Here is a 57671-nt window from a genome sequence, read left to right on the forward strand (position 1 = left end):
ATCAGATGCTCTAGACTGTGTCAAGAACTTTTTTTCTGACTCCCGCTGCCGCTTCTTTAAACAACAGCGCTTTTTATATTACTAAACTCAGTCGCTTTTGTCAACTGGTTTTTTATATCTTTTTTGCCGCCTTGCCTTTGCCTTACTGGCTTTGCCCTGACGACAGTTATTTATATTAGCAACCTTTTTTGGTTTTTGCAACCCTTTTTTCAAAAAAATTGTATTTATTTTTTTAATGTCTTGGTATTACTTTCTAAGTGCTCTAATAGTAAATTGATTGATTGATAGACATCACGAATATCTGGTTTACAATCATTTAATATCCAATTGAAAATAATTGCATAAATCCCGTTTGATATAACTTCAACTTGTCTTACTGAAAACAATCCTCTCGGTCGCATATAAAGTTCAATCGCATGAGCAATTTCTTTGCGTAAAGTTGAATAGAACTCTCGCGGTTCTTTTGTAATCATTAGCATATTTAGATAAAAAAGCTTATTATCACGAATTTTAATTAGTATCTGATAAAACAGTTTTTCTATCGTCTCGTTACTCACACTTCTAAGTGCTCTTCTTATTTGTAAAGATAAAACTGAGATAAACAAATCACTGATATTTCTATAATAATGATAAAATACGCCTCTATTTATATTGGCATCTGCACAAAAACTAATAACTGTATATCTGTGCACGATATTGTTTGAAAGTTTATTTTGCAAAATATGTTCTGCTTTTATTGTTATCAACTGTATTTACCACCTTTTTTTCATTTTGCAAAACAAATATATCAATAAATAGTCAAATATACAATATTTTTTTATTAAAAAATATGTGTAATTTAAAATTTTATAAACAAGTAAATATTAACTAATATAACCATAAATAAATCTAATAAAATATTAGTATTATGACAATTAAAACAGGCAAAGTTAAAATTTAACTTTGCCTGTTTATTATTTATCGCGTCTTTTTTTGCGTTGAGCTTTTGCTTTACGAATTTTATGTCGTTGCTCAATTTTACTTTTTTGAATCTTATCTTCCTTAATTGCTTGCTTAATTTTTTTCTTATACCCAGGTTTACGCTTATGCTTTACCTTTTTCACATAACCTTTAATCCTGCTATCAACTTTATGTGCAGCAAAATTTAAACTTTCACGACGATTGTGATGTTTACGTGCAACTAATTCGCCATTTTTTATTTCAACAAAGTCAAAGTGAATTCCAGATTTTTCTAATCCAGTAATGCGCTTTAGTTCCTCTTCCCGAATTAAGGTTACTGCATGCCCTGATAGCCCATTACGTCCCGTTCTACCTATGCGGTGCACAACAAATTCTAAATCACGAGGAATTTCATAATTGACTACTAGACTAACGCCTGCAATATCCAGTCCTCGCGCTGCTAAATCAGAAGCAACAACATACTGGTATTTTCCTGCTTCTACATCCCTAATGGTTCTCTTTCTTTCACGTTCAGTAATCCCACCATGAATTTTAGCGACCCTTAAGCCTTCTTGTTGTAAATATGTAGTTAATTCATCAACCTTTTGCTTCGTATTGGCAAAAACTAAAGCTAAATATGGCTGCCCCATCGTCAATAATTGATATAAAATTTTCTTTCGACTTTTAGCACCAATATCAATTAAATCATTCTTAATTGTTGGCGCAATCACTGCCGGATTATCAATTACGATTTGTTCCGGTTTTGACATATATTTTTGCAAAAAATTAGTTAATTTAACTGGAATAGTAGCTGAAAAAGCAGCAATTGTAGTATTTTTAGGTAACCTTTGTACGATAAAATCAATATCATTCAAAAATCCCATATCTAAAGTCATATCTGCTTCATCGATTACAAAATTTCTTACATAGTCTAAAAATAAAATTTTCTTTTCCACAAAATCATATAATCTTCCTGGAGTTGCTATCACAATTTGTGGTCTTTTACTGTCAATTTTTTTTAATTGTCGCTCACGATCCGTCCCACCAGCTATATGAGCAATTGATATATTAAGCCCAGCAGCATCGCGCAATTGACGTGCCACCTGATATAATTGATCTGCCAGTTCTCTACTTGGAGCAGTTAAAACAGCTTGTGTATAACCTAAACTTTCATCAATTTCATTTAAAATTGGAATTAAGAAAGCATGGGTTTTCCCTGATCCAGTAATAGCTTGTACGACTATATTTTTGTGTTCTAGCAAAACAGGGATTACTTTTTCTTGCACTTTTGTTGGTTCGGTAAAGTTAATATTACTTAGTCCGTTTTGAATTTTGGGTTTAATGCGATTACTTTTAAAAATATTATTCATGTGTTTTTCGGTATTCCTTAGTTACTTGTACCAATTCAGCAAAAATTTGCTTTACTTCAGCCATATCCTTAGCATTAGCCCCACTAGCTAAAGCATGGCCACCGCCATCGTGTTTAGCTGCAAGTTCATTAATAACTGGGCCTTTTGAACGGTAATGTACTCTAAATGTTTTATCAGGTTTTTCTACAAAAACATTCCAAGCAATAATATCCTTAATTCGCCCTGGTGTTGAGACTGTACATGAGGCTTCATTAAAATCAATCTCCAATTTAGTCAAGGTGTCTTGGGTTAAAATTGCATATGCAGCACCACTTGCATCAACTTTCATATATTCTAATACTTCAGCCTGTAGCTTAGCTTGGGCAAAGGTAACATCACTAATATTACGGGCAATTTCATTAATATTGATACCAGTTGCAGCTAATTTAGCTACCACTAAAAAAGTATGTGTCGAAGTTTCAGGATACATAAAACGACCAGTATCACCTACAATACCAGCATATAAAGGATAGGCAACTTCTTTAGTAAGTGGTAGATTTTGAGCAATAATAAAATCTGCCACTATTTCTGAAGCAGCTGGTGCTTTATCATCAACAAAACTTAAATCGGCATAAGGTTCAACATCTGGATGATGGTCAATTTTTATTAAAAAATCACCCTGATAATATAGTTTATTAGCAATTCTAGCTGTATTAGCTGTGTCTGTAGTAATTACTAACGCACCTTGATAATCACTAGCAGTTACTTTATCCATCTCATTGATCCAAATCAAGTCACCCTCATCATTTTCTCCTGCGCATAGAATCCGCTTATCAGGAAACTTAAGTTTTAAAGACCTGGCTAATCCAGCTTGTGATCCTAAGGCATCCGGATCTGGACTAGTATGGCGGTGCAAAATAATAGTAGGATATTGCTCGATTTTTTTATATATTTTTGGAAAGGTATTCATAATTTCTCCTTTGATCCTTCATTCAGTACTTTAGTTAGTTTACCAGAAAATGTAATTAATCCGAAAATAAGTCTAAATCAATATTTGTAAAATCCGCTTTAGAAAAATCGGTCACGGTTATCCCCAATAATCTGATTCCTGAACTTAAAAATGAATTAGCAAGTGGCATAAATAATTCTTTAGCAACATCATAAAATTCAAATGAATTTCTGCTTGCATGAGCTAATTTTTGTCTTTTGGTAACAGTTTGAAATTCATTATTACGAAGTTTCAAAACTAAAGTATGAGCATAGAGATTACTTTTTTTTAATTTTCTACTTAAAGTTACAGTGTAATTACGTAATTGGGTCAAAGCCGTTTGTTGATCATAAATATAAGGCTCATATGTACGTTCAATTCCAATTGACTTACGCTTTTGTTCATCATCAGGAACTACTCTAGATGGATCAATTCCATTGGCATGAGCAGCCATTAGATAACCCAGCTTGTTAAAATATTTGATTAGAGTTCGTACGTTCGTTTGTTGCAAATCTTTTCCAGTATAGATACCCATTTCAGCTAATTTTGCTTGCGTTCTGGGGCCAATACCATAAAAGTTGGTAAGCTTTTGTTTGGCTAGAAATTTTTTTGCTTCACCTGGTAAAATGACTGTACGCCCGAAAGGCTTTGCATATTCTGATCCCATTTTTGCTAAAAACTTATTATAAGTAGCTCCAAAGGAACAAGTTAATCCAATTTCTTGAACTATTTTTGTCTGTAATTTGACTGCAATTTCAACTGTTGATGTCAACCCCAACTTATTTTTAGTTACATCTAAATATGCTTCATCCCATGCAATTGACTGAACCATATCAGTAATTTCATACATCAGCTCGTGAATTTCAGCCGATACTCTATGATATTTTTCAAAATCCGGCTGCAAAAAAACTAATTTTTCAGCTGGTATTAATTGCAATGCCTTAATTGAAGGCATTGCTGAATGGACACCAAACTTTCGGGCAATATAATTAGCCGTAGCTACAACGCCATGCCCATTATTTTGACGAGGGTCTTGCCCAATAACTAAGGCCTTATTCTTTAAGATAGGATTATCTCTCATCTCTATTGAGGCATAGAAAGCATCCATATCAAGGTGAATTATCCGGCGATGGGTATCATTTTTAGGTAATAATTCAGCCGTCACGACACTATTCATAAATCCAATGCTCAGTTGGCAAGTCAAAAATTTGCTCAGCCGCTTTTGGCCCCATCCGATATGGCAAATACTGCTCTGGTTTTTGTCCAGTTTCATTTTCTTTTGCCCAGGCAGATTCTATTGCATCAATAAACTTCCAATAATTTTTTAGTTCACTCCAATGAGTAAAATTAGTAGAATCATTTACAAATACATCATGCAAAAGGCGCTCATAACCATCTGGAATCTCTTTTTGCTCTGAACTAGAAAATTGATAAATTAAATTTTGCCGACGAATCCCCGAAGCATTAATTTTTTTACCATTAATTGTAATATACACTTGCATTTCGGGATCAACAACAATAGTAATAATATTTGAATGTGCTTGACCATATATATTAGATTTTTGCTTTAAAACAATATCTATTTGAGTTTTCTTTTCCCGCATCTCTTTACCTGTTCTAAAGTAAATTGGTGTTCCTACTAGTGGGCCAGCAGCAAATTTAACTTCGCCAGCTACAAAGGTTTCTGTATTCGAATCTGCAGCAACATTCGGTTCTTGACAATAGCCAAAAGTCATATCACTACCAAGATATTGACCACGTACAAAATGCGCTGCAATTTCATTTTCATTTGGAATAATTAAGCTATTAAGTAATTCACCTTTGGCTTCATGAATGCACTTAGCAGTTAAAGCTTTAGGTTCAGGCATTGCCAGCAAAGTAATAATTTGAAAAATATGATTTTGCACCATATCTCTGAGTGCTCCTGATGTATCATAATAGCCACCACGAGCCTCAACACCCAGTCGTTCTGCTAAAGTTATTTGAATATTTTTAATTGTTTCACTATTCCAAATATTATTAATTAAGGGATTAGTTAAGCGCATAGGTAAAATATTTTGAATCATTTCTTTACCTAAATAGTGATCTATTCGAAAGATATCATCTTCAGCAAAAGATGCTGTTATTTGTCGATTAAGCTCTTTGGCAGAGGTCAAATCATGACCAAATGGCTTTTCAACAACAATTCGGTTAAAACCATTGCCAGTTAAGTTTTGATCGTTAATGTGTTCCGCAATTGTCCCAAAAAAGCGCGGTGCCATCGCCATATAAAATATACGGTTACCTTGGGCACTATAATAGCCATCAAGCTCTTCTGCTAAATTCTTTAGTGTCACATAATGTTCAATATTCGTAACATCATGGGCTTGATAGTAAAAATGATTAACAAAGTTAGCTAAATTATTTTCATTAACTTCAGTGTTCATTTCATGTACCGCATCTTTTACTTGTTCACGCAGATATTCATGCGACCATGGTCGTCTTGCCGTTCCGATAATAGCAAAATTGTCATGAATTAGACCTTGCTCATATAAATTAAATAAAGCAGGATAAAGTTTACGATGTGCTAAATCTCCACTACCACCAAAAATAATCATAATAACTGGGATATTTTTCATAGGAAATCCTTTCCAAATACAATACTTCTGTTAGGTCTATTTTATAATAAATGGACAAAATAAAAAGTGCCAAAAACGGCACTTTTATTTAATTTATTCTTTAGTAGAAGAATCATCTGCTGGCGATTTTTCTGAAATATCTTCACTAGCTGCAGATATTTTTTCTGATTCACCTTCACTTGATTCACTTTCATTTATTGAATTTTCATTGTCCGAAGAATTAACTGGCAAAATTTGTTGTACTGCCATTCTACTAAAAGTTAAATAAATGCCATCAGCATCAATAATAACCGTGTTGTCTTTAGTATTAACAGAATCAATTTTACCATGGAGGCCATCAATTAAAATTACACTATCACCCTTTTTTAATTGATTCATCATTTCTGCTTTTTTCTGTTGCTGCTTTTTCTGCGGCTTAATCATCATAAAATACATTAACGCAATAAGAACTATAAACGCTATAATTGTTCCCATATTGCCTATACCATTATTAGCTGCCAAAAATAAAGTATTCACTTTTACACCTCATTATTAAAAATATTACCACTTAATTATACAGAAAATATGTGCCAATTGCACTACTCGTTTGGAATCGGCAAGCCTAATTGAAGATATGCTTTATCTGTCACAACACGACCTCTTGGTGTCATTAATAAAAAGCCCTGTTGTAGCAAATATGGCTCATATAAGGACTGAATTGTTTCAACATCTTCTCCTGTATTAGCAGCCAAGGTCCTAATTCCCACAGGACCGCCATGGTAATTTTCAATCATGACCCTTAAGATTTTACGATCCGTTTGATTAAGCCCTTCATCATCAACTTGCAATTGCTTTAAAGAATTTGTCGTGGTAGTAAAAGAAATTATTTGTTCACCTTTTACTTGCGCAAAATCCCTCACTCTTCGAAGTAAACGGTTAGCTACTCTAGGCGTGCCTCTTGAACGTCTAGCTAATTCATGAGCTGCCTGAGCAGCAATTTCAATCTTAAAAACGCTACTAGATCGGGAAATTATTTTTTCAAGTTCACTTATGCTGTAATATTGCAAATGCTCAACAATTCCAAATCGATCACGCAAAGGAGCAGACAGCTGTCCCGCTAAAGTAGTTGCTCCCACTAAAGTAAAGGGTGGTAACGGTACATGGACGGCATGAGTTGTTTGTCCTTCACCTATAACAATATCGACATAATAATCTTCCATTGCTGAGTAAAGCACTTCTTCGATTGGCTTGGCTAAGCGATGAATTTCATCAATAAATAAAATATCCCCTGGGTCAAGGTCTGTTAATAAAGCAACTAAGTCACCGGCTTTTTCAATTGCTGGTCCACTAGTACTTTTTAAATTAACCCCTAATTCATTAGCAATTACAAAGGCAAGTGTCGTTTTACCTAATCCTGGTGGACCGTATAGCAAAACATGGTCGAGAGCCTCGTCCCGCTTTTTGGCAGCCTCTATATATACGGCTAATTCTTTCTTTACTCTATTTTGCCCTAAATACTCTTTTAAGGTCTGCGGTCGTAATGAAAATTCTGTCTGTTCCTCTTCTATTCCCTGGCTTTTACCAGACACAATTGAATTTTCTTTATCCTCCACCAGTTTCACTTCCTTTAAATACTTTAACTTATTATAGCAAGAATTACTTCTTTAGTAGAAAAGCTAAGCCCTTTTTAATATATTGATCAGCCGTTGTTTCATTTTCAGCAATCAATTTAGGCGTGATCTTGTCTACTTCTTTTTTCGTATAACCTAAAGCAAGTAGGGCTAGCAAAGCATCATTTAATTCCGGTGAAATATCTTGATCAGCCGTTTGATCAATTCGTTGAACATAGTCACCTAATTTCCCCTTCAAGTCTAAAACTATCTGGGAAGCTGTCTTTTTACCAACACCTGGAAATCTAGTTAAATATTTGACTTCGCCCTGCTCAATTGCTGCTGCTAATGAATCACTATCTTCAGCAGCCATAATTGCTAAGGCGGACTTTGGTCCAATACCACTAACACTCAGTAACTTTAAAAATAGGCCTCTATCTTCTTCAGATTGAAAGCCATATAAAGTAACACCAGTATCACGCACAACTTGCTCAACAAAAACACGAGTTTTTTGGCCTTCATGATAAGCAAATGGTGTTGGACTATAAATTTTATAACCAATATTATTAACATCTACCACTAAATAATCCGGTTTGATTGCCACAACTATCCCTAATAAATATTCATACATTATTAATTATCCTTTTTAAACATCTTACGCAACTCAGATTTGTGCCAACAAATAATCACCACATTGCCTTGCGCATCATGGTATGGATCCTTTGTTTTTCCAAGCGCAGTTAAAATTGCATTACATTCTGTAACCGTTAGTTTTTGGCGTCCGGTAATTTGCCGCTGGGCTTGCTTACCAGCAATTCTTGTAATTAATTTAGTTGTATCATTTTGATCAACATTTAAATACTCATCTAAAATTAAACGGACTTGACCTTCAGCGTCTTCTTTGAGCCAAGTAGGATAGGAGCGCAATATAAAAGTGTTTTGGCCAAATTCTTCCAAATATAAACCAATTTCTTTAATTTGCTTTAGCTTACTCTTAATTTGAATAAAATCCAAACTACTAAATTCTAAAACTAAAGGACTTAATAATCCTTGCTGATTAACATTTTGATCAGTTAATTCCTGTTTTATTTTGGTAAACAAAATTAATCTTCTAGCTGCAACTTGATCAATCAAATATAAGTTATCATTGTTTTCTGCAATAATATAGACATCAGTTTGACCAACAAATTTCAATTCTGGTAAGTTGTTTAAGAGGACTTCATCACCAATCGAAATAACAGTAGCTACTTTATTTTTACTTGGAAAAGGACTAAGTTGCTTTTGCCTTGCAACATTTTTTAGCCATGTTGTTGTAATAACATAATAATCATCTTCTCGTGGTACATTTAAGTCAACATATTGAATTGCTTCATCGTGCCTTACTTCAAGCGGTTGACTTTCATTAACTTCATCAATTGTAGCTGACTCACGCTTAGTTTCGACTACATTTTTATTCAAATTGAATTTTAATTGATCAACTAATGTATCTGCTTTTTTACTAATTAAATTTCCACTACCACTAGCTTGAACATCGCTTAACATTAATTTCTGACTAATTGTCTTAGTAATTAAACGGCATAATTGGGTTTCTTTAGACAGTCTAACCTCTCTTTTAGTCGGATGGACGTTGACATCAACCAATAAAGGATCAACTTTAATTTTTATAATTGCAAAAGGATAATGCTTATCAGTTAAATTATTACCATAACCAGCTAGAACAGCTTTAACTATTTGGAAATTATTAATATACCGGCCGTTTAATAAAATGGAAATAAAGTTACGAGTTGATCGCGTTATTTCTGGTTTTGAAATTAAACCTGTAATTTCAAAATCCTGGTCAGCCTCGTCTAATGAAATCATTTTTTCAGCTATGTTGCGACCATAGATATTAGCTGCTGTCTGCTTTAAATTTCCGTTGCCAACCGTTTTAAGTAAAATGCGACCCTCATTTTTTAAAGTAAAAGCAATATAAGGATACCCCAGGGCTAAGCGATTAATAATGTCAACAATTTTCATAATTTCCGTACGTGGACTCCGTAAATATTTTAGTCTAGCTGGAGTATTATAAAATAAATCTTTAACTGTAATCCTTGTACCCACTGCTGCCCCGGCTTTTTCTTGCAACTGTTTTACCCCGGCCGAAAATTCGGCTCGTTGCCCAACTTGACCAGCACTATCCGTTAATATTTCGACATGGCTAACAGCTGCAATTGAGGCTAGAGCCTCACCTCGAAATCCCAAAGTGCCAACATTAAATAAATCACGCTCATTTTTAATTTTACTAGTTGCATGCCTAGTAAAGGCTAGATCAAGTTGATCGCTTGGAATACCACTCCCATTATCTTGAACAGTGATTTTTTTAAGTCCTGCATCAACAAAGTCAATTTGAATTTGCTTGCTGCCAGCATCAATTGCGTTTTCCACTAATTCCTTCACTACACTTGCTGGACGTTCAATCACTTCACCGGCCGCAATTTGGTTAGCTAAATTAACCGGTAGCTCACTAATTTGCACCATTGTTAATCGTTATCCTTTAAATCTTTTTGCCAATTTGCAACTAATTGCATCACTTGTAGTGGTGTTTGTTCAGCTAGATACAAGTGAGAAATTTCAGCTAAAATAGCTTGCTCCCTAGTTGTCAAATCATTAATCTCAGTTTGAGTAGCTTTGTTTTCGCTACTAGTAGCACTAGGTGCAGGTGTAGTAAATAAATCAAGTTGGGTTGTGGTGTTCAAACCACTACCTTGATTTTCTAAATGCTTTAATAATTTTCTTGCCTGCCGCAAAACTTTAGGCGGTAATCCTGCCAATTGCGCCACATGGATACCATAGCTTTGGTCTGCCGGCCCAGGTAAAATTTTATGCAAAAAAATCAATTGACCCTTTTCTTGGGTTGCCCCGACATGAATATTCTTTAACCGCGCTAATATTTGTTCCATTGCTGTTAACTCATGAAAATGTGTAGCAAATAAAACTTTTGCTCCTACTTCATCATGTAAGTATTTGACAATCGCTCCAGCTAGTGCCATCCCATCATAGGTTGCAGTACCGCGACCAATTTCATCAAATAAAACAAGGCTGCGTTTAGTTGCATGCTGTAGCGCATCATTTGCTTCAGTCATCTCAACCATAAAAGTACTTTGACCCGAAATTAAATCATCAGCGGCCCCAATACGGGTAAAGATTTGATCAAATATTGGTAATTCAGCACTTTGCGCTGGTACAAAAGAACCAACTTGCGCCATAACTGCAATTAGCGCTAACTGTCTCATGTAAGTACTTTTACCAGACATGTTCGGACCTGTTATTAGTAAAATATCAGTCTCTTGGTCCAAATTAACGTCATTAGGTATATAAGAATTATCCTTAAGAACCTTTTCAACCACAGGATGCCTTCCTGCGACTATTTTTACATCTTGCTTTTTTGAATGAAAAATTGGGCGACAATAGTTATTTTCTTCAGCAATTTGAGCAAAAGAACAAAACACATCAAGCGCAGCTAATTGACTGGCCAACTTTTGTAAGGCACTAATATACTTTTTAATTTCTTCGCGTAACTTAACAAATAAGTTATACTCCAGCTCAGTTGATTTTGTCTGCGCTTCTAAAATCAAATTTTCATGTTCCTTAAGTTCCGGTGTAATATAACGTTCAGCATTAGTTAACGTCTGCTTACGTGTATACCGATCAAGTGGTACTTTTTTCTTGTTGGAATTAGTCACTTGAATATAATAGCCAAAAACTTTATTATAACCAACTTTTAAATTTTCAATTCCTGTCTTTTGCCGTTCATTCTGCTCCATTTCCGCCAGCCACTGTTTACCATTATTCATTGCATCACGATAACGGTCAAGCTGACTATCAACACCCGATTTAATTAATCCCCCTTCTGTAGTTAAAACTGGCGGTTGCTCAACAAGAGTGGAACTTATTAATTTAGCAGTTCCCTTCAAAGGATCAATTTTTTGAGCAAATTTTTGTAAAGTTTCATTGGCAGATGCTTGCAAAGCAGTCAAAATTGCTGGTACTGCTTCTAAAGAAGTGGCAAGCTGCAATAATTCACGCGCATTAACATTACCAAAGGCGATTCGACCACTTAATCGTTCTAAATCGTATACGCCCTTTAAACTATCACTTATATTAGCTCGAGTAAAATAGCCATCAATTAGTGCTTGAACCATTGCTTGACGCTGAGCCAACTGATCAGTTGCAATGAGTGGTCTTGACAGCCACTGTTTAAGTAAACGCCCCCCCATTGCTGTGTGAGTTTTATCAAGAACCCAAAAGAGAGAACCCATCTTTTTACCAGTTTTAGCGGAAGCCGTTATTTCCAAATTTTCACGTACTGTATGTGACATTTGTAAATATTGACTAACTTCATAGCTTTGTGCTGCTTGTAAGTGGGCTAAACTACGCTTTTGTGTCTGCAACAAATAACCTACCAATTGTTTAACTGCTGCTTTTTCTGCCAAATTAGTTAAATTTTGTTGGGCAAAAGAAATTTCTGCATGTTCTTCACTTGGAGTAACTGGTTTAGACACAGTAATGTTAGCCTGATGAAAGAATTCATTTGCTTTTTCACTTAAATGTGAATTACAAACTACTTCCTTAGTTCGAAGCGACAAAAGTTCGTTGGCAACTGCCGAAAAAGTTAATAAGTGGGTGGCAAAAATTTCTCCAGTAGACAAATCGCTGTAGGCAAGTCCAAAGCAATTATTATTTGAAACAACTGCAGTTAAATAATTAGATTCTTTTGCATCACTAGGATTATCATTCATTAACGTGCCAGGCGTTACTAACTGCGTAATCCCCCTTTTGACCATACCTTTAGCTTCCTTAGGATCCTCTAGTTGTTCACACAAAGCAACTTTATAACCCTTTTCTACTAGCGTATCTACATATGAATTTACAGCCACATGCGGTACACCGGCCATCGGAATTGGATTATCCGTTTTATTCGAACGATGAGTTAAAGTTAATTCTAAAATTTGAGCTCCTTTAATTGCATCATCTTCAAATAATTCATAAAAATCACCGACGCGATAAAAAAGAAAAGCATCGGGATATTGCTTCTTAATTTTATAATATTGCTCCATCATTGGAGTTGTATTTGCGTTAGCCATTTAATCCTCTTCTTTATAGTTAATTAATCTTTATTATACGCTAAAATAATAAGCCAAAAGAAAAAAGACTGCAATTAGGCAATCTTTTATGATTTATGTTCCAAAATTCAAAGCTTGAATCATAACTAGGAAATCTGTCCCTCAATACTGTTAATATCATCCTGGCCATCCATATGAACAATTGCTTGAATAGCAGCTGTTATTCCCTTCACATCATCAAGTAAACTAAGACTCGGTGTTTCAGGGTGACTAATCACTTGTTCAGGTAAATACGGAATATGCATGAAACCTGCTTTAAGATTAGGAAATTCTTTATCAATCATATATTGAACTTGATACATAATATGATTACAGACAAAGGTTCCAGCAGTTGTCGAAACATAGCTTGGCAACCCTGCTTCACGAATCTCTTTAACCATTGCCTTAACAGGTAATTGAGTAAAATAGGCATTTTGACCGTCTTTATGGATGGCAGTAGCAATTGGTTGATAGCCTTTATTATCAGCAATTCGCCCATCATCAAAATTAATTGCTACTCGCTCAGGAGTTAGAGCAAAGCGCCCACCAGCTTGACCAATATTTAAGACATAATCAGGCTCTTCTTTGATAATTGCCTCACGTACTACTTGAGCACAATCGCCAAAAACAGTTGGAATTTCTAACTTAATGATTTTAGCACCAGCAATCTCATCATCTAAAAGCTTGACTGCTTCAATTGCTGGATTAATTTTATCTTCACCAAACGGATCAAAACCGGTAACTAATATTTTCATTGTTTTTCTCTTTTCTAAAAATTAAAAAGCTAAGAAATACATTAAAACGATGTGGACAACTAACATACTAATGGCAATGGGAAACTGCTGTTTAATTACTCCTAATGGATCTTGCATCTCCATTAGAGCTACTGGCAAAGTATTAAAATTGGCAGCCATTGGCGTCATTAATGTACCACAATAGCCAGCGGTCATTCCTAATGATGCAACAACAACTGGTGAACCGCCTTGTGCCACAACAAAGGGAATTCCAATACCAGCGGTAATTACTGCAAATGCAGCAAAAGCATTCCCCATAATCGCTGTAAAAACAGCCATTGCTATACAATACAAGCATACACCTAATAAGTGATTACCAACAGGAAATAAACCCGAAATTGCCTTAGCAGTAATTTTACCTACACCTGAAGCAGTAAACACTACACCCAAAGTAGCAAGTAATTGTGGTAACACCCCAGCTGAACCTACCGAACGAACCATTCTTTGTGTATCTTCATAAACTGTTTTTGGACTTGATTTAGTCAAAACCATTGCTACAATTAGTGAAATGATAGCAGCAATACCAATGCCAACCTGTCCACCTAATTTGGTAAACTGCGCAATCACTAATGCTAAAATTGCCAATAAAATACTAGGTAAGAAAATCCAATTACCAATACGCTTAACTGTTTGATTAGCAATTTTTTCATCAAGTTCCTTAATTTTACCAACTCGAACTTGTTTAAGAAGAGACAGTAGCGCAATAATTAATAAAATTCCACCATTTATTTCATTGGGTATCCATTGACCAGCTGCAAATAAAATTGCAAATAAAAGCCAAAAAAGACCCGTTCCCCAACGTGCAGGATTAGTTTTATCACGCCAAGATTCAACTGCAGCTGCCAAAAAGAACAAACCAATTAAAATATAAAAAGCTAACAAAAGATTATTAATTAGTATATTCATTTATTTCCCCTTTTTTATTTTTTTGTCAAAAGCATGATTGTAAAGTAAACATAAAATATAACAAATCACAGCAATCGGAATAGTAATTAATACCACAGCTGACGTGCTAATCGGATATCCTAATGATTTCATAGTACTAGAAATTAACAATACACTAGATGAAGCAACAAATAAGTTTTGTGCAAAGAAATTACCAAAATTATCACTAGCAGCAGCTCTTGCTTTAATTTGATCAACTTCTAATTCTGTCATTTCTCCATTAACTTTGCCTGCAGCTTGTGCCATTGGATTGATCAACGGAGCGATAAATTGTACCTGCCCTTGGACAGAAATCCCAAATAAACAAGCAAGTTCACGAATAGCTGTATAAATATCAAAAATTCTTCCTGGTGTTAGATTTTTCATTTTTTGAATCAGATTAACTGCGGCTGTCTTAAGACCATGGCGTTCTGATATACCAATTGTTGGTAAGGTTAAGAAAAATAATGAGACCATGCGGTTATCAATGAAACCTTTCCCCAGAATTTTCAAAAAAGAAACAAAGTCAATTCCTGATACCAATGCAGTAACTAATGCTGCAATTACAACTACGGCAACCGTATCTAGTCCTAAAGCAAAACCTATAACGATTACTAGGATGCCAAGTAAACTCAAATATTCCATTACTTTTCCTTTCAAATCAAAAAAATAATTATATTAGTATAAAATACTAATATAATTATTTTTTGTCAAATTGGTTTCGGTCAACTCAGTTTATTCTAATAATAACCAAATAACTGTTTTATTAATATGGTTAAAACTCCTTCGGATTAATCAGCTGACCTTTAGCAATAGCCCCATAAAACTTTCCTTTAATTTTAAAGGCATTCCCATAATTACAAATACTTGTACCGATTTGTTTACCATAACGATTATAAATTTTTAGGGTTTTCGTTCGCTAATCATAATAAACGCCAGTCACATTTTTAGCAGTAACACAATAAGGCTTAAACAGCATAAAAATTGCAACTGCTAACTTTGGTCCTAATTGCAAAACGCAAACTAGAAGCTAAGCCAAAACCATTTATCCATTTTCCTTTATCATTATAAATGTATGTCAATTTCACTTCCTTGAACCTACACAATCTGTTTTGATTACATTGAATCGCTTTACCTAGACAGTTGTACGGTCGAATTAGAGCATAGGCTAACTGATGTCAAAGGTAAAAAAATAATTAGCTAATAACAAAAAGGAACTGTTCCGACCAACAGTTCCTTTTTAAATATCGGTTATAAAATTACATCATGCCTGGTGCACCAGCAGCAGCCGCATTTGGATCAACTTCTGGCTTATCTTCAGGTATTTCTGCTACAACTGCTTCAGTTGTTAATAATAAAGCAGCAATTGAAGCAGCATTTTGCAAAGCAGTACGAGTCACCTTAGTTGGGTCAATGATTCCAGATTCAACCATATTCTCCCAGTTGCCATCGGCTGCATTGTAGCCAATTTCTAGTTCTTGACTCTCAAGTTTATTCAAAATAACTGAGCCATCTTCACCGGCATTTTCAGCAATTTGACGAACTGGAGCAGTCAAGGCCCGCAAAACAATGTTAATTCCAGTTTGTTCATCAACACTGTCACCCTTCAAATCCTTAATAGCACTCTTAACATCTACTAAAGCAGTACCACCACCGGCAACATAGCCTTCATCTACAGCTGCCCGAGTTGAATTTAACGCATCTTCAATCCGGTAGCGACGCTCTTTTAATTCAGTTTCAGTAGCAGCACCAACATGAATAACAGCCACACCACCAGTTAATTTAGCTAAACGTTCTTGCAACTTTTGTTTATCAAAGTCAGAAGTAGTTTCAGCGATTTGTTTTCTAATAGAATCTTCACGATCCTTAATAGCATCTTCTGAACCAGCACCATCAACAATAGTGGTTGAGTCCTTAGTAATTGTGATACGCCGTGCTTGGCCTAATTGATCAAGTGTAGTATCTTTTAATTCAAGACCAAGGTCTTCAGTAATCACTGTACCACCTGTTAAAGCCGCAATATCTTGTAATTGTTCTTTACGACGATCACCAAAGCCTGGTGCCTTAACAGCAACGACATTGAAAGTACCACGAATCTTATTCAAGACCAAAGTTGGTAAAGCTTCACCTGAAACATCATCAGCGATAATTAATAAAGACTTACCTTGTTGTACAATTTCTTGTAATAGTGGCAAAACATCTTGAATATTCGAAATCTTTTTGTCAGTAATTAAAATGTATGGGTTGTCTAAATCAGCTTCCATCTTATCATTGTCAGTAACCATGTATTGTGACAAGTAACCACGGTCAAATTGCATTCCTTCGACCACAGAAAGCTCAGTTTCAATACCACGTGAATCTTCAATGGTAATAACTCCGTCATTGCCTACTTTTTCCATTGCATCAGCAATTAAATCACCAACTTCTTTTGAAGCGGATGAAACAGCAGCAACTTGAGCAATTTGCTCTTTAGAAGAAACTGTATGACTAATTTTATGTAATTCATCAACAACAGCTTTCGTAGCCTTTTCAATTCCGCGACGAACTCCAACTGGATTAGCACCAGCAGTAACATTCTTCATCCCTTCGCGAATAATAGCTTGCGTTAAAACAACAGCAGTTGTGGTTCCATCACCAGCAATATCATTAGTCTTTTGAGCAGCTTCAGCAACAAGCTTAGCACCCATATTTTCATAATGATCTTTTAATTCAATTGCTTTAGCAATGGTCACACCATCATTAGTAATATCAGGATTACCATAAGATTGTTCTAAAACAACGTTTCTTCCTTTAGGACCAATTGTTGCCTTAACTGTATCAGCTAATTTATCGACACCCTTTAATAAAGAACGTCTTGCATCTTCAGAAAATTTAATATCTTTTGCCATTTTTCTTACTCCTTAATTACTTAACAACTGCCAAAATATCTTTTTCATGAAGGACTAAGTATTTTTCACCTTCGTAATTAACGTCAGTGCCTGAGTACTTATCGTAGAGCACAATATCACCCTCTGCAACAGTCATTGGAATTTTACTACCATTTTCGGCATAGCTGCCTGCACCTACAGCAACAACTTCACCTTCAGTTGGCTTTTGTTTAGCATTAGAAGCAAGGACGATTCCGCCTACAGTTTTTTCTTCTTCTTCTTTAACTTTTACGATCACGCGATCACCTATTGGTTGTAACACGTTTGTCCCTCCTAAATTCAATTTAATATCTTTAATTTTAGTCATTAGCACTCAAATTAGCTAAGTGCTAACTTATAATTATGATAATAACCCCTTTTTGTTTAAAATGCAAGAAAAAATTAGCACTTTTTCAATTAAAGTGCTAATTTGTTTTAATCACTAAGTCACTAATATTTATGTGAGCTACTTCTTATCACTTTCTAAAAAATAAATTAATGTTTGCAATTCAGTAGCTAAATCCACATTTTGTATTCGTATTCCGCTCGGAGCTGAGAGTCTGATCGGCGTAAAGTTCATAATTCCTTTAATACCTGCTTCAACCATTTCATCTGCTGTTTTTTGAGCTGTATTAGACGGAACTGTTAAAATCGCAATTGTTATCTGTTGATCACTCAGCTGCTTTTTAAGCTCACTCATATCATATACAGGAACGCCGCTTAAAATTTTGCCTGTTATTTTTTGATCTATATCAAAAGCACAAGAAATTCGAATATTATTACTTCGCTTAAAATTATAATTAAGCAAAGCATGTCCCAAATTACCAACTCCTACCAAAGCCACATTGGTTAAAGTATCTTGATTCAATATTTTTTTAAAAAAAGTCAGTAAGCTTTTTACATCATATCCATACCCACGCTTACCTAATGCCCCAAAGTACGAAAAATCGCGCCTAATTGATGCACTATCAACTTGAACAGCTTCAGATAATTCAGTTGAGGAAACTTTCTCTTTGCCAGCTTCATTCAAGATGATTAAGTATCGATAATAAAGCGGCAGTCTTTTTGCTGTCGCCGTGGGAATTTTTATTTTTTCCATTTATTACAAAGCCTCCAACTTAATTATGCTAGCAAATTTCATTTGTGAATTACTCATCAATTATTTATTATTTTACCTATAAACTAGTGTTAGTTGCAAATATTTTTCACAATCTTTTAGATTTTAACACAACAAACACCACTTATCTAATTATCTTCAATGCCTCAAAAATCAACTATTAATTTATCTCGCTATATTTTGAAATAGACCATAGTCACTTTTAACTCGCTTCATATGCTAAAATAGTTTTTAGGTGAAAAATATGATAATTGCACAAGGACACGATTTAGAAAAACAATTTGGAGCTACTACACTATTTAAAAATGTCAATTTTTCAATCAATTCAAATGCAAGAATTGGCTTAGTGGGCTCAAATGGGGTAGGTAAAACTACTCTTTTAAAAATTATGACAGGTGAAGAAGAAGCTACACACGGTGAGTTTATTGTTAATAAAGCAATTGAAGTGGGCTACATCGCTCAAGAAAAAGCTTTAAATGAAAATAAAACCATTTGGAACGAATTACTCGGTGTTTTCTCTTCTTTAATCGAAATGAATACACAAATGCAAGTAATGCAACAAAAAATAGCTGAACATCCTCAAGATAGTCAACTTTTAAAAAAATATGATCAATTACAATTTGATTTTGAGCAAAAAGGTGGCTACAGCTATCAAGCTGATATTAAAAGTATTTTACATGGCTTTAATTTCCCAGAAGAAACTTGGTCTAAAACTATCAGCAACCTATCTGGTGGAGAAAAGACCCGCTTAGCCTTAGTCAAACTACTTTTACATAAGCCCCCCCTACTTCTACTTGATGAGCCAACTAACTATTTAGATTTAAATACGTTAGACTGGCTAGAAGCATTCCTTAAAGGTTACAATGGAGCAATTTTAGTAGTTTCACATGATCAGTACTTCTTAGACCATTTGGCCAACCAAATCTTTGAATTACAATTTGGCCAATTAACAGCCTTCAAAGGTAATTACTCCGATTACGTAAAACAGCGTCAATTAAGGGATCGTCAGCAAGAAGAGGCCTACGAAAAGCAGCAAGAAAAAATTAAAAAAGATGAAGAATTTATCCAAAAAAATCTTGTTCGCGCCACAACTACTAAAAGAGCCCAGAGCAGGCGTAAGCAACTCGAAAAAATCGAACGCATTACTCCACCAAAGCATAAAAACAAGGTCAAAATTAATTTCAAAAGTGATCGTCCCTCTGGTAAAGAGGTGTTAATCTTACATGATTTATCAATTGGTTACCCTAATAAGGTCATGGTGAATAATATTAATCTGCAAGTTAATAAAGGGGATCGCGTTGCTGTTATTGGACCTAATGGCATAGGTAAATCTACTTTACTAAAAACTATTATGAAGAAATTGCAACCTAAGATGGGTTCCATTAAATACGGAGCATCGCTTGATATTGGTTATTATGATCAGGAATTACAATTGCTGGATTCTAGTAAAACTGTGCTGGATACTATTTGGGATCGCCACCAAACTGTGCCTGAACGTGATATCCGTGCTGTTTTGGCTAGTTTCTTGTTTACAGCAAAAGATATTGATAAAACGGTCGGACAACTTTCTGGTGGACAAAAAGCAAGATTAACGCTAACAGTTTTGTCCTTAGAACATAGTAATTTCTTATTGATGGATGAGCCAACTAATCATTTAGATTTGGAAGCCAAAGAAGTGCTTGAACAGGCTTTACAAAAGTTCGATGGTACCTTACTATTTGTCTCACACGACCGCTACTTTATTAATCAATTAGCCAATAAGATTGTTGAAGTTAATCCTCAACAGGCAACAGTCTATGAAGGAGATTACACTTATTATTTAGATAAAAAAAATAAGCAACTTAACACCACCAAAATTGTGCCTAAGCTAGACAATGAAGACGCACAAAAAGCCACTAAATTATCTTACCAGGAACAAAAAGTAAAAGATTCACAAAAGCGTAAGCTACAGCGACAGGTTGAAGAAATTGAAGTTGAAATTGATAATTTAGAAAGACAACAGAAAATAATTCAGAGCGAAATGGCTGATCCGCTAATTGCAACTGACTTTAGCAAACTTGGACCTTTACAAGAAGACTTATCAGCAATTCAAACTGAACTAACTAAAACGAATGAGAAATGGGAAAAGATCATGATTGAGCTTGAAAATTTTTAATGTTAATAATATAACTTAATTTAATATCAACTTTAATGCTAGAAAGGAGCGTCAATGGAGTATCAAGTAACTAAAAATATAAGTTTGGCAGCATTAAAATCTTTATATGAAAGTGTCGGTTGGACTTCATACACCGTAGACATGCCCTCTTTAAAAATTGCTCTTGAAAATTCCCTAGATGTTATTGCAGCCTTTGATAATCAACAATTAGTTGGCTTAATTCGAGTTGTCGGTGATGGTATTTCGATTATTTATATTCAAGATTTATTAATTCAACCTAAATATCAGCATAAAGGAATCGGTTCTCATCTAGTAACACTAGTCTTAAAAAAATACAAAAATGTAAGACAAAAATTATTATTAACCCTTGATGAACCTAACACTCGTTCCTTTTATCAAAAATGTGGTTTTATGTCCTGCGATCAAGGATCATTAGTAGCCTTTTATCGTGAATATTAAAAAAGTTGACTTCTTTAATAAAGAGGTCAACTTTTTTAATTCAAAATCTAATCAGCATAAGGTAATTCAAGTGAAGGATCAGCATTCAGCGATAAATCAGCAAACTTTCCTTCGTTATATAAGTTATAGGCAGCTGCACCAATCATGGCTGCATTATCACCACACAATTTTAATTCTGGAAGAATAACTTTCAAGTCGAAGTTTGAAGGAAGTTGCTTAATTTCTATCTTCATCCGATCACGTAAACCTCGATTAGCTGCAACTCCACCGCCCATAATGAAAGTTTTGGGATGATATTGCTTAATTGCGCGTATTGTTTTTTTGGCTAAGACATCAACTACTGCTGCTTGAAAACTAGCCGCTAAATCATACTTATTCAAGCTCTGATGAAGCTGATCTGCATGGTGACAGGTATTGATAAAGGCACTTTTCAGACCAGAAAAAGAAAAGTCGTAATTGTCATCTTCCATCATAGCTCGCGGAAAGTTAAATGTATCTTGTCCCCGATGCGCCCACTCATCAATCGTCTTACCAGCGGGATAATTAACACCCAGCACTCGACCAATTTTATCATATGCCTCGCCTACAGCATCATCACGCGTATCACCAACAATTTCAAAATGGGTTGCGTCTTTCAACAAAACAATTTCAGTATGTCCACCAGAAACTTGTAAAGCAAGTGCAGGATAATCAATTTTAGCAGTTAATTGCGCGGCCATGATATGACCCATAATATGATCAACGCCAATCAAAGGGATACCAGTTGCCATTGAAGCTGCCTTGGCAGCACTGACGCCAATTAAAAGTGCACCAACTAGGCCTGGTCCATAAGTCACAGCAATCGCATCAATATTCTTCCAAGTAACCTTTGCCTCTTCTAAGGCCTTTGTGGTGATTTGACTAATCACTTCAATATGGTGTCGACTAGCAACTTCAGGAACAACACCACCAAAGCGTTGATGACTTTTAATTTGAGTAGCCACCACCATACTTTCTACTTCACAACCATTTTTAACTACTGCAGTTGAAGTTTCATCACAGGAACTTTCATAAGCTAAAATACGGACTTCTTTTTTTCTATCCAAATTTAAATCCTTCCCTTTGTTAATGCCTTAATTCCAAAATCATACCCAGACCATCTTGCTGAACATCTTGATAATAATTCGCGTGTACAAATCTAACTCGAAAGCCTAAACTCTCATAAAGCAGACGTGCCCTTTCATTGTCTGCCCTAACTTCTAAACTAATCAAGTAACATTGCTGCTTTTTAGCAAATTTAGATAAAAGTTGGATTAGATATGTGCCCAAACCATGATTTTGCCATGCTGGATCGACTGCTAAATTAGTAATATGCACTTCCTTACCTTGTAGCTTTATTCCAGCTAAAGCAATTAACGCTGTTTCCTTGTAAACCAGCAAATAGAGCGAGTCATTTTTACACAATTCAGCTTGAAAAATTGTGCTATTCCATGGTAAGTAGCCTTGATAAACCCTGCTTTCCAGCAAAAGTATCTTAGAAAGGTCACTTAGTTGAGCTGGCACTATTTTTAAACAATGGTTGTTCATTTTAAAGGTAAACGCCTTAAAAGCAAGTCCGTGCTCTGAATAGAATGCTTGGCTAAACTTCTTCCACATACTTACTATCTGGGCCGAAATCTTGCCCCGTCTTTTTGTGCCAGTCTACTTCTGCTTGCGTTCGGCGCAGATAATTAGGTAATAATTTATCTGGCTCGACAGTTTTTTCAGAATTTGCTAATCGCCCAATAAGACCTGCATGAATTTGATTTTGTTGCATTAAGCCGTAACTGCATGGTACATCAATGTTTTTAATTAATTCTGCTTGTTTTTCAAAACCTGTACCAACAAAAATAACCTGCTTAAGTTTATGATTGATAAAATAATTTTTAATTTTCGTTAGTAATATATCAATATGATAATGACCATCAGCAATTACATTGGTCAACTGCTTATTTACATTCACATAAGCACCAGCAAAGAAATTGTCATTGCGCGCATCAAGACCAGCAACAATAAGAGTTTGGGTTGCATTACAACTTGCCGCTAATGCCTTTAGAGTTGAAACTCCAACCACTTCTTTTTGTAAAATACTGGCGAACATTTTTACTGTAGTTACGCCAATACGTAATCCCGTATATGATCCTGGTCCAAGCGCTACTGCGAAACGATCAATATCTTTAAGTTCCAAGCGATTAGACTCTAAAATATCTTTAATCAATGGATCAAGATGTTCACTATGATTGCGCTCATCAATTTCATTTTTTTCAACTACAATTGTATCATCTTGATTTAAGGCCACACTTAAATTATTAGTTGCGGTTGACACACTTAAAATTTTCATTTTTAACTACTTTACCTTTTTCAAATTATCGATTAATCTTGATGCGTGAAATTGCCATTAAAACAAAGTAAACCACTATCATTTGAACCCAGGGAACTATTATTTCCATTGGTGCTCGCTGAACTAATGCTGCCTTATAGTCTACATTATAGAGAAAATGAAGCCATAAGGTATTCATACCTACGTTTACAATAATTGAAACTAATAATACTGCAACCATAATTCGCCATATTTTTACTGGCTTTTGATAAAAGAATAAACCATAAATAAATGGACCTACCATTGCACTTAGTGTAAAGCCAATAAAAAAGCCCCCTTGATTGCCAAATAATGCTGAAGAAACCAAATCAGCAATTCCACCTCCAGCAGCACCCCAAACTGGACCAAACATATAACCTAATAAGACACTACCGATAAAACCTAGTCCAATATGAGCTAAGCTAGTTCCAATAGTAAAGCGCTCAAGAATAATTTTCATTGCAACTATAATGCCCAACAAAATCAAATCGCGCAATTCAACCTCTAGCATTTTTTTTATTGGCATTCACAGCACTTTCTTTCCATATTTAATTTAGTTTTTTATAAAAAAGCATAAATTATATTATAACTTGCGCCATAATATTTCACAAACTGATTTGTCATTTCGATCTTGATCACTAATTGCATGATATGACTTAATCTCTTTTTCATGATCAACAGTAGTTATACATGAATATGGTAGATCACCATAACGGACTTCTAAATTAAACTTAATGTCAATTACTTTCGCTACATGCTGCTTTAAAAATTCCCGATCAAACATATCAATAAACCAATTAAAATAGTGCCCATTGGTCATATGATGATTAGTATCTAAATCATCATAGCACACCCGATACTGCCGCTTTTTGTCATACTTTGCTTGAACTCTTAATCGGGGAAAACGTGGCAATTTTTTCAAAAAAGGAATACCAATTTCAGCCATCATTTCTTGATCAGTCGAAACTAATTTACGCTTTTTTAAATCAAACAAAACCCATTCACTTTCTACATTAATTAGTTCATTTCCTTTTTGATCACTGAAAAGATAATTTCGATATTCTAAAAAGCGGTTATAGCCTACTGGTTCAGTCGAGAGAATAATTTCTTCGTTTGGTTTGGGTAAGCGATTAATTTCGATATGATATTGCGTTACCACCCAGCCAAGTCCCTTTTTAGCTAAGGCATTAGTACTTGCAATTCCACTACTTAACTGATGTTCGGAAACACTCATCATTAAATCAATCATTGCTGGTAATTTTAAATTTTCATTTTCATCACATTCATAAAATTCTACTTGATGTTTTTCACTATATTTCATTTGATCTACCTATAATTTTTCTTGATGGTAACGCTCATATAATTCGTTTTTAGATACATTATTTATGGCTGCAACTTGCTTAATAGCTGACTTTTTGCTTTCACCCAGACTAACTTGTCTATCTACTAATTCAATTAATTCAGGCCATGTTAATGATTGGGGCTGGTCAGAATTTGGCGATATCAAAATCACAAATTCTCCTCGAGGAGTATTTTGCTTAAAATAATTGGTCACTTCTTCAAGTGTGCCACGTATAAATTCTTCATGAATTTTAGTTAATTCACGTGCAACGACAATTTTACGCTCAGGTGAAATAACTGTCTTCATATTAGCTAGTGTTTTAGATAAACGATGCGGTGCTTCATAAAAAATTGAAGTTGCATGTGCGTCATTCATTTGGTTAAAAAATGGCTGTTGCTCACCTAATTTTCGTGGCAAAAAGCCATAATATGTAAATGGCTGTGCATCAAAGCCAGATGCAATTAAAGCTGTTGTAAAAGCTGATGCCCCAGGTAAAGGGATTACTGCAATATCATTTTCAATGCAATGCTGCACCAAAATATAGCCTGGATCAGAAATAACTGGCATACCGGCATCGCTAATCTCAGCAATTACTGCTCCTTCTTTCATCATCTTAACTAATTCTGGTGCCCGTTCTTGTGAATTATATTTATGAAAAGCTAACATACGATTGTGAACACCAATTTTTTCTAATAAGATTCCACTAGTTCTTGTATCTTCGGCTGCAATATAATCTGCATTTTGTAAAATATTTTTTGCTCTAATTGTGATGTCTTCTAAATTTCCAATAGGAGTCGGTACCAAATAAAGTTTACCTTCATCTTTGTCATAACTACTTTGCCGTTGCATCTAATCTATCCTTTACCGTGATTTCTTTTTCTCACCAAAATTGTCGAGAATATCTAAACAAAACATGCAATCTGAACTAGGATCGCGATGCGATCCATAGTACATATTACAAATGTGGTAGCCTGAGTTATAAATTTGCCGTAACGATTCTAAACCACTTTGATTTTTGATTGAACCATTATTGGCTGCATTTAATTTATCCATCTTTTCACGAAGTAATTGATTTTCTACTTTTAGCTCAGTATTTTCTTTAAGTGTATCTAAAATACTGTTTTCTAAACTCTCAATTGTCTTAGTCATCCTGACCATTGATTCATGAAGTTGTTGTAACTTTGAATAAGAATCCACCATCTACACACCTACCGTTTCCATTGCAAAGCCAGATAATCAAGAAGATTACGAAAATTAACATTACTACAACGCATTTGATCTATTTTAAGGAGGTCTTTTAACATTTTGCCGCCTGACTGCAAATTGCCACTATCAATATCTTTTTGGGCTAAATCTTTTAATAAAAACAATAAATAATCTTGTTTTGCTCTACTTTTGACTGTATCAGCAAGTTGATGGGCGCTAACTAAAGCTAGTGGATTTTGCTCCACCATTTCTTCGTAAAAATATTTGCCCAACTTTGCTAAATTTGTTGTATCGTCAAGTTCTTCAAGCTCATTTTGACTAAAGCCTTGTTCTATTAGTTTTTCGTTCCTATCAGTATTTTGTGAATTAGGTACAAAATTGATTATTTGCGTTCGCGATTTAATTGTTGGCAAGATTTGATTCACATTATTTGCGATTAAAATTGTAACTACTGGTGCAATCGGTTCTTCCAATAAATTGAGCAACGCATTAGCAGCGGGAAGAGATAATTTTTCAGCCTGATTAATAAAAAAGAACCTTATAGGGCTCTGAACTGGGCTCTTAGCTAGTTCTTCTTTTAAAAAACGAATTTGATCAATACTTAAACTTTGCTTATTTTCAGGTTCAATAAGTAAAACATCAGGATGATTACCTGAAATGATTTGCTGGCAATTCTTGCAAGTTCCATCCGGCTTTTCCATCCCAGTGCAATTGGATAAGCAAGCAAGCCAATAGGCTGTATTTACTGCTTCTTGTTCATTGATATCTATAAACAGATAACTATGGCCTAATTTCCCTTGTTCAAAAGTACGTCTTAAGAAAGCAACTTGTTTTTGAGCGGGATTAGTAATATCAACTAGCATTTAAAATTTCTTAAATTCTTCTACTGACAGCACAAAACACGTTGCACCGCCCACAGTAATTTTAACTGGTTGCCGGCTCACATCAAAACCAGTCATCATCATATTAGGGTTCATATACTCTTCGCGTGCTTTTGATTCATCCTTAATGATGCGCAAAACTTTTTTAACACGTTGCTCATCAACTCCAATCATAAACGTAGTATTTCCTTCGCTTAAAAAACCCCCGGTAGTTGATAATTTAGTAACTGGAATACTTTCCTTAACAAAGGCATGTTGTAACTTATTAGCGTCTTCTTTTTGAACAATTGCAATTATTAGTTTCATTATATTTAATCCTTTAATAATTCTTTTGGTAAACTATTTATAATAATTTTAGTACAAGCCTGTACCACTTGATTAAGTGGCTTTTGCGCATCAACTATTTTAATCCGTACAGGATTTTCTTGAATAAGTTTTAGGTAACCATGGTAAACTTTTTGATGAAAAACTAATTCTTCTTGATCTAAGCGATCCACTTTTATTGAACGATTTTTTACAATTCTAGCTAAACCAACTTTAGGTTCGATGTCTAAAAAAATTGTTAAATCTGGTTCAATTTTACTAGTAGCAAAATCATTAATTTCTTTAATAGCAGAAATTCCTAGATTACGGCCAACCCCCTGATATGCAAGTGAACTGTCCACAAAACGATCCGAAAATACAATTTTTCCTGCTTTAAGAGCTGGAATGATAGTTTCTGCCATATGCTGACTACGAGCTGCTGCATATAGCAACGCTTCTGTTTTGGCACTTATTTTTTCATTGTCGGGATCTAAAATGATCTGCCGAATTTTTTCTGCAATTTGTGAACCGCCTGGTTCACGTGTTACTAGATATTGTGTTTTGATGAGTGGCGCAATTTTAGCGACCACATGTTCTAAAACTGTACTTTTTCCGGCCCCATCTGGCCCCTCAAAACTGATAAAATAACTTTTCATAAAACTCCCCATAAGTCTATTTTACAAGAGTTTGTTCTATATGAACACCCTAACGTACTTTTAATTTAAACAAAAATAAAAAAGTCCTATAATTAAGGACTTTTTATTCTGAAATTGCATTGGTAAAACCACTAAATCTTGTGTTTCGGTACCGTGCCTCGTCATACAAAAAAGCATATTTAGCAAGTAAAATTTTCCCTGCAACTATATTATTTTCTGACATATCAAGCGTTGTTGCATCTAAACTTTTTTCTACTGCAATTTCGGCTTGTAATTTTTCAATAGTAGTTATTAATCGCTGATCGCCTAATTCTTTAACTTTATTTTGTGACATTAAATTGATGTTCTCCCTTGTACTGCCCGCTTTAAAGTAATTGAATTTGCATACTCAATATCACTACCTACAGCAAGACCTGCAGCCAAACGTGTCACTTTAATTCCAGCCGGCTTAATTAACTTTCCAATATACATCGCTGTTGCTTCACCTTCTGGCGTTGAGTTTAGTGCTAAAATCACTTCTTTAACCTGGTCTTGTTTTTGTAAGCGAACAATAAGCGATTTAATGTTGATTTCTTCTGGACCAATCCCATCTATTGGCGATAAAACACCATGTAAAACATGATATAAACCGCTATATTCGCCCATTTCTTCAAAAGCCATTACATCTTTAGGTTGTTCAACCACCATAATCGTTGACTGCTCACGCTCAGAATTGCTACAAATTACACATGGGTCGTGCTCTGTGATATTGCCGCAAATCGAACAACGATGCAATTTTGCTTTAACTTCATTTAGTGCAATACTAAAATCATGAACATCATCATCAGGCATATCAAGTGTATAAAAAGCTAAGCGAATTGCTGTTTTTTCACCAATTCCGGGCAACTTCATATAAGAATCAATTAAATGTGCAATTGGTGTTGGATATTGCAATTAAATCATACCCTTCGTGTACTTACCTAAACTAGCTTGTGTAGCCTCATCAATTTTTGTTAATCCCTTATTAACTGCATCAATCACTAAGTCTTGTAACATATCTGGATCATTTGGATCAATGGCATCTTTGTTAATTTTAATCCCCTTTAAGTGGCGATCACCACTAAAGGTGGCCACAACTAAATCATCAACCGAGCTACCAGTAAATTCTTGCTCAGTGAGATTTTGTTGTTCTTGAGTCATTTGCTCTTGTAACTTTTTAGCTTGTTTCATCATTTGTTGCATATTCATGCCACCAATTCCACCAAAACTAGGTCTTTTACTCATCTTTTTCTCCTTTATTAATCTTTTATATTTACTGCTTCACCAAATAAGTCTTTGGCTTTGGCAACAACTTCAATATCAGTTTTATCCTTAAGTTCACTTAATTCTTTACTACTATTTTTGGGACTATCAGTCTGCTTTTTTTTATTTGCCAGCTCTTGCCGATGGCTTTGTAAAAATTCACTGCGAACAGTAAACCAATCCTTATCTGGGACTAAAACAATTTCATAATTATGTTGCGTCGACTTGGCAATTTGATTAGTTATTATTTGTAATAAATCTTCATCTGAACTTGCTTTTTCAAACCAAAGGGTATACTTGCATTTCATTACAACTTGGTCTGGACTCGCTGCTACTGGCTCTAAGACCTCAAGAACAGCTCTTTGTGAAACACCTAGAACCGACTGTAAATCAGCCCAAACATCTTTAATTGTCTGCAAATCATGTTTGGTCGCATTTTCCAAAACATGATAAACACGTTGCCGATTCTGTTGGCTAGTGTGCCCACTCTTTTTCGCTCTTTTTACGCTTTTAATTTCTTTGACTGACTTGCTCTTTTTCGTCACACTATTATTTTCACTATTAATATGGTAGACTCGGCTGCTATTAATGCTAGTTGTAGTCTCACTTAAGGAAGATACTTTTTGCTTTAAAACGACCATTTGCTCTTTTAAAGCATAAATTTCTTCGCTTAATTTTTTTTCAGAATTAGTGCTATTCGCTTCACCTAAGCTAGTTTGACTAGTACTTTCAACTATGAATACTTCAAGTGGGATTTGTTGCTGATTAGTATATCTCAAATTAGTCAAAGCATTATTGGCAAAAACTATCAGATCAAAATAGCTATCTACTGTAAATTCTTTAATTTGCTCAATGAAAGTTTCACTACAAAAATTACTATGATTATCAGTCCCTGTTTTGAGCACTAACAAACAGTTAGTTGCCAAATCAATTAACTCATCTAAAATATTTTTTGAGCTGGCACCCTGTTGTAACTGCTTATGGGCAAGTTCTATTGCCTTAACGGCATCCTTATTTAAAATTGCTAATAAAATTTGTTCAATCGTTTCTCTAGCAGCAAAACCTGTAATTTCTAAGGCAGTAGCATATTTTACTGTATCTTGTTCATAACTTAATAATTGATCTAAGATACTTAATGCATCCCGCATACCACCATCAGCAACTTGAGCAATCACCTTTAAGGCACGATCTTCATATTTGATATTTTCTTGCTCAAGAATATACTTCATCCGTTGCTTAAGATCATGATTAGTAATCCGTTTAAAATTATAACGCTGCGTTCTAGAAATAATGGTAGCAGGAACTTTTTGTAATTCGGTTGTTGCCAAAATAAAAACTACATGCTCAGGTGGCTCTTCCAATGTCTTCAATAGTGCATTAAATGCCCCCATTGATAGCATGTGAACCTCATCAATAATATATACCTTATACTTACCCTGCGTTGGCGCATATTTTACTTTATCACGAATCTCACGAATTTCGTCAACCCCATTATTTGAGGCAGCATCAATTTCCATGATATCAGCCATAGCACCCTTATCAGCAGCAATACAATTAGCACATTCATTGCAGGGCTCGCCATCTTGGAGATTAGTACAATTTAAAGCTTTGGCAAAAATTTTTGCACACGAAGTTTTCCCTGTTCCCCGCGGTCCAGCAAAAAGAAAAGCATGCGAAATGGTACCACGCTTAATCGCGTTTTTTAAAGTATTTGTAATATCTGCTTGACCAACTACACTGTCAAAAGTTCGTGGTCGCCATTTGCGGTATAAAGCTTGATAAACCATTGATAATCTTCCCTAGTAAAAAACTCTTAACTCTTCGAAAGAGTTAAGAGTTTGTAAATGTCTAATAAAAGGCACATGTCCAAGCAACCTTAGTGCTGCTACCTTCCGGTCCTGACACGCTTTGGAGGTCGAACATTGCCCATAAAGTATAATAACTTATTTTACTAAATTTTTCCACTAATTTGCGGAATCTTTTCCGATTTCCTGATCATTTTTTAAAGCTTTTTTGGCTAATTTTTGTTTCCGGCGGATTGCCCGAAAAAAATCCTTTAACATTTGACTAGCTTCTTCGCGGTATAAGCCGCGAATAACCCGAGGATGATGATTAAATTTACTAATGCTAAACAAGTCAACCACACTGCCTGCCGCACCAGCTTTAGGATCCAAGGCACCAAAGTAGACGCTTTTTATTCTGGAATTGATAATTGCCCCAGCACACATTGGGCATGGTTCTAGTGTGACAAACAAGCTACAATCGATTAATCGCCAAGTGTTTAGCTTAGTACATCCCTGCCTAATTGCCATCATTTCAGCATGTTGCGTAGCATCTTGATCAAGTTCGCGCCGATTATACCCGCTACCAATAACTTGACCAGCTGGATCCACTAAAATTGCACCAATCGGAACTTCACCTTTTTCTTGCGCTTTATTTGCCTGCTCAAAGGCTAATTGCATGTACTTTTTCTTTTCTTCACTTGAAAAAGACATTAATTATTCACCGCCTGCAAAATGTAGTAACCTTTATCTCGGTCCAAGATGGTGCAATTACCAAAAGTAGCCTTTAAAAGCTTGCGTGCACTAGGTTCACCTTGCTTTTTTTGGATGACAACAAGAATTTTGCCATTTTTAACCAGGTGATTTTTAGCGCCCGATAAGATACTGGTAACAACACTTTTACCAGCACGAATTGGCGGATTAGTCACAATTAGCCCAAATTTTTTGTTATTAGCTATTTTCTCATAAACATTAGACTGATAAATTGCCACATTGCTTATTTGATTCATGGCGGCATTTCTCTTTGCTAGCGTCAAACCGCGCTCATTGACATCAATCATCTCCACAGTTTGCTCTGGCCAAAATTTCGCGGCAAAAAGGCCCAACGGACCATAACCTGCTCCGACATCTAAAATTCCTTTAGCGGGAAAAGAAACTTGGGCCATCTGCTTAATTAAAGCACCTGAACCATAGTCGACCCGCATTTTTGAAAAAACACCTGCATCCGTGGTGAATTTTAGGTCTATTCCAGCAACATGATAGTCAACTATGTGTTCATCATGCTCCGTAGTCGGATTAGCCGCATAATACATTTGATTTTTTTGCTCAGTCATCACTTACTCATCTCTAACTTTAATCTTATTGAAATTATTCTATCGTTGATTAGGCTTTTTGAAAAGTGAAATCATAATTGAGACTATTACCATAAAATTAATCTGCTCTGCTTTTAATATAAATTACAGCAGTTACTTATCAATAAAAAATAAGAGCACGCATCTGCAAATTGCAAATACGTGCTCATTTTAACTTGTCCAGTTGGGACTGTAACTATTTCAAAGTTACAGAAGCGCCAACTTCTTCAAGTTTAGCCTTAATGTCGTTAGCTTCATCTTCAGAAACGCCTTCCTTAACGTTCTTAGGTGCGCCATCAACAAGATCTTTTGAGTCCTTAAGGCCAAGTCCAGTAATATCACGGACAACCTTAATAACCTTAACCTTTTCTTGGCCTGCACTAGTCAATTCTACATCATAGCTTGACTTAGCTTCAGCTTCACCAGCAGCACCAGCTACAGCAACTGGAGCAGCAGCTGAAACGCCAAATTCATCTTCAATAGCCTTTACAAGGTCATTTAATTCAAGAATTGAAGCACTCTTTAAGTCTTCAATAATCTTTTCAGTATCTAAAGCCATACTTATGTATCCTCCGAAATTTTAATATTTAGAAAAAAATTATTTTATTTATTCTGCAGATTCATCCTTTGAATCAGCAACAGCTTTAACAGCATATGCGAAATTGCGCACAGGTGCTTGTAATACAGAAACAAGCATTGAAAGCAAGCCTTCGCGACCTGGGATAGCAGCAAGAGCCTGGATTTCTTCTTTAGAAGTTATCTTACCTTCAAGCACACCACCCTTAATGTCAATAACATCAAAGTCCTTCTCATACTTAGCAACAATTCGAGCAGGCTCAGTAATATTATCTGCATTATCAGTGTAAACAACAGCTGTTGGTCCAACAAAAGTGTCTTCAAGACCTTCAATGCCCGCCTTAGCAGCCGCACGTCTTAAGTAAGTATTCTTAATAACCTTCATCTTAACATCATTAGCACGAAGTTCTTGACGCATGTTAGTAACTTCTTCAACAGTTAAGCCAAGGTAATTAATCACCAAAACAGCTTTGGCAGCTTTAAGTTCTTCAGCAAATGCATTAACAAACTTTTCTTTTTCAGCAATAGCAGCTTTACTCAAACGAATTCACCTCCATCAAATTCATTAATAAATTCCATAAGGCCTAAAAACTCCATGCCAAGCAAGACATGGAGTTTTAAAAATCTTCATCATCTTCTGGCCTCGGCGGGAAATTAAGGCACTAGACCACCCGCGTCTTAGGTAGAATTTACTTTCAATAGTATAGCAGGCTTACATTGCAAAAGCAAGCTATCAATTATTTTTATTCTCAATTAGTTCAAATAATTCACCAGAAACCTTATAAATTACCCAATTGGCAATATTAACTATATGGTCACTAATTCTTTCAAGTAAACGAATAATCACAAAGTAACTAGCTGAAGCAACAGCAACGTTGGGATCTTGTTCAACCCCATCAATAATCATTTTTCGGGCTTTCTTATAATCATCATAAACTTCTTTATGACCTTCAACCATTTCACGCGCAGTCTTTTCATCTTCTTGCACATAAGCTGTTAGAACCTTGATTAGCATTGAACGCACCTGATGAGTCATCCGTGAAATAATTTCTTCGACTTCTGAGATACGCGGATTACCTTTAACCCGTACAGTCTCTACCGCTATACTGTTAGCATTCTCACCAATTCTTTCAAGGTCTGTAGCTGCTTTAAGAATACTAATTACTACCCGAAAATCAGTTGCAACTGGTTGCTGCAAGGCCATTAAGTCTAAAGCTTTTTTTTCAATTCTAATTGCTTCTTTGGCCACTTCTTTATCTTCTTCAATCATTTCTTGGGCCATCATTTTATCATGGGCCACAAATGATCGGGTTCCTTTGTCAATTAAATCATTAACTAGTACACCCATTTCCATAAATCTGGTATTTAATTTTTTTAGTTCATCTAAAAATATTTCATGCATAAAAACTTACTCCTATATATTAACCGAACCGACCATTTAGATAATTACTTGTAATTTCTTTTTTAGGTGCCAAAAACATTGCTTCAGTTGAACCAGATTCAATTAATTCACCATTCATTAGAAACGCCACTTGATCTGAAACGCGACTAGCTTGTTGCAAGTTATGAGTCACCATAATAAAAGTATATTTTTTCTTTAGTCCCATTAAAGTTTCTTCAATTTCTGCACTTGAAATTGGATCTAATGCGGAAGTCGGTTCATCAAGCAAAACCACTTCTGGTCTAACTGCCAAAGCACGAGCAATACAAATTCTTTGTTGCTGCCCACCAGAAAATTCTTGAGCATTTCGCTGTAAATTATCTTTAGTTTCTTCCCAAATTGCAGCTTGCTTTAAACTTTCTTCAACTCGCTGCTCAATTACAGTTTTATCTTTAACTCCAGCTACTCTCAGACCATAAGCTACGTTATCAAAAACTGAAAACGGAAAAGGGGTTGGCTGTTGAAAAACCATCCCAACTTTTTTTCGCAAAGAAACTAAATCAAGATGAGTATGATAAATATCCTTATCTTCTAACAAAATTTTGCCACTAATTTTAATATTATCGATATCATCATTCATGCGATTTAAGCAACGTAAGAAAGTCGACTTACCACATCCAGATGGACCAATTAATGCTGTTAATTTTTGGGCTGGAAATTTTAAAGTTATACCATGTAAGGCTTCATATTTTCCATAGCTCAATTTAACATTTTGCGCTTCCATGACATTTTTCATACGCTTGCTCCTTTAGCCAAAACTACCTTGGATATATTTTTCTGTGATTGAACCCTGCGGATTAGTAAAAATATTAGAGGTGGTGTCATATTCAAGTGCATGGCCTAAATGAAAGAAAGCAGTATATTCACTGATCCTTGATGCCTGCTGCATATTGTGTGTAACCATAACCATCGTATATTTTTCTCGCAACTGCTTTAACGTATCCTCTAGTTTAGCTGTTGAAACTGGATCTAATGCACTTGCTGGTTCATCCAAAAGCAAAATTTCAGGCTTTAGGGCAATCGCCCGAGCAATACATAACCGCTGCTGTTGTCCACCAGAAAGGGCTAATGCGCTTTGGTCTAATTTATCCTTAACCTCATCCCACAGAGCAGCTGCCCGCAAACTTTCTTCAACTAATTGTTCCAAAGTAGCTTTATCATGCTGCCCGTTTGCTTTTAAAGCATAGATAATATTATCTTTAATTGATTTGGGAAAAGGATTAGGTTTTTGAAAAACCATTCCAATTGTCTTACGTAATTCATAAACATTAATCTTCTTTTGGTTCACATCAAGATCATGAAAAATTATACTACCATCAACTCTAGCAACCTGATCATTCATGCGATTAAGTGAACGTAAAAATGTCGATTTACCTGATCCTGAAGCACCAATAAGTGCTGTGATTGTATTTTTTTTAAAGCCCAAACTAACATCAAACAGTTTTTGAATTGTACCGCCATAAAATACACTCAAATCTTGTGTATAAATAGCACACTCGTCTTCATCAAAAGTTTTAATATAGTTAGGTTGATTTTGCCAATTTTCCATAGAAGTTCCTTATTTTATCTTAGCCCCAGTTAATCGTTTATACAGATAATTACCTAGTGCCCGAGCACCAAAATTAAATATAATTACCACAATTACTAATAGAGCGGAAGTAGCTGCTGAAACAACATTTACATCTGGAATAATTCCTTCTGTATTAACTTTCCAAATATGAACAGCCAGTGTTTCAGCGGGACGCATTACATTTAAAAAACTAGTAGGGCTGAACATATTCCAGTTTGAGTAGTCGACTGTCGAGCCACTTTGACCTGCTGTATAAATTAAAGCTGCTGCTTCACCAAAAACACGTCCTGCACTTAAAATTACCCCAGTGATTATTCCGGGTAAAGCGGCAGGAATTACAATTCCTCGAATAGTTTTCCAATTTGATAGTCCCAAAGCCCAACCTGCTTCACGTTGGGTCTGCGGTACACCTTTAATTGCTTCTTCAATATTACTTGTTAAAATTGGTAAATTGAAAAAGGTTAAGGCAAGCGCACCAGAAATAATAGAAAAACCTAACCCAAATTGCACTACAAATACTAAATAACCAAATAAGCCAACAACTATCGATGGTAAAGAACTCAAAATTTCAATTGTAGTTCTAATTAATTGCGTTAGCCAATTATTGACTGCGTACTCGGCAAGGTAAATCGCTGCCCCCAGTGCAATTGGTAGCGAAATAATTAAAGTTAATAGTAGCAAATAAAGTGAATTAAACAGTTGATCTCTAATTCCTCCCCCAGCTTCAAAAGAAGAAGAACTGGAGGTTAAAAACTGCCAAGATAAGTGTGATATCCCTGAAAATATAATATTACCAATAATACCAATTAATAACAAAATTACGATGGCAACTAAAAAATAAATTACTCCGGTAGCAATTTGATTATTTCTTTTTGAATTCATAATAACACTAGCCCTTCTTTCCAATTAAGTGTACTAAGAAATTGAAAAATAAAGACATCACTAATAACAACAAAGCTAGTGACCATAATGCATTATTAGGTAAAGTTCCCATTACTGTGTTACCCATTTGACTGGTTAATTGACTAGTTAAAGTAGCTGCTGGGCTAACCAAATTAAACGGCATCAATACAGCATTCCCAATTGCCATTTGTACAGCTAGTGCTTCGCCAAAAGCCCGAGCCATTCCAAATATAATTGCCGTCATTATTCTACTTCTTGCCGCCCGTAAGACAACATGATAAATAGTTTGCCATTTAGTTGCTCCTAAAGCTGCTGATGATTTACGTAGCTCTTTGGGCACCGCTTTAAAAGCGTCAACGGTAAGTGAAGTAATCGTTGGCAAAACCATAACAAATAAAACTAAAGTTGCAGTTAAAATGCCAAAACCAGTACCACCAAAAATTGTTCTAATCAACGGTACTACCACCGTTAACCCTAAAAAGCCATAAACAACAGATGGAATACCAACTAACAGTTCAATCACAGATTGCAATAAATTTGCCCGCTTATGAGAAACATATTCTGTCATAAATAGTGCTACAGCCACTGAAAACGGGGTGGCAATTAAAGCTGCTAAAAGTGTTACTGCAAAAGAAGTAACAATCATCGCGGCTGCCCCGACATGATCTTTTCCTGCACTAGGATTCCAATCAGATGAAAATAAAAATTTGAATATATTAACTTTATCATTGAAAAAAGTAGCTAAGCCATGACTACCAACAAAGCCAATAATAGCAATAATTAAAATTACAATTAAAATAATTGCTAAAAAGGTCAACCCTTTTCCCCAGCGTTCTTGTCGAGTTTCTTTTGATGGCTTAGTCAGTCGTGCTACATCAATATTTCTGGGATCGATTCCCTTAAATTTAACATGTGGAACCTTTTGCGCCGAGATTGCTTTTTCAACAACCTTTTGCAAATCCTGTTCTTTTTTTACCATAGTTAATTCCTTATCTTTGAAACTTTATTTTGACTGTCACGAACAACTTTCATTTCATTTATACTTAAATAACCAATTTTTGGTACTACTTCTTTTTGTACCTTTGGGCTCAATACGTAATCAATGAAGGCCGCTGTTGCCTTATTAGGCTTGCCCTTAGTATACATATGTTCATATGACCACAATGGCCACTTATTGGAAGGAATATTCTTATTATCAGGCACAACATGATTAATACTTATCTTTTGAATATTTTGATCATTAGCGTAAGGAAAGGAAATATAAGAAATTGTTCCTGGGGTAGAATTAACAATTTTTTTAACACTGCCATTGGAATCTTGTTCTTGTGAATTGACTGCATCTTTACCATTAAGTATTAGATCCTCAAAAGTTGACCTTGTCCCACTACCACGCGAGCGGTTAATTACAATGATTGGTAAATTTTTTCCGCCAACCTCATGCCAATTTTTTATTTTACCAGTAAAGATATCAGCTAATTGTTTTTTTGACAAATTCTTAATGCCCACAGCTTTATTAGCAATTGGAACTATCCCCACTATTGCTACAGGATAATCCTTTAATTTTTGGGCATCGATTCCCTTTTGTGTCTCAGCAAAAACATCTGAAGTACCCACTTCAACTGCTCCTGCTTGAACCTGGCTCAAGCCAGTACCTGAACCGCCACCTTGTACAACAATATTACTATTAAGGTGAGCCAGATGATAATCATTACCTGCTTGCTCGATGAGCGGTTGCAGGGCACTAGAACCAACTATAGTGATTTTTTGACCGTTTTTGCTGCAACCAACTAAAAAAAGCGGCACTAACAAACAGCAGGCCAGCAGTTGGACAAAATTACTTTTTCGCATTATAAATTCCTCAATTAAATATTTTAATTTCAATTTTAGTTTATCAAAACTTGAACAATCAACCAATCATAATTACTTAAAATTAAGTAAAAAAAGACAACTTGCTAAGCGGCAAAGTTGTCTTTATTATTTATTCAAATTAATCCAAATTTAGTGGATCCAATTTAATTCCAGGGCCAAAAGTTGCAGCAACTGCTACACTCTTAACATATTGACCTTTGGCAGCTGATGGACGCGCACGCAAAATAACGTCACGCAAAGCATCAAAGTTTTCAATCAATTGTTCATCAGTAAATGAAACTTTACCAATTGCAGCATGAATCGAAGCTTGACGGTCAACACGATATTCTACTTGACCAGCCTTAACATTCTTAACTGCTTTTTCAACATCCATTGTTACAGTTCCGGTCTTAGGGTTAGGCATTAATCCTTTAGGTCCTAAAACTCTACCTAAGCGACCTACTTTGGCCATCATAGTTGGGGTAGCAACAACAACATCAAAATCTAAGTAACCGTTTTGTACTTTTTCTACCAAGTCATCAGAGCCAACTTCATCAGCTCCAGCTGCTTTAGCTTGCTCAGCTTGAGCACCTTCAGCAAAAACAATCACTTTTTGCGTTTTACCGGTACCATTAGGCAAAACAATTGAACCACGAATCTGTTGATCTGCTTGTTTAGGATCGACACTTAAATTGTATGAAACTTCAACTGAAGCATCAAAGCCTGCATATGAAGTTTCTTTAACTAGCTTCATTGCTTCAGCGACCGAATACAATTTCTTTGAATCTACTTTTTTAGCAGCTTCTAAATATTTTTTACCATGCTTTGGCATGTGATTTCCTCCTTAATATGTGGTCAAGCAAGCCTAAGGCTCTCCCACCTAAATTGTTATAAATAACAGGATTAGTCTTCGACTTCGATACCCATACTTCTAGCAGTACCTTCAATCATCCGCATAGCAGCTTCGATATCAGCAGCATTAAGGTCCTTCATCTTAGTTTCAGCGATTTCCTTAACTTGATCTTTAGTAACCTTACCAACCTTCTTGGTGTTAGGTTCGCCAGATGCCTTATCAATTTTAGCTGCTTGCTTCAAAAGTACTGGAGCAGGTGGAGTCTTAGTCACGAATTCAAATGAACGATCTTCGTAAACTGTGATGACTACAGGGATAATCATGCCTTTTTGATCAGCAGTTCTAGCATTGAAGTCTTTGGTAAAGCCAACAATGTTAATTCCAGCTTGACCTAAAGCAGGACCAACTGGAGGAGCAGGTGTTGCAGCACCAGCTGGTATTTGTAATTTGACAACGTTAATAACTTTTTTTGCCACGGTCAAAACCTCCTTGATTCCGTGTGCGGTTAAAATGGAAGAGCATCTACTCTTCCTCCCACAATAATAAAACTACGTTAATAGCGTAACATCGTTTAAGTTGATTTGCAATAATTGAGATAATTTTAACTGATTTTCTTTACCTGATCATAATCTAATTCAGTTGTAGTTGCCCGGCCAAACATATCAACCGAAACAAAAAGTTTGTACTTATCCGGTTGAATTTCTGTAATTTTACCTTCAACTCCATTAAAAGCTCCATCAATAATGGTAACTGTTTCACCAACTTCAAAATCAATTTGCGGACGCTTGGCTGGTTCACCCTGTTGCCGCAACAGACGATTTACTTCTTCATCAAGTAATGGTGATGGCTTAGATCCCCCACCATGAGAACCAACAAAACCAGTGACATTAGGGGTATTTCGTACAACAAACCAACTTTCATCTGTCATAACCATTTCCACTAATACATAGCCTGGAAAGATTTTTTCTTCAACTTCTTTTTTCTTATCATTAACTTTTTCAATTTTCTCTTGTTCAGGAACCATTACCCGAAAAATATAATCCTGCATCCCCATGCTTTGTGCCCGTGAAAGCAAGTCAGATTTAACTTTGTCTTCATATCCAGAATACGTATGCAGAACGTACCATTGTTTTTTAGTTGTTTCAACCATTATTAAAATTCTCCTTTTATTTTTGGCAAAGAAAAAAACCTCTGCACTAGAGGTTTCTTTAATTATATGCATTATAACACGATTAGCAAATCTATGCCATTACATCACTATTTGTGTCAAACTGCTAAACAATAAGTCTAACAAACCTAAATAAGTGGCAAACAAAATTGAAGTAACAATCACAGTTCCCGTATCGTGACGATTCTGCTTGGCAGATGGCCAAGTAACCAGTTTCATTTCTTCAACAACACTTTTAAAAAACTTAATCACTACTTCTTACCTCGTTTCTTTATGTAAAGTCATTTTACTGCAATGCTTACAAAATTTATTCAATTCAAGTCGCTGAGTGCGATTTTTACTTGCCGTGATTGAGTAATTACGCGAGCCACAACGGCTACAAGCTAAAGCTGCTTTTTTCACTGCCATAATCTCACTTCCAAACTATTGTATTTTAGCAAACATTTTTTTCTTAAGCAATTAATTTAATACTTCTACGCCATTTAGCTATTTTAACCTAAAACAGAGTCTAAGTACTAATTATTAGCAAATTAATTAATTAAAAATCTACTTTTTAAGATTTTCAGTTAAGAATAATTTTATTTTGTCATCACCAACATTTAAAAAATAAAGCATGTCTTCCTCGGCCTTGATAGCATCTCTGCCATCTTTTTCCAGCAAATAATCCCAGAGAACATCTCTAACGGAAAGTTCCAAGTCGCTCCAATCAAATACTTCTTTCATTGGTTGGTTTAATAAAGTTGATTTGCTTAACTCCTCTGTCATCTTACATACCTTTCCACATATTTTCTAAGGATTCATTATACATCTTTTTATTTAGTAGTCACTATTACAATAAATGGTAACGCATCTTTTGCGCCAAACGAGACTTAGCTCTTATAAGAGATTTTTTTTCAATCTTTAAATTGGCCAATACTTCTTCTTGCGGCACAATTCCTAAAACAACTAACAAAGCTAGCCCTTCTAAATCTGATAAATGATCAATTATCTCGGCTAATTGATCATTTAAAGGAACTTCACTTGGACTAACTTGATTTACCTGTAAAGGACGCAGCCCACTGGCAACTGCCTTTTCAATCGAGATCGACTGGGTAAGAGCACGTCGACGATAGGCATTTTCATAACGAACTAATGTTTTAGCATGATTAGTCAATCTGGTCTTATAATAACTGGCAAATTTACCTTTGCCATCGACGTAGCTAATCGCTGATTGATAACAAATAAAAAGTGCATCTTGTTCCCAATCCTGTTTGTCATAGCAGCGCAAGTAATATTTGTTAATAATGCTATTAACAAGTGGGTGATACCGAATATACAATTTTTTCAGGGCATCTTCTTTGCCATTCTTAACTTGGTTAATTAAAGTAGCTTCTTCGGCTAGATTATCCGTAAACTTCTGCATTTTCTTATCTCCTTAATTTTTAATTTTTGAATGCAGAATACGTAGTTTTTAAAAAGATAAATAGCGAACTTTAGTTTATTGTTCTCATTATTTTTCAAAAGCTTTTTTACTAGCCACAACCATTTTCCCATGTGAAATATTAGCTGAGTTTTACTTTACAAAGTTCTAAAATTAATTACCCGTATTGTCCTTGTATATTCTTTGACCTTTTAAATAAAAAACTCCTAGCTGTCAGTTTTTAATCTGCCAGTTAGGAGTTTTTTCATTACAACATTATTGTAAGGGATTCCGACTATTAAGCATTTGATAAAGCAAGACACCAGTAGCAACACTTGCGTTTAATGATTGAACTTGCCCAACCATTGGCAAAGTTAACATTTGATCCATTTGTTCCTTAAGTAAGCGTGAAATGCCCTTACCTTCATTGCCAATAACTAAAACAGTTCTACCATTACTATTCCATTTACGATAATCTGTCCCCGTCATATCCGTACCAAATAACCAATAACCTCTTTTTTTAAGCATTTGACTAGTTTGAACTAAATTATTTACTCTAGCTACGGGTACGTGATCAATGGCCCCAGTTGAAGTTTTAGCAACTACAGATGTTAACCCAGTAGCATGACGTTTAGGAATGATAACTGCATCAACCCCCGTTGCATCAGCTGTCCGCAATATTGAGCCCAAATTATGGGGGTCTTCAATTGAGTCCAACATTAATAAAAATGGCTCACGTTCTTGACGTTCAAATTGATCCAATAATTCATCCAAAGCAGCATATTCAAAGCTAGCAATCGTCAAAACTAACCCCTGATGATTAGCTCCTGCTACTAAACGATCCAATTTACTTTTTGGAACAAGCTGCACAATTATTTTCTTTTTCTTAGCTAAAGTGTATACCTCATTAGTTAAACTTGCTTGTAGATTTTCTTGCAAGAAAATCTTATTAATTCGATCAGCATTTTGCGTCTTTAAAAAATCTAATCCTGCATGCTTGCCAAAAACAAAATCTTTTTCATTCGAATTCATAATTATCAATACCACCATTCTCTACGGTTTCTATACACCATTTTGTTAATTCATGAATACGTTCGTTTTTATCTAATAATTTCAAATAACCCCAAACTGCCTCAAAACCAGTAGAGAGCTGATACGTAGCTAAACTTGTGTTTTTAGCTTTAGTATGTGCTTTAGCATTGCGTCCTCTTTTAAAAGTAGCAATTTCAGCTTGAGTAAGCAAATTATCATTTTGTAATTTAGTAATTAAGGCTGCTTGTGCTTTAGCTGACACATAATAAGTTGCTTGGCGCTGTAAAACCTGTGGTTTAACAATTTGACATTTAATTAAATGTTCACGAATAGCAATTTCATAAACAGCATCCCCCAAATAAGCTAGAGTCTGGCCATTAAGCGTATCCGGATTTATTTTTTGCTCAATTAAATTTTTCTTAATCACGTCTCCACCTTGTTCCTTGCGGAGTATCTTCTACAGTTATCCCCATTGCTTTCAACTTATCCCGCAACTCATCACTTTTTGCCCATTCTTGATTTTTTCGTGCTTGTTCTCGTTGTGCAACTAACCGAACTATTTCATCATCATCCTGTTTTTGGACTGTGGTAAGCAATTTTTTAGTACTAATACCAAAAATTCCTAACCAATCAGTCAACAATTTTTGCGCATACTTTAAGGCTTCTTTATCTACTTTTGCCAAACTAAGATTAGCATTAAGTATTGGCAACAAATCGTAAATTGCTGCTAAAGCATTTTGAACATTTAAATCATCATCCATTGCCTTAATAAAGTTACGCTCTGTCTGAGCAATAGCTGCTTGAACTGCAGGCGACTTGTCACTTATCGAACTGTCATTTAGCCGATATGCCAGATTTACTAACGTATTTTTAAATTTTTGCAAAATATTCTTTGCTTGTTCAAGATTTTCAGTTGAATAATTAATTGGTCGCCGATAGTGAACACTTGCCATAAAAAAGCGCAATACCTGGGGATCAGTTGTTTTCAACAAATCGTGTACGGTTACAAAATTATGTAACGACTTAGACATCTTAGCTTGATCAGCTCCAACTGTTACAAAACCATTATGCATCCAATAATGCACAAACTTTTGGCCAGTAGCAGCTTCACTTTGCGCAATTTCATTTTCATGATGAGGAAATTCTAAATCTTGACCACCACCATGAATATCAATGGTATTACCCAGATATTTAGTCGACATTACTGAACATTCAATATGCCAGCCTGGCCTCCCTAAACTCCAAGGTGATGACCAAGCAATTTCATCAGCTTGCTTTTGTTTCTTCCAAAGAGCAAAGTCAAGTGGATCTTCTTTGCGCTTTTGTTCGGCCACATTAACGTGTTCAGAAGCACCTGCTTCAAGTTCAGTAATATTTTGGCTGCTTAAAGCACCATAATTAGCAAACTTACGGGTACGGTAATAAACGTCACCAGCAGATTCATAAGCGTAGCCTTTAGTAATTAATTGCTGAATAAATTTAATAATTGCCGTAATTTCATTTGTTGCACGGGGATTTAGCGTTGCTGGCTGGACATTAAGTGCGGCCGTATCTGCACGATATGCTTCAATATAGTGCTGAGCTAAAGCCGATACTGAGATTTTTTGCGCCCGTGCCTCATTAATCATTTTATCGTCGACATCGGTAAAATTAGAAACATGATTAACTCGGTAACCTTTATATTCAAAATAGCGGCGAATTGTGTCGAATGCAATCACGCTGCGCGCGTTACCAATATGAATATAGTTGTACACTGTTGGTCCACAAACATACATCGAAATCTCACCAGGCTTAATTGGGCGAAATTCTTCTTTAGTCTTAGTTAAAGTATTGTAAATTTTCACAGCGGCTAACTTGCCTTTCTAAAAAATTTTCTTTTAACAAAAACACAATTAATTAATTGATTTTTACTAAAAGAAATAGCGTATCCCGCTTTTAAGGCGTAATACGCTGTTCCTTGCTTAATTACAAACCGTTTTCACTCATTTGTTTCAAGGTTAAATCAAGGTGTTTTAATACCCGTTCTTTGCCCAAAAGCTCCATTGCTTCACCAATACCTGGTCCAACCATTGACCTAGTTGTAGCAATTCGAATAGGCATAAACAGTCTCCTACCTTTAATACCTGTTTGGGCACGCGTTGCTTGAACTGCCTGCATAATTTGAGTGGCCGTAAACCGCGATAATGATGTCAGTTGTCGCTTGAATTCTTCAATTACTGGTCTAGCTTCATCCTTACGGATTTCGTCAATTTCTTCATCACTCAAGTCTTTAGGGGCGGCAAAGAAAATCTTAGTTAAATCAACAATCTGTTTAGTATATGACATTTGCACAGAATAGATATTCACTAATTGACGCACCCATTCCATTTTTTCTGGACTAGGATCTAGTTCAATTAACCCTGCTTCTTGTAAATTGTTAAGAGCTAAGTCAAGTAAAACATCTCGATCGGCCTGTTTAATATATTGGTTATTAATCCATTCCAATTTCTTTTGATCAAAGGCAGCCGGTGATTTAGATAGCCGGGCGGGATCAAACTGCTTAATTAATTCCCGTTGTGAGTAAATTTCACTTTCACCAACTGGTGACCATCCCAAAAGCGTAATAAAATTAAACATGGCATCTGGTAAATAACCCAGGTCACGGTATTGTTCAATAAACTGAAGTACTGATTCGTCACGTTTAGACAGCTTTTTACCAGTTTCTGGATTATTAATCAACGTCATATGCCCAAACTGCGGTGGTTCCCAGCCTAATGCTTCATATACGACTAATTGTTTTGGAGTATTTGAAATATGGTCATCGCCGCGCAAAACATGCGTAATTTCCATTAAATGATCATCTATGGCGACTGCAAAGTTATACGTTGGCATGCCATCGCGCTTTTGAATAATAAAATCGCCACCGATAGTATCAGATTCAAAACTCAAATGGCCTTTAACGATATCATCCCAAGCATATGTTCTCATTTCTGGAATATGAATTCGGACTACTGGAATTAAACCCTTGGCCCTGGCTTCTTCTTGGCTAGCCGCAATTTCAGTTGCAGTCATTCCTTCATATTCATAAGTATAGTGCGGAGCAATTCCCATTGCCCGTTGCTCTTCACGTTGTTCTTCAAGTTCTTCTTGTGTCTTGTATGAATAGTACGCTTTACCTTCATCAAGTAGTTGTTGAATATACTGATTGTATATGTCTTTACGTTCAGACTGCCGATATGGCCCAAAATTACCGCCCTTATCAGGTCCTTCGTCCCAATCAATTCCTAACCAATGCAGGTTTTCCATTTGCGATTGGGAACCGCCTTTAACGTTACGTTTAGTGTCTGTATCTTCGATTCTTAAAACAAACGTTCCTTTGTTATGCCGTGCAAATAAATAATTAAATAGCGCGGTTCTTGCATTTCCTATATGTAAGTGTCCCGTTGGACTCGGGGCATACCTTACCCTTATTTTTTGTTTTGCCAAAATTTATGCCTCTTTCAAATAGTTAATTAAACAATTTTAGTTTACCCGTAATATGACAAAAGTTCAATCTTTCCTATTCTAATACCAACTTTAAAACTTGTAAAATACTAGCTACAGGAATCACATCAATTCCTAATTCTTGCAAACTACTACGCATATTATGCTTAGGAATAAAAATTCTTTTAAAACCAGTTTTAGCTGCTTCTTTAATTCGCGCATCAATTTGATTAACACGCCGCACTTCACCCGTTAGACCTACTTCACCTACAAAGCAATCAGTTGGAGAAATTTCTTGATTTTTATAACTAGAAGCAATCGCCATAATAATTGCTAAATCGACAGCTGGTTCATTTAAACGAATCCCACCTGTTGCAGTTAAATAAACATCTTGATTTTGGAGCATTAAATTACCCCTTTTTTCTAAAACTGCTAACAATAATGCTGCCCGATTAAAATCTAATCCTGAAGTTGTCCTTTTTGCATAGCCAAAAGCAGTCGGAGTAACTAAAACTTGAATTTCAGCTAGTAGCGGTCGCGTCCCTTCTAAAGAAACTACAATTGCCGATCCGGTCGATTGCGGCAACCGCTCATCTAAAAAGATTGCTGATGGATTGGTTACTTCTTTAAGACCTTTGTGAGCCATTTCAAACATGCCAATTTCATTAGCAGCTCCAAAGCGATTTTTAACTGAATGCAGGATTCGATAAGCGTGATGCTCATCGCCTTCAAAATATAACACGGTATCTACCATATGCTCCAGGATTTTGGGACCAGCAATTGTTCCTTCTTTAGTTACATGCCCAATCACAAAAACTGTAATTGCATCTATTTTTGCAATTTTCATCAGTTCACTAGTGACTTCTCGTACCTGTGAAGCCGAACCAGTCATTGAATCAAGACTAGGTTCATTCATTGTTTGAATTGAATCAATAACAACAAAGTCAGGCTGAATAGTATCAATTTGCTGGCGAATCTCTTCCATATCTGTTTCAGGATAAAGTAGCATATTATCAGCCTCTAGTCCCAAACGTTCTGCCCGCAACTTGATTTGGTTAGCAGATTCTTCTCCTGAAACATAAAGCACTTTATGCTGTTGCGCTAATTCACTCATAATCTGTAACATTAAGGTTGACTTACCAATACCTGGATCTCCCCCAATTAAAACTAGCGAGCCCGGAACAATACCACCACCTAAAACACGGTTTAATTCAGCCATACTAGTCTGAATTCGTTCTTCTTTTTCTGCCTTAACCTGTGCCATCTTAACAGGTTCACTGCCACCAGTTTGTTTAATTAACCGACTGGGACTACCTTTACTAGAACAAGTTGGACTTGTTTCAGTTTCTTTTTCGAACTGATTCCAAGCACCACAATTAGGGCAGCGTCCCAAATAACTCGCTGAAATATAGCCACAAGAATGACATTTGTATTTGGTTTTTACTCTAGCCATTAATCCTCCTTTAAATTGGTCGATCCAAAGCCTGATTGTCTCTGGCGTTCAACTGGTAAATCATCATCAGTTTTATAATATTTAATAAAAATGCCCTGACCAATTCGTTGTCCTTTTTTAATTTTAATTGGTCTAACACCATAATTGAGTACCTGAATAAAAATTTCACCTTCATTTGTTTTATTATTATAATAATCTGCATCAATCACTCCAATACCATTAGGTAGACTTAAGCTGCGCTTAAAAGTATTCGATGAGCGGTTGGCCAAAATTAGTACTTCGTCTTTAGGCATATATGCCTTAATGCCAGTAGGGATAAGCAATGGCTTCAAAATACTATCAGCTAAAGCATAATCCGGTTCATACAATTGATGACCATTACGCAGCAAACGAAAAATTCGCACAAAATTAAGTCGCCAGATACTAGGAATCTCGATATCAACAGCTGCTTCTAAATCATAACCCGCGCTGGCAATGGTCTGGCGTCTAGGTAAAGTAATATTTTTATCTTGATATTTAGATACAATTTCAAAGCCCCGTAGTTTCGTCATTTTGTCTCCTCTAAATTAATAAGCTCTATTTTACAATAGATTAGCTATTTTACTTAAAATATTCTACTATTATATATGTAAAAGCTCTTAAAAATGCTTGTTCAATTAAGTTATTTATAAACTTTGCAGGTATTAGCAACTTTTGTAAAACAGAGAATGGTCAAATTATTAATACTGAAAGGAATACGATGTTCAATTTAAATAATTCCCACCAATTTTGTAAAGTTTATGATGATGACGATATTCTTGTCTGTCACTGGGTCATGGATAAAGTATCTCGGTCAGATAGAGACGTTTGGATTATGGAGCACTTCTTTTTTAATCCAGTAGCAGAACAAGCTTTTTTTATTAATGAAATGCATAATATTTTTGAAATTGCTACCACAACTGCCACAGCTGTTTGGCCACTTGACCCACAAGTAATTGCTTATTTTAAGCAGCACCCTAAATTTGCCAAAATTTGGTACCATAAGCCTGATAGTATATAATCAAGCCAGCTTTCTATAATAGACTACTTAAGCTGATTAAGCTAAAATAGAAGTAATATTTTAAGGAGGAATAATATTTATGACAAAAGAAATTACCAATGATAATATTGCCAACTATACAGCTGATTTAGCTAAGCATGCCGGTATCAACATTGCTAGCCGAGCTGCCCAACAAAATGGTATCTATAAGGCTAGTCAAAATTTACAATCTAAAATCGACTTAGACCCAACTTTTTCAATTGAAATTGACACGGGAAAACCATCTGACCAAAAGCAATCAGGTCGCTGCTGGATGTTCTCAGCTTTAAATACGATGCGTCATCCCCTACAAAAGGAATACAAAGTTAAAGACTTCGAATTATCCCAAAACTATACTAACTTTTGGGACAAATTTGAAAAATCAAACTGGTTCTTTGAAAATGTGATTGCCAGTGCTAAGCAACCATTGGGTGATCGCAAAGTTAGCTTTTTATTTGCTACCCCACAACAAGATGGTGGTCAATGGGATATGCTATGCGGTTTAATTGAAAAATATGGTATCGTACCAAAATCAGTTTATCCAGAAACAGCCAATGCTACCAATTCAAGTGCTTTAAATGACACCTTGAATACGCTCTTACGCAAAGATGGACTAGTTTTGCGCACTATGATTAATGAAGGTAAGTCAGAAGATGAAGTTGAGGCACGTAAGAATGAATTCTTAAACGATGTCTTCCGTGTTCTGGTAGTTTCATTAGGAATGCCACCAAAGAAATTTGACTTTGAATACAAAGATGATGAAGGTAATTACCACCGCGAAGCTGGAATTACTCCAAAAGAGTTCTTCGCTAAGTATGTTGGTATGAATCTTGAGGATCATGTCTCAATTATCAATTCGCCAACTGCTGACAAACCTTATCATAAAGTCTTCTCAGTTGAGTACTTAGGTAACGTGGTTGGTGGTCGTCAAGTACGTCACTTAAACTTAGAAATTGCTGAAATGAAAGATTTAATCATTAAGCAATTGCAGGCGGGCGAAGTTGTTTGGTTTGGTTCCAATGTTGGTAAGGATTCAGAAAGACAACTTGGCTTACTCGATACTAATATTTACAAGCGCGATGAATTATTTGACATTGATTTATCCATGTCAAAAGCTGATAAACTTGATTCTGGTGAAAGCATGATGGATCACGCAATGGTTATTACGGGCGTTGATCTTGTTGAAGGCAAGCCAACTAAATGGAAGATTGAAAACTCTTGGGGTGAAAAACCCGGCTTTAAAGGTTATTTTGTGATGAGCGATGCTTGGTTTGATGCTTTTGTTTACCAAGCTGTTATTAATAAGAAATTCTTGTCAGATGACTTGAAAGCTGAATTTGCCGATGGTGCTAAAGACCCTATTCAACTCCTACCATGGGATCCAATGGGTGCTTTAGCTTTTAAATAAAAACTTTAAAGTAATTTAAAATATAAAAAGACTAACTTCTGCAAATATTTGAAGTTAGTCTTTTTATATTACCTATAATTCTAATTAGATAGGTAACTAATTATAAATGGTAAGTACTTGCCGCCTAGTCAAATTCACAATTGACAATATTTGTATATAGTTTAACAACATAAGTAAGCGCTATTTTAGAATATTATAATTATGACCTAGTTATTAAAAATCAAAGGAAGCTATAATGTACCATACAGTTTACCAGCAACAAAATTATCTTAATCGAGCTTTTCTAAAAAATTATTTTCTATCTGGAATTGTCTCTTTGATACTTGCTTTATCATCACTGTCTTTTTTAAAGGCAAGTGATTATTCAGCTTTAAGCCTAATTAACTTTATTTTCTTACGATATAATATTTTTTTTGGTTTAATTCCGACATTTATCCTTGTGCTCTTATCCACTTTAAAAATACGCCTAGGCGATACTTTACGATGTCAGACTAGAAATATTTTATTAGCACAAATAGTCTATCGTATTATCTTCAATTCGATAATCATTACAGCAACTTGGTTTTTAGCAATTATGATCGTTATTTTCTTAAGTGGCTATTTCCCTATTTTTCTAAAAATTTGGGCTGAATTGTTACTTCGAATAGTTTATTTTGAAATTGTAATACTAGTCTTTGGCTTTATCAGCGCAATCTTTTTTTATTTAACTGAAAATAAAATTTTGACATTTTTACTAGTATTTGCCATCAACTGCCTAAGTTTTATTTTAAATATAAATCATCAGGCATCATTATTCTATGATTTTTTAGCACTCGACTTTGGTTCAATCATCTTTTCTAGAAGCTTAATTTTATTAGGTTTACTATTTTTAACCGATGCTATTTTAAATCTGATTATCGTAAAGAAGGATTTTTTATGAAGCAATTATTTTGGGATCAATTACTATACTTGTGGCAAATAATTAAACAAAGATTATTATTCTGGTTAATTTTAATCAGTTTAGCAATTGTTTTGTCCAATATTCCTTTTAGTACCAATCCTCATTATTCTGTTTTTACATCCTTTTTTGCTGGAGTAGATTTTATAACAATACATTTACCGATTAACTGGTTTATTTATTTTATAATTCCTATGTTAATTATGCTAAACAGTTTTCGCCAGCTATGGCATGTAAGAGTAATTCAATTAAGAGGTTTGCAATATTCCGCTAGAACTTACGCCAAGATCAATATCGAGCTCTTGGGATTAATTTCTCTCGTTTATGTCTTAATAACTGAAAGCATTCAAACTTTATGCACGCTTTTATTACAGTTACCAATGCTTCGAATTAATTATTTATCTGGAGTAGAAACTCTAGGATTAAATTGCCTAGTTAATTGGCTAGGAATTTTATGGTTATTGCTACTTCAAGCAATTATTAATCATTTTAACGCACCACTTGGCATAATTATTCCTATTACTTTATTAATTGCTACAGTTTACACTTTATGGAAAAATAACCCTTTAAATAGCTTAATGCTATTAAGAATTAATCAAAACAACATCATTTCACTAGTTATCACTACAATCATTACAGCATTCATTTATTTATTGGTTGAGCGCCATACTAATTTTGAATAAAGGAGAAATCAAATGAGTTTTATTGAATTGAAACAAGTAGGGAAAGTCGTTAAAAAAAGAGCACTTTTACATGATATTAATGCCTGCATTGAACAAAATAGTATTACTACATTAGAAGGAATCAATGGTTCAGGTAAAACACTAATTTTAAAAGCTATTTTAGGGCTAATTAAAGTTACTGGTAGTATCACGGTTAATGGTAAATTGGTTAAACCAGAAGAGCCCTATCCTGTCAAAGCAGGTATCTTAATTGAAAATCCAAGTTTGATTGAAGAATTCACTGCTTATCAAAACTTACTCCTTTTAGCTAAATTAGATTCAAATATTCAAATCGAAGAAATCAACTATCTGCTTGACTATTTTGATTTATCAAGGTTTCCTAAGCAAAAAGTTAAAAAATTTTCTTTAGGAATGAAACAAAAATTAGGAATCGCTCAGGCCCTTTTAGGAAAATACCCCTTAATTGTATTAGATGAGCCAACTAATGCCTTGGATCAAGAAAGCATTGCTAAATTAGTTAAGCTGATTCATAAATACCAACATGATGGACTAACGTTTCTCATTGCTACTCATGACTCTAACTTTGTTGAACAAGTAGCAACTAAAGAATTATCTGTGCAAGAAGGGACCATTAATTATGAAAAATAAAAAAATACTATGGTCAATATTTTTGGCAATTTTTGCCTTAATAATCGCCGGCTATTTACGCTATCAGCAAGTAAATAGTAATCTTACGCAATCTGGGGTAACAGAAGAAAAATTTTTTCAACAAAAAAAGGTAGTTCATGCCTATCATGTTAACTTCATTATTCACCAAATAAAATTAATTAAGTCTAAAAATGAAGTAAGCGCGCGAGTTCAACTCTCACTTCATCAAACCGGTACTCCGAATTATGGTATGAAAAAGAATTATGCTAATTACATTGAAAATTTTTATTTAAATAATCCATATGGCCTTAGTAACCCAGTTGATACGTGCTACGACAGAAATAACCATCTTGTAGGACCATATCCAGCAATTGTTCATGCTAAGCAGCCAGTTACACTACATTTTTCAATTCCACGTAATTCCTATGATAAACGCACTAAAAAGCTGCGAATTAGCTTTTTAGTGCCTACAAAAAAGCATTATGTCAAATATTCGTTACTTTTAGAATAAAAAGGAGAAAAAATGAACGTTTTATGGTCACGCTTAGCTAAACGCTGGCTAATCTTAGCTATTATCATTGCTTTAATAATTAGTTTTTTACAATTTGTCACCTTAACAAAAATTCCAATCGAAGATTCACCTTATACACGCTGGCTTTCAATTGATTCTTTTAATTTTGCTCCAATTGTCTTCTTTATCTTATTACCAATTTTTAGTAGCCTACCAGCCAGCATTATGCTTAAAGAAGACTATGACAGCGGCTTACTATATAAATGGAAACTACAAAAATCGGTTAAACAGGTTCTATTCGACTATATAAAAATTGCCTTTATTACTGGTTTCATTGTAACTGCACTCGCTTTATCTGCTAATTTATTTAGTTGGTTTATGATTTTACCAAATATCAAGCCTGATAATCTATTAAATAAAAATATTTTAGTAATCAACTTTAATACATTATTTGTTTCCCTTTACTATACTCATCCATTTATACATGCAATTCTTTCAATCATTTTTGCAGCTTTTTGGAGTGGCTTATTTGCGGTTTTTGTCACAGTCACATCCCTGTGGGTTAAAAATAAATTTGCAGCTGCTTGTTCTGGTTTAGTATTACAAATAGTCTTATTACTCTTTAATAATCTTTTCAAATTACCTAACCTAGTTAGCTATGCCCCAGCGGACTTTTTACATGAAACCGCCCCTACAACCAATATTAGTTTACCAGTAACCATGATAGTCACTTTGCTACTAATGATTTATTGTGGTGTAATGTTTTATATTGATCAAAAAAAATTAATTAACATTTAAACTAGTAATTTTACTACATTTATTTTAAGCTTTCTGTTTAAGTACTGCTAATGGAAAATTCTATTAACAGTTTTTTTGTGGCCAAAATCAACTTAATTGAAACTAAAAAGACCTGATGCCGATTAAATATCGGATCAGATCCTAATTCTTTATCAGCAATGACCTACTTGCGTCGTAATTTTACCAAATATGCAATAGTCGGTCTGGTTGCAATTTACTTAAATTGAATTGATGAACATGCTGTGGCTTACTTGACGGGAAAGGTGCAACGAAGTCAGCTAAATTTACTAAACCAGTTGAATAAGTCCAAACACCTTTGACCTTTTTAATTGGATCTAGCAGTTCATTTCTAATTGGATAAGCAGAAATTAAAAAGTGCTTATGATGAAACTTAAATACAAAATAGGGTAAACGAAATTGATTAATAATTTCATCTTTTGTTTTACCAATTGTTACCACGTTACGATATGTACCATACTTTGCAGTAAATTTATCATTAAATGAAAAATAAAAATTAGAAATATGTACATGGGGAAAGTCTGCTTCAGCCATCTGATCAGGAATGGCAACTACATGGGCAAAATGATCCAAATTACTTTCCCTTTGTGACAAAACTTTAGCCATTTGATTAGGATTGATTACATGCGCCCATTCTGGTAAGTCAAAATTATCTTGATAAGATAAATACATTTCCCGCACAACCTCAGGCTTAACCCAATCATATTGCCGACGAATTTCATTACGATTAAGTAAATTTTGCAAATTCTTGTGATACATTAAATCAACCACAAATAATTCATAGCGATAGCGTTCAAGCCACGGCTGATAATGCTCAATAGTTTCAACAGAAATATGAGTACTATCAACAATAACGGTTTCGCCACGCTTCATTTTTTCTTCTACGAGGTAATCTACCACTTTTTCCGTTTGTTCATTTGCTGAGCGCGGAATAACTTGACGCAGGCAATCGGTATCTTCTTCATAATAATAGGTTAAATTAGCCAACAACAAGCGAATTTGGTCGCGGCTGATCGCATATGGCTGTAAATGATGGCGTGAAATGAAAGAAGATTTACCGGAGCCAGGTGCGCCTCGTAATAAAAATATTTTACGCATACCTTATACTCCAAACTAAGAATGTAAATTTATTTAGTATCGTAGTAAATTTTAACATAAATTTGGCTAATTCTTAATTATAAGTAAAAAGCAATTAAAAATTTAGTTTAAAATTTTTTTATCACAAATATGTAAGTAATCATCAAAAGTATAAATAATGGGTTCTGCATTAGCTACTTCAAGTTTTACGATCTCATTATCATCTATTTGTTCGATTTTTTTAATTAATGCTCGTAAACTAGAGCCATGAGCTACTACTAGTTGATCTTCACCTTTAAGCATTTTACTTACAATTGCTGTTTGATAGTACGGCAATAGACGTTGTTGCGTTTGGTAGAGGCTCTCAGCTTGCGGTAAACGTCTTATATCACAATTAATATAGCGCCGATCATAAAGTGTTTTTCCAGCAGGTGGAATTGAATAAAAACCTCGACGCCACTTCAAAACCTGCTTATCACCATAAATTTGTCGTGACAGGTCTTTGTTGACTCCACGTAAAATGCCATAATGTCGTTCATTTAGGCGCCATGTCTTAGTTAGCGGTAAATATAAAATATTGGCCGCTTCTGCGACAATATTGGCTGTTTCAATAGCTCGAACTAAAATAGAAGTATGAATATGAGTAGGATTGAAATCAGCAATTTCCTTAAGTAACTGACCTGCTGCTTTGGCCTGCTCTCTTCCTTTCGTAGTTAAGGCGACATCGTTCCATCCAGTATAAGTATTGGTAAAATTAGCAATGCTTTCTCCGTGACGCAATAGTACCAATTTCACCATTTTACTTCACCCAATGCATAATTAACAAAATAATGCCACTAATTGTAAAAATAAGCCCTAAAATCATAAAAGCATTATAACCTTTATTTTGCTTGTAGCGTTTTCTATTAAAAGCATAGGCCATATCATATAAGCCAACGATTAAAACAATAATTGCTGTAAAAAGATTAACTTGAAAATTCATTTTTTCTCCTATTCTTAATAATCATGATTAGTCTCAATCAGCCGATGATTCTTCCCCCGTTCACATTCAACTTGAAAGTTAATATGGTTGATACCCAAAGTTATCAGCTTTTGACTAATTACCTGTGTCAATTGTTCAAATTCTTCCACTGTCAATTCGGGAGCTACATTAACATGAGCATCTAACATAATATAGCGCTCACTATAACGCCAAACATGAACATGATGCATATTTTTAATTTCAGGAAAAGACAATACAATTTTATTTATTTCAGCTAAGTCAATATCTGGGTTAGATTCCATCAAAATATTAGCTGCCTGCTTGGTTAAGCTATAAGCCTCGTGTAAAACAAAGAGTGACACTAAGATAGTCATTACCGGATCAAGCCAACTGACATGCCAAAAATAAATACATATTGCACCAATTACCACTGCTACGCTTGAGAGCGCATCGCTTAGCATATGAATAAAAGTTGAACGAGCATTTAAATTATTTTGTTCAGCTTGATGCATGACTAACATTGAAATCACATTCGCCACTAGCCCAATTATCGCTATTACTAACATAATTGGCCCACTAATTTCATTAGGCTGCCAAAAACGCTCAATTGCTTCAATAAATAAGACAATACTAATAATAATTAAAATAATTCCGTTAGTGAATGCAGCTAAAGTTTCTGCACGCTCATAACCAAATGTCTTATACTGATTACTACGTCGTTTACTAATTAAATGAGCTATAAATGAAATGATAATTGCACCAACATCACTTAAGTTGTGAACTGCATCCGACAATAATGATAGCGAGCCAGAGATTATACCGCCTAAAAATTCACTAACCGTTATAATTACATTCAAAACAGTTACATAAATATATCTCTTAGTCCTATGATCATTCATTAACTTTACCTCTCAATAGCAAAAAGCCCTACTTTTAGTAGGGCTCTAAATATTTTCAGCATCAATATTGTAATCAATAATTTCAAACTTGCCATTATCAGCTAAAAGTGCCCGACTTATACTGCCATTGTTAGGAAAAATAATATCATGCTGACCATCACTTTGCTGCCAATACTTAATTGCTAAAGTTTTAATAAAATCACCATGGGAAACAATTAATACCCGTTGCTCATTTTTAGTCAATTCCTGTAAAACAGAAATTGCCCGTTCCATTCGTTTATCTAATTCCTGGCTATTTTCTGCTAAATGCCGTGAATCAGCTTTTTTCGTTGCTTGCCGGAATCTAGCAATTCCAACTTGATTAATAATACTCGTAATATCTTTTTCTGCTTTCAAACCAGCAGCTAATGCAACTTGTTGCCAAGTATTGTCAATATCGTCGCCTTCAAATGAGCCAAAGAAAACCTCACGAAATTCTGGTAATTTCTTTATTTTACCTATTTCAGAAACTTGATTAGCATCTTTTATTAAATGAACTGTGTCAATTGCTCGCTTAAGATCAGAAGAATACATATTGTCAAAATGAACTTGACTTAATGCATTAGCCGTTTTTTTCAAGTCGTCGATTCCTTTTATTGTTAAGGGCGAATCACTCCAGCCCTGAACTTTATTCAACTGGTTAAACATGGTCTCGCCATGACGCACTAAATAAATTTCCGTTGCCAACTTATATTCTCCTTTCAGCTATAGCATAACGTGGATTAAACTATAACATATATGCCTTATAAAA

Annotated in this window: 67 protein-coding genes, 1 other RNA gene and 1 other annotated feature; of the genes, 9 read left to right on the top strand and 59 right to left on the bottom strand. The window is 35.0% G+C overall.

What is annotated here, in order from left to right; all coding sequences use genetic code 11:
- Nucleotides 1–224: 224 nt before the first annotated feature.
- The 16 genes from F5ESL0233_RS08200 to F5ESL0233_RS06070 all read right to left on the bottom strand — a co-directional run bounded on the left by F5ESL0233_RS08200 (nucleotide 225) and on the right by F5ESL0233_RS06070 (nucleotide 18347).
- Nucleotides 225–557, bottom strand: coding sequence for a TetR-like C-terminal domain-containing protein (locus F5ESL0233_RS08200; protein WP_158593138.1), 333 nt, complete (start codon nucleotides 555–557; stop codon nucleotides 225–227).
- Nucleotides 558–953: 396 nt separating this feature from the next.
- Entirely contained in the window at nucleotides 954–2309 is a 1356-nt protein-coding gene (locus F5ESL0233_RS06000; protein ID WP_122059273.1) for a DEAD/DEAH box helicase, read from the bottom strand.
- Nucleotides 2302–3258 carry a bifunctional oligoribonuclease/PAP phosphatase NrnA gene (locus tag F5ESL0233_RS06005; RefSeq protein WP_122059275.1) on the bottom strand — a complete coding sequence of 319 codons (957 nt, stop codon included), beginning with the start codon at nucleotides 3256–3258 and terminating at the stop codon, nucleotides 2302–2304. The genes F5ESL0233_RS06000 and F5ESL0233_RS06005 overlap by 8 nt, the downstream gene beginning before the upstream one ends.
- Nucleotides 3259–3313: 55 nt before the next feature.
- Complete coding sequence (dinB, locus tag F5ESL0233_RS06010; protein ID WP_233554974.1) at nucleotides 3314–4453, bottom strand: DNA polymerase IV; 1140 nt, start codon at nucleotides 4451–4453, stop codon at nucleotides 3314–3316.
- Complete coding sequence (gene zwf / locus F5ESL0233_RS06015) at nucleotides 4446–5894, bottom strand: glucose-6-phosphate dehydrogenase (protein WP_122059278.1); 1449 nt, start codon at nucleotides 5892–5894, stop codon at nucleotides 4446–4448. Before zwf ends, dinB begins: the two co-directional genes overlap by 8 nt.
- A gap of 93 nt (nucleotides 5895–5987) precedes the next feature.
- Entirely contained in the window at nucleotides 5988–6410 is a 423-nt protein-coding gene (gene yajC / locus F5ESL0233_RS06020) for a preprotein translocase subunit YajC (RefSeq protein WP_090093876.1), read from the bottom strand.
- A 62-nt stretch (nucleotides 6411–6472) separates the two neighbouring features.
- Nucleotides 6473–7486, bottom strand: coding sequence for a Holliday junction branch migration DNA helicase RuvB (gene ruvB, locus F5ESL0233_RS06025; protein WP_090093874.1), 1014 nt, complete (start codon nucleotides 7484–7486; stop codon nucleotides 6473–6475).
- 43 nt (nucleotides 7487–7529) lie between these two features.
- On the bottom strand, nucleotides 7530–8114 hold the full coding sequence (gene ruvA / locus F5ESL0233_RS06030; protein WP_090093872.1) for a Holliday junction branch migration protein RuvA: 585 nt from the start codon (nucleotides 8112–8114) through the stop codon (nucleotides 7530–7532).
- Nucleotides 8115–8116: 2 nt separating this feature from the next.
- Nucleotides 8117–10000: a DNA mismatch repair endonuclease MutL gene (gene mutL / locus F5ESL0233_RS06035; protein ID WP_122059279.1), complete on the bottom strand. Its 1884-nt coding sequence runs from the start codon at nucleotides 9998–10000 to the stop codon at nucleotides 8117–8119.
- 2 nt (nucleotides 10001–10002) lie between these two features.
- Nucleotides 10003–12582 carry a DNA mismatch repair protein MutS gene (gene mutS, locus F5ESL0233_RS06040; RefSeq protein ID WP_122059328.1) on the bottom strand — a complete coding sequence of 860 codons (2580 nt, stop codon included), beginning with the start codon at nucleotides 12580–12582 and terminating at the stop codon, nucleotides 10003–10005.
- Between the two features lie 149 nt (nucleotides 12583–12731).
- Complete coding sequence (gene pcp, locus F5ESL0233_RS06045; RefSeq protein ID WP_122059281.1) at nucleotides 12732–13379, bottom strand: pyroglutamyl-peptidase I; 648 nt, start codon at nucleotides 13377–13379, stop codon at nucleotides 12732–12734.
- Between the two features lie 21 nt (nucleotides 13380–13400).
- On the bottom strand, nucleotides 13401–14324 hold the full coding sequence (locus tag F5ESL0233_RS06050; protein ID WP_122059283.1) for a DUF979 domain-containing protein: 924 nt from the start codon (nucleotides 14322–14324) through the stop codon (nucleotides 13401–13403).
- Nucleotides 14325–14987, bottom strand: a complete 663-nt coding sequence (locus F5ESL0233_RS06055) for a DUF969 domain-containing protein (RefSeq protein ID WP_090093864.1) — start codon at nucleotides 14985–14987, stop codon at nucleotides 14325–14327. It lies immediately after the preceding gene.
- 614 nt (nucleotides 14988–15601) lie between these two features.
- A complete protein-coding gene (gene groL / locus F5ESL0233_RS06060) occupies nucleotides 15602–17230 on the bottom strand; it encodes a chaperonin GroEL (protein ID WP_090093862.1) in 1629 nt (542 codons plus the stop codon).
- Nucleotides 17231–17246: 16 nt separating this feature from the next.
- A complete protein-coding gene (gene groES, locus F5ESL0233_RS06065; RefSeq protein ID WP_090093860.1) occupies nucleotides 17247–17531 on the bottom strand; it encodes a co-chaperone GroES in 285 nt (94 codons plus the stop codon).
- Nucleotides 17532–17714: 183 nt separating this feature from the next.
- Entirely contained in the window at nucleotides 17715–18347 is a 633-nt protein-coding gene (locus F5ESL0233_RS06070) for a redox-sensing transcriptional repressor Rex (protein WP_090093857.1), read from the bottom strand.
- Between the two features lie 262 nt (nucleotides 18348–18609).
- On the opposite strand from F5ESL0233_RS06070, the gene F5ESL0233_RS06075 reads away from it, so the two are divergent.
- Complete coding sequence (locus F5ESL0233_RS06075) at nucleotides 18610–20520, top strand: ABC-F family ATP-binding cassette domain-containing protein (RefSeq protein WP_122059284.1); 1911 nt, start codon at nucleotides 18610–18612, stop codon at nucleotides 20518–20520.
- 54 nt (nucleotides 20521–20574) lie between these two features.
- A complete protein-coding gene (locus F5ESL0233_RS06080; protein ID WP_090093853.1) occupies nucleotides 20575–20979 on the top strand; it encodes a GNAT family N-acetyltransferase in 405 nt (134 codons plus the stop codon).
- A gap of 47 nt (nucleotides 20980–21026) precedes the next feature.
- Here the strand turns inward: F5ESL0233_RS06080 and tsaD are convergent, their stop codons facing one another.
- From tsaD to F5ESL0233_RS06270, 38 genes are all read right to left on the bottom strand, one after another.
- Complete coding sequence (tsaD, locus tag F5ESL0233_RS06085) at nucleotides 21027–22064, bottom strand: tRNA (adenosine(37)-N6)-threonylcarbamoyltransferase complex transferase subunit TsaD (protein WP_090093851.1); 1038 nt, start codon at nucleotides 22062–22064, stop codon at nucleotides 21027–21029.
- A 19-nt stretch (nucleotides 22065–22083) separates the two neighbouring features.
- Nucleotides 22084–22545, bottom strand: a complete 462-nt coding sequence (gene rimI, locus F5ESL0233_RS06090) for a ribosomal protein S18-alanine N-acetyltransferase (protein ID WP_158593139.1) — start codon at nucleotides 22543–22545, stop codon at nucleotides 22084–22086.
- Nucleotides 22546–22597: 52 nt separating this feature from the next.
- On the bottom strand, nucleotides 22598–23338 hold the full coding sequence (gene tsaB, locus F5ESL0233_RS06095; protein ID WP_122059288.1) for a tRNA (adenosine(37)-N6)-threonylcarbamoyltransferase complex dimerization subunit type 1 TsaB: 741 nt from the start codon (nucleotides 23336–23338) through the stop codon (nucleotides 22598–22600).
- A gap of 25 nt (nucleotides 23339–23363) precedes the next feature.
- Nucleotides 23364–23882, bottom strand: coding sequence for a folate family ECF transporter S component (locus F5ESL0233_RS06100; RefSeq protein ID WP_122059289.1), 519 nt, complete (start codon nucleotides 23880–23882; stop codon nucleotides 23364–23366).
- Nucleotides 23883–23939: 57 nt separating this feature from the next.
- Nucleotides 23940–24677 (bottom strand): acyl-[acyl-carrier-protein] thioesterase, encoded by a 738-nt coding sequence (locus F5ESL0233_RS06105; protein ID WP_090093844.1) that lies wholly within the window; start codon nucleotides 24675–24677, stop codon nucleotides 23940–23942.
- Between the two features lie 9 nt (nucleotides 24678–24686).
- On the bottom strand, nucleotides 24687–25547 hold the full coding sequence (gene rsmI / locus F5ESL0233_RS06110) for a 16S rRNA (cytidine(1402)-2'-O)-methyltransferase (protein ID WP_090093843.1): 861 nt from the start codon (nucleotides 25545–25547) through the stop codon (nucleotides 24687–24689).
- Between the two features lie 12 nt (nucleotides 25548–25559).
- Entirely contained in the window at nucleotides 25560–25895 is a 336-nt protein-coding gene (gene yabA / locus F5ESL0233_RS06115; protein WP_090093887.1) for a DNA replication initiation control protein YabA, read from the bottom strand.
- Nucleotides 25896–25906: 11 nt separating this feature from the next.
- A complete protein-coding gene (locus F5ESL0233_RS06120) occupies nucleotides 25907–26767 on the bottom strand; it encodes a DNA polymerase III subunit delta (protein WP_122059291.1) in 861 nt (286 codons plus the stop codon).
- Nucleotides 26768–27091 carry a cyclic-di-AMP receptor gene (locus F5ESL0233_RS06125; RefSeq protein ID WP_118895924.1) on the bottom strand — a complete coding sequence of 108 codons (324 nt, stop codon included), beginning with the start codon at nucleotides 27089–27091 and terminating at the stop codon, nucleotides 26768–26770.
- Nucleotides 27092–27096: 5 nt separating this feature from the next.
- Nucleotides 27097–27744 (bottom strand): dTMP kinase, encoded by a 648-nt coding sequence (gene tmk / locus F5ESL0233_RS06130; RefSeq protein WP_122059293.1) that lies wholly within the window; start codon nucleotides 27742–27744, stop codon nucleotides 27097–27099.
- A 103-nt stretch (nucleotides 27745–27847) separates the two neighbouring features.
- Nucleotides 27848–28078 carry a YaaL family protein gene (locus F5ESL0233_RS06135; protein ID WP_122059294.1) on the bottom strand — a complete coding sequence of 77 codons (231 nt, stop codon included), beginning with the start codon at nucleotides 28076–28078 and terminating at the stop codon, nucleotides 27848–27850.
- Nucleotides 28078–28677: a recombination mediator RecR gene (gene recR, locus F5ESL0233_RS06140; protein ID WP_118895926.1), complete on the bottom strand. Its 600-nt coding sequence runs from the start codon at nucleotides 28675–28677 to the stop codon at nucleotides 28078–28080. Before recR ends, F5ESL0233_RS06135 begins: the two co-directional genes overlap by 1 nt.
- Nucleotides 28678–29007, bottom strand: a complete 330-nt coding sequence (locus F5ESL0233_RS06145) for a YbaB/EbfC family nucleoid-associated protein (RefSeq protein ID WP_122059296.1) — start codon at nucleotides 29005–29007, stop codon at nucleotides 28678–28680.
- Nucleotides 29008–29021: 14 nt separating this feature from the next.
- On the bottom strand, nucleotides 29022–30812 hold the full coding sequence (dnaX, locus tag F5ESL0233_RS06150) for a DNA polymerase III subunit gamma/tau (RefSeq protein ID WP_122059297.1): 1791 nt from the start codon (nucleotides 30810–30812) through the stop codon (nucleotides 29022–29024).
- A 55-nt stretch (nucleotides 30813–30867) separates the two neighbouring features.
- Nucleotides 30868–30961, bottom strand: an RNA gene (gene ffs / locus F5ESL0233_RS06155) — signal recognition particle sRNA small type.
- 28 nt (nucleotides 30962–30989) lie between these two features.
- On the bottom strand, nucleotides 30990–31520 hold the full coding sequence (gene tadA, locus F5ESL0233_RS06160) for a tRNA adenosine(34) deaminase TadA (protein WP_118906984.1): 531 nt from the start codon (nucleotides 31518–31520) through the stop codon (nucleotides 30990–30992).
- Nucleotides 31520–32140, bottom strand: coding sequence for a class I SAM-dependent methyltransferase (locus F5ESL0233_RS06165; protein ID WP_122059299.1), 621 nt, complete (start codon nucleotides 32138–32140; stop codon nucleotides 31520–31522). Before F5ESL0233_RS06165 ends, tadA begins: the two co-directional genes overlap by 1 nt.
- 214 nt (nucleotides 32141–32354) lie before the next feature.
- Nucleotides 32355–32717, bottom strand: coding sequence for a 50S ribosomal protein L7/L12 (rplL, locus tag F5ESL0233_RS06170; RefSeq protein ID WP_090093824.1), 363 nt, complete (start codon nucleotides 32715–32717; stop codon nucleotides 32355–32357).
- Nucleotides 32718–32765: 48 nt separating this feature from the next.
- On the bottom strand, nucleotides 32766–33275 hold the full coding sequence (gene rplJ, locus F5ESL0233_RS06175; protein ID WP_118895930.1) for a 50S ribosomal protein L10: 510 nt from the start codon (nucleotides 33273–33275) through the stop codon (nucleotides 32766–32768).
- A gap of 34 nt (nucleotides 33276–33309) precedes the next feature.
- Nucleotides 33310–33435 (bottom strand) — a sequence feature (ribosomal protein L10 leader region).
- A gap of 32 nt (nucleotides 33436–33467) precedes the next feature.
- Nucleotides 33468–34136 carry a phosphate signaling complex protein PhoU gene (gene phoU, locus F5ESL0233_RS06180; RefSeq protein WP_122059301.1) on the bottom strand — a complete coding sequence of 223 codons (669 nt, stop codon included), beginning with the start codon at nucleotides 34134–34136 and terminating at the stop codon, nucleotides 33468–33470.
- Between the two features lie 19 nt (nucleotides 34137–34155).
- On the bottom strand, nucleotides 34156–34911 hold the full coding sequence (gene pstB, locus F5ESL0233_RS06185) for a phosphate ABC transporter ATP-binding protein PstB (protein ID WP_090093818.1): 756 nt from the start codon (nucleotides 34909–34911) through the stop codon (nucleotides 34156–34158).
- 12 nt (nucleotides 34912–34923) lie between these two features.
- Entirely contained in the window at nucleotides 34924–35724 is an 801-nt protein-coding gene (gene pstB / locus F5ESL0233_RS06190) for a phosphate ABC transporter ATP-binding protein PstB (RefSeq protein ID WP_090093816.1), read from the bottom strand.
- Between the two features lie 9 nt (nucleotides 35725–35733).
- Nucleotides 35734–36627, bottom strand: coding sequence for a phosphate ABC transporter permease PstA (pstA, locus tag F5ESL0233_RS06195; protein WP_122059302.1), 894 nt, complete (start codon nucleotides 36625–36627; stop codon nucleotides 35734–35736).
- 7 nt (nucleotides 36628–36634) lie between these two features.
- On the bottom strand, nucleotides 36635–37627 hold the full coding sequence (gene pstC / locus F5ESL0233_RS06200) for a phosphate ABC transporter permease subunit PstC (protein ID WP_122022084.1): 993 nt from the start codon (nucleotides 37625–37627) through the stop codon (nucleotides 36635–36637).
- 2 nt (nucleotides 37628–37629) lie between these two features.
- Nucleotides 37630–38496: a phosphate ABC transporter substrate-binding protein gene (locus F5ESL0233_RS06205; RefSeq protein WP_122022085.1), complete on the bottom strand. Its 867-nt coding sequence runs from the start codon at nucleotides 38494–38496 to the stop codon at nucleotides 37630–37632.
- 139 nt (nucleotides 38497–38635) lie between these two features.
- A complete protein-coding gene (gene rplA / locus F5ESL0233_RS06210) occupies nucleotides 38636–39328 on the bottom strand; it encodes a 50S ribosomal protein L1 (protein WP_090093808.1) in 693 nt (230 codons plus the stop codon).
- Nucleotides 39329–39399: 71 nt separating this feature from the next.
- Entirely contained in the window at nucleotides 39400–39825 is a 426-nt protein-coding gene (gene rplK, locus F5ESL0233_RS06215; protein ID WP_090093806.1) for a 50S ribosomal protein L11, read from the bottom strand.
- A 125-nt stretch (nucleotides 39826–39950) separates the two neighbouring features.
- Nucleotides 39951–40499, bottom strand: a complete 549-nt coding sequence (gene nusG, locus F5ESL0233_RS06220) for a transcription termination/antitermination protein NusG (protein WP_090093805.1) — start codon at nucleotides 40497–40499, stop codon at nucleotides 39951–39953.
- Nucleotides 40500–40598: 99 nt separating this feature from the next.
- Nucleotides 40599–40769: a preprotein translocase subunit SecE gene (gene secE / locus F5ESL0233_RS06225; RefSeq protein WP_090093804.1), complete on the bottom strand. Its 171-nt coding sequence runs from the start codon at nucleotides 40767–40769 to the stop codon at nucleotides 40599–40601.
- A gap of 6 nt (nucleotides 40770–40775) precedes the next feature.
- Nucleotides 40776–40925 (bottom strand): 50S ribosomal protein L33, encoded by a 150-nt coding sequence (gene rpmG, locus F5ESL0233_RS06230; RefSeq protein ID WP_118895935.1) that lies wholly within the window; start codon nucleotides 40923–40925, stop codon nucleotides 40776–40778.
- A 138-nt stretch (nucleotides 40926–41063) separates the two neighbouring features.
- Nucleotides 41064–41282 (bottom strand): hypothetical protein, encoded by a 219-nt coding sequence (locus F5ESL0233_RS06235; protein ID WP_090093802.1) that lies wholly within the window; start codon nucleotides 41280–41282, stop codon nucleotides 41064–41066.
- A 64-nt stretch (nucleotides 41283–41346) separates the two neighbouring features.
- Nucleotides 41347–41919 carry a sigma factor gene (locus F5ESL0233_RS06240; protein ID WP_122059304.1) on the bottom strand — a complete coding sequence of 191 codons (573 nt, stop codon included), beginning with the start codon at nucleotides 41917–41919 and terminating at the stop codon, nucleotides 41347–41349.
- A 273-nt stretch (nucleotides 41920–42192) separates the two neighbouring features.
- Nucleotides 42193–42948 carry a 23S rRNA (guanosine(2251)-2'-O)-methyltransferase RlmB gene (gene rlmB / locus F5ESL0233_RS06245; RefSeq protein WP_090093800.1) on the bottom strand — a complete coding sequence of 252 codons (756 nt, stop codon included), beginning with the start codon at nucleotides 42946–42948 and terminating at the stop codon, nucleotides 42193–42195.
- Entirely contained in the window at nucleotides 42935–43375 is a 441-nt protein-coding gene (locus tag F5ESL0233_RS06250) for a Mini-ribonuclease 3 (RefSeq protein WP_090093799.1), read from the bottom strand. The genes rlmB and F5ESL0233_RS06250 overlap by 14 nt, the downstream gene beginning before the upstream one ends.
- Nucleotides 43368–44792, bottom strand: a complete 1425-nt coding sequence (cysS, locus tag F5ESL0233_RS06255; RefSeq protein ID WP_122059305.1) for a cysteine--tRNA ligase — start codon at nucleotides 44790–44792, stop codon at nucleotides 43368–43370. The genes F5ESL0233_RS06250 and cysS overlap by 8 nt, the downstream gene beginning before the upstream one ends.
- A 121-nt stretch (nucleotides 44793–44913) precedes the next feature.
- Nucleotides 44914–46413 (bottom strand): glutamate--tRNA ligase, encoded by a 1500-nt coding sequence (gene gltX, locus F5ESL0233_RS06260; RefSeq protein ID WP_122059307.1) that lies wholly within the window; start codon nucleotides 46411–46413, stop codon nucleotides 44914–44916.
- 73 nt (nucleotides 46414–46486) lie between these two features.
- Complete coding sequence (radA, locus tag F5ESL0233_RS06265) at nucleotides 46487–47863, bottom strand: DNA repair protein RadA (RefSeq protein ID WP_122059308.1); 1377 nt, start codon at nucleotides 47861–47863, stop codon at nucleotides 46487–46489.
- Nucleotides 47863–48414: a dUTP diphosphatase gene (locus tag F5ESL0233_RS06270; RefSeq protein ID WP_090093793.1), complete on the bottom strand. Its 552-nt coding sequence runs from the start codon at nucleotides 48412–48414 to the stop codon at nucleotides 47863–47865. Before F5ESL0233_RS06270 ends, radA begins: the two co-directional genes overlap by 1 nt.
- A 188-nt stretch (nucleotides 48415–48602) precedes the next feature.
- On the opposite strand from F5ESL0233_RS06270, the gene F5ESL0233_RS06275 reads away from it, so the two are divergent.
- The 7 genes from F5ESL0233_RS06275 to F5ESL0233_RS06305 all read left to right on the top strand — a co-directional run bounded on the left by F5ESL0233_RS06275 (nucleotide 48603) and on the right by F5ESL0233_RS06305 (nucleotide 53905).
- Nucleotides 48603–48902, top strand: a complete 300-nt coding sequence (locus F5ESL0233_RS06275) for a hypothetical protein (RefSeq protein WP_090093791.1) — start codon at nucleotides 48603–48605, stop codon at nucleotides 48900–48902.
- A 79-nt stretch (nucleotides 48903–48981) separates the two neighbouring features.
- Nucleotides 48982–50328 (top strand): aminopeptidase C, encoded by a 1347-nt coding sequence (pepC, locus tag F5ESL0233_RS06280; protein ID WP_122022092.1) that lies wholly within the window; start codon nucleotides 48982–48984, stop codon nucleotides 50326–50328.
- Nucleotides 50329–50563: 235 nt separating this feature from the next.
- Nucleotides 50564–51247: a hypothetical protein gene (locus F5ESL0233_RS06285; RefSeq protein ID WP_090093786.1), complete on the top strand. Its 684-nt coding sequence runs from the start codon at nucleotides 50564–50566 to the stop codon at nucleotides 51245–51247.
- Nucleotides 51244–51948 (top strand): rhodopsin, encoded by a 705-nt coding sequence (locus tag F5ESL0233_RS06290; protein WP_122059310.1) that lies wholly within the window; start codon nucleotides 51244–51246, stop codon nucleotides 51946–51948. Before F5ESL0233_RS06285 ends, F5ESL0233_RS06290 begins: the two co-directional genes overlap by 4 nt.
- 12 nt (nucleotides 51949–51960) lie before the next feature.
- Nucleotides 51961–52596, top strand: a complete 636-nt coding sequence (locus F5ESL0233_RS06295) for an ATP-binding cassette domain-containing protein (protein WP_118895944.1) — start codon at nucleotides 51961–51963, stop codon at nucleotides 52594–52596.
- The gene (locus tag F5ESL0233_RS06300; RefSeq protein WP_122059312.1) at nucleotides 52586–53107 is read left to right on the top strand and encodes a hypothetical protein; all 522 of its coding nucleotides are present in this window, start codon (nucleotides 52586–52588) and stop codon (nucleotides 53105–53107) included. The genes F5ESL0233_RS06295 and F5ESL0233_RS06300 overlap by 11 nt, the downstream gene beginning before the upstream one ends.
- A 12-nt stretch (nucleotides 53108–53119) precedes the next feature.
- Entirely contained in the window at nucleotides 53120–53905 is a 786-nt protein-coding gene (locus F5ESL0233_RS06305) for a hypothetical protein (protein ID WP_122059313.1), read from the top strand.
- Between the two features lie 180 nt (nucleotides 53906–54085).
- Here the strand turns inward: F5ESL0233_RS06305 and F5ESL0233_RS06310 are convergent, their stop codons facing one another.
- The 5 genes from F5ESL0233_RS06310 to F5ESL0233_RS06330 form a co-directional block, all read right to left on the bottom strand.
- Nucleotides 54086–55021, bottom strand: coding sequence for an AAA family ATPase (locus tag F5ESL0233_RS06310; RefSeq protein ID WP_090093780.1), 936 nt, complete (start codon nucleotides 55019–55021; stop codon nucleotides 54086–54088).
- A gap of 102 nt (nucleotides 55022–55123) precedes the next feature.
- Nucleotides 55124–55798: a 2,3-diphosphoglycerate-dependent phosphoglycerate mutase gene (locus F5ESL0233_RS06315; RefSeq protein WP_122022099.1), complete on the bottom strand. Its 675-nt coding sequence runs from the start codon at nucleotides 55796–55798 to the stop codon at nucleotides 55124–55126.
- Between the two features lies 1 nt (nucleotide 55799).
- A complete protein-coding gene (locus F5ESL0233_RS06320) occupies nucleotides 55800–55982 on the bottom strand; it encodes a hypothetical protein (RefSeq protein ID WP_118898076.1) in 183 nt (60 codons plus the stop codon).
- A gap of 14 nt (nucleotides 55983–55996) precedes the next feature.
- Entirely contained in the window at nucleotides 55997–56881 is an 885-nt protein-coding gene (locus F5ESL0233_RS06325) for a cation diffusion facilitator family transporter (RefSeq protein ID WP_122059315.1), read from the bottom strand.
- 45 nt (nucleotides 56882–56926) lie between these two features.
- Nucleotides 56927–57607, bottom strand: coding sequence for a histidine phosphatase family protein (locus tag F5ESL0233_RS06330; RefSeq protein WP_122059316.1), 681 nt, complete (start codon nucleotides 57605–57607; stop codon nucleotides 56927–56929).
- Nucleotides 57608–57671: the final 64 nt, after the last annotated feature.

The organism is Lactobacillus sp. ESL0233 (assembly GCF_003692995.1).
Classification (GTDB): Bacteria; Bacillota; Bacilli; order Lactobacillales; family Lactobacillaceae; genus Lactobacillus; species Lactobacillus bombicola.

Excerpts from the sequence above, each read along its gene's own strand:
- pstC (WP_122022084.1), bottom strand. The coding sequence starts at position 37,627 with ATGGTAAAAAAAGAACAGGATTTGCAAAAGGTTGTTGAAAAAGCAATC.
- F5ESL0233_RS06275 (WP_090093791.1), top strand. The coding sequence starts at position 48,603 with ATGTTCAATTTAAATAATTCCCACCAATTTTGTAAAGTTTATGATGAT.
- rplA (WP_090093808.1), bottom strand. The coding sequence starts at position 39,328 with ATGCCAAAGCATGGTAAAAAATATTTAGAAGCTGCTAAAAAAGTAGAT.
- zwf (WP_122059278.1), bottom strand. The coding sequence starts at position 5,894 with ATGAAAAATATCCCAGTTATTATGATTATTTTTGGTGGTAGTGGAGAT.
- F5ESL0233_RS06235 (WP_090093802.1), bottom strand. The coding sequence starts at position 41,282 with ATGACAGAGGAGTTAAGCAAATCAACTTTATTAAACCAACCAATGAAA.
- phoU (WP_122059301.1), bottom strand. The coding sequence starts at position 34,136 with ATGCATGAAATATTTTTAGATGAACTAAAAAAATTAAATACCAGATTT.
- F5ESL0233_RS06290 (WP_122059310.1), top strand. The coding sequence starts at position 51,244 with ATGAAGCAATTATTTTGGGATCAATTACTATACTTGTGGCAAATAATT.
- F5ESL0233_RS06120 (WP_122059291.1), bottom strand. The coding sequence starts at position 26,767 with ATGCTAGTTGATATTACTAATCCCGCTCAAAAACAAGTTGCTTTCTTA.
- F5ESL0233_RS06055 (WP_090093864.1), bottom strand. The coding sequence starts at position 14,987 with ATGGAATATTTGAGTTTACTTGGCATCCTAGTAATCGTTATAGGTTTT.
- dinB (WP_233554974.1), bottom strand. The coding sequence starts at position 4,453 with ATGAATAGTGTCGTGACGGCTGAATTATTACCTAAAAATGATACCCAT.
- F5ESL0233_RS06100 (WP_122059289.1), bottom strand. The coding sequence starts at position 23,882 with ATGCCAATAAAAAAAATGCTAGAGGTTGAATTGCGCGATTTGATTTTG.
- dnaX (WP_122059297.1), bottom strand. The coding sequence starts at position 30,812 with ATGGTTTATCAAGCTTTATACCGCAAATGGCGACCACGAACTTTTGAC.
- rlmB (WP_090093800.1), bottom strand. The coding sequence starts at position 42,948 with ATGAATTCGAATGAAAAAGATTTTGTTTTTGGCAAGCATGCAGGATTA.
- F5ESL0233_RS06325 (WP_122059315.1), bottom strand. The coding sequence starts at position 56,881 with ATGAATGATCATAGGACTAAGAGATATATTTATGTAACTGTTTTGAAT.
- F5ESL0233_RS06075 (WP_122059284.1), top strand. The coding sequence starts at position 18,610 with ATGATAATTGCACAAGGACACGATTTAGAAAAACAATTTGGAGCTACT.
- rplL (WP_090093824.1), bottom strand. The coding sequence starts at position 32,717 with ATGGCTTTAGATACTGAAAAGATTATTGAAGACTTAAAGAGTGCTTCA.
- mutL (WP_122059279.1), bottom strand. The coding sequence starts at position 10,000 with ATGGTGCAAATTAGTGAGCTACCGGTTAATTTAGCTAACCAAATTGCG.
- rpmG (WP_118895935.1), bottom strand. The coding sequence starts at position 40,925 with ATGGCAGTGAAAAAAGCAGCTTTAGCTTGTAGCCGTTGTGGCTCGCGT.
- F5ESL0233_RS06240 (WP_122059304.1), bottom strand. The coding sequence starts at position 41,919 with ATGCAGAAGTTTACGGATAATCTAGCCGAAGAAGCTACTTTAATTAAC.
- F5ESL0233_RS06205 (WP_122022085.1), bottom strand. The coding sequence starts at position 38,496 with ATGCGAAAAAGTAATTTTGTCCAACTGCTGGCCTGCTGTTTGTTAGTG.
- tsaB (WP_122059288.1), bottom strand. The coding sequence starts at position 23,338 with ATGAAAATTTTAAGTGTGTCAACCGCAACTAATAATTTAAGTGTGGCC.
- F5ESL0233_RS06135 (WP_122059294.1), bottom strand. The coding sequence starts at position 28,078 with ATGTCACAAAATAAAGTTAAAGAATTAGGCGATCAGCGATTAATAACT.
- groL (WP_090093862.1), bottom strand. The coding sequence starts at position 17,230 with ATGGCAAAAGATATTAAATTTTCTGAAGATGCAAGACGTTCTTTATTA.
- pcp (WP_122059281.1), bottom strand. The coding sequence starts at position 13,379 with ATGAAAATATTAGTTACCGGTTTTGATCCGTTTGGTGAAGATAAAATT.
- F5ESL0233_RS06320 (WP_118898076.1), bottom strand. The coding sequence starts at position 55,982 with ATGAATTTTCAAGTTAATCTTTTTACAGCAATTATTGTTTTAATCGTT.
- rsmI (WP_090093843.1), bottom strand. The coding sequence starts at position 25,547 with ATGCAACGGCAAAGTAGTTATGACAAAGATGAAGGTAAACTTTATTTG.
- nusG (WP_090093805.1), bottom strand. The coding sequence starts at position 40,499 with ATGGTTGAAACAACTAAAAAACAATGGTACGTTCTGCATACGTATTCT.
- pepC (WP_122022092.1), top strand. The coding sequence starts at position 48,982 with ATGACAAAAGAAATTACCAATGATAATATTGCCAACTATACAGCTGAT.
- F5ESL0233_RS06305 (WP_122059313.1), top strand. The coding sequence starts at position 53,120 with ATGAACGTTTTATGGTCACGCTTAGCTAAACGCTGGCTAATCTTAGCT.
- tmk (WP_122059293.1), bottom strand. The coding sequence starts at position 27,744 with ATGAAAAGTTATTTTATCAGTTTTGAGGGGCCAGATGGGGCCGGAAAA.
- F5ESL0233_RS06310 (WP_090093780.1), bottom strand. The coding sequence starts at position 55,021 with ATGCGTAAAATATTTTTATTACGAGGCGCACCTGGCTCCGGTAAATCT.
- radA (WP_122059308.1), bottom strand. The coding sequence starts at position 47,863 with ATGGCTAGAGTAAAAACCAAATACAAATGTCATTCTTGTGGCTATATT.
- F5ESL0233_RS06070 (WP_090093857.1), bottom strand. The coding sequence starts at position 18,347 with ATGGAAAAAATAAAAATTCCCACGGCGACAGCAAAAAGACTGCCGCTT.
- ruvA (WP_090093872.1), bottom strand. The coding sequence starts at position 8,114 with ATGTATGAATATTTATTAGGGATAGTTGTGGCAATCAAACCGGATTAT.
- F5ESL0233_RS06125 (WP_118895924.1), bottom strand. The coding sequence starts at position 27,091 with ATGAAACTAATAATTGCAATTGTTCAAAAAGAAGACGCTAATAAGTTA.
- rimI (WP_158593139.1), bottom strand. The coding sequence starts at position 22,545 with ATGAACAACCATTGTTTAAAAATAGTGCCAGCTCAACTAAGTGACCTT.
- F5ESL0233_RS06315 (WP_122022099.1), bottom strand. The coding sequence starts at position 55,798 with ATGGTGAAATTGGTACTATTGCGTCACGGAGAAAGCATTGCTAATTTT.
- F5ESL0233_RS06165 (WP_122059299.1), bottom strand. The coding sequence starts at position 32,140 with ATGACTGAGCAAAAAAATCAAATGTATTATGCGGCTAATCCGACTACG.
- F5ESL0233_RS06270 (WP_090093793.1), bottom strand. The coding sequence starts at position 48,414 with ATGACGAAACTACGGGGCTTTGAAATTGTATCTAAATATCAAGATAAA.
- pstA (WP_122059302.1), bottom strand. The coding sequence starts at position 36,627 with ATGAATTCAAAAAGAAATAATCAAATTGCTACCGGAGTAATTTATTTT.
- F5ESL0233_RS06300 (WP_122059312.1), top strand. The coding sequence starts at position 52,586 with ATGAAAAATAAAAAAATACTATGGTCAATATTTTTGGCAATTTTTGCC.
- F5ESL0233_RS06295 (WP_118895944.1), top strand. The coding sequence starts at position 51,961 with ATGAGTTTTATTGAATTGAAACAAGTAGGGAAAGTCGTTAAAAAAAGA.
- F5ESL0233_RS06145 (WP_122059296.1), bottom strand. The coding sequence starts at position 29,007 with ATGAGTAAAAGACCTAGTTTTGGTGGAATTGGTGGCATGAATATGCAA.
- F5ESL0233_RS06050 (WP_122059283.1), bottom strand. The coding sequence starts at position 14,324 with ATGAATATACTAATTAATAATCTTTTGTTAGCTTTTTATATTTTAATT.
- F5ESL0233_RS06105 (WP_090093844.1), bottom strand. The coding sequence starts at position 24,677 with ATGAAATATAGTGAAAAACATCAAGTAGAATTTTATGAATGTGATGAA.
- F5ESL0233_RS06005 (WP_122059275.1), bottom strand. The coding sequence starts at position 3,258 with ATGAATACCTTTCCAAAAATATATAAAAAAATCGAGCAATATCCTACT.
- F5ESL0233_RS06080 (WP_090093853.1), top strand. The coding sequence starts at position 20,575 with ATGGAGTATCAAGTAACTAAAAATATAAGTTTGGCAGCATTAAAATCT.
- pstB (WP_090093818.1), bottom strand. The coding sequence starts at position 34,911 with ATGAAAAATGTCATGGAAGCGCAAAATGTTAAATTGAGCTATGGAAAA.
- F5ESL0233_RS06000 (WP_122059273.1), bottom strand. The coding sequence starts at position 2,309 with ATGAATAATATTTTTAAAAGTAATCGCATTAAACCCAAAATTCAAAAC.
- tadA (WP_118906984.1), bottom strand. The coding sequence starts at position 31,520 with ATGTCTTTTTCAAGTGAAGAAAAGAAAAAGTACATGCAATTAGCCTTT.
- F5ESL0233_RS06285 (WP_090093786.1), top strand. The coding sequence starts at position 50,564 with ATGTACCATACAGTTTACCAGCAACAAAATTATCTTAATCGAGCTTTT.
- pstB (WP_090093816.1), bottom strand. The coding sequence starts at position 35,724 with ATGGAAAATTGGCAAAATCAACCTAACTATATTAAAACTTTTGATGAA.
- mutS (WP_122059328.1), bottom strand. The coding sequence starts at position 12,582 with ATGATGGAGCAATATTATAAAATTAAGAAGCAATATCCCGATGCTTTT.